The sequence below is a fragment of the Amycolatopsis sp. GM8 genome, from assembly GCF_021653975.1.
Classification (GTDB): Bacteria; Actinomycetota; Actinomycetes; order Mycobacteriales; family Pseudonocardiaceae; genus Amycolatopsis_E.
Genome location: NZ_JAJKFK010000014.1, coordinates 1 through 56,262, shown reverse-complemented (window position 1 = coordinate 56,262; position 56,262 = coordinate 1). Strand labels below are relative to the sequence as shown.

General features: G+C 70.2%; 55 protein-coding genes, 1 rRNA gene and 1 pseudogene (1 of these 57 only partly in view). 43 read left to right on the top strand and 14 right to left on the bottom strand.

From position 1 onward, the window contains the following. Window positions 1-2,677 carry the 5' portion of an alpha/beta fold hydrolase gene (locus LOZ83_RS38670; RefSeq protein WP_236796895.1) on the bottom strand. It extends 167 nt beyond the left edge of the window, so the window shows 2,677 of its 2,844 coding nt (coding positions 1-2,677); its start codon is at window positions 2,675-2,677; its stop codon lies off the left edge, out of view. Between the two features lie 250 nt (window positions 2,678-2,927). Between LOZ83_RS38670 and LOZ83_RS38665 the strand changes: the two genes are divergently transcribed. From LOZ83_RS38665 to LOZ83_RS38655, 3 genes are read left to right on the top strand one after another with little or no spacing between them, the layout of a single operon-like run. Next, entirely contained in the window at window positions 2,928-3,911 is a 984-nt protein-coding gene (locus tag LOZ83_RS38665; protein WP_236796894.1) for a TerC family protein, read from the top strand. 11 nt (window positions 3,912-3,922) lie between these two features. Next, window positions 3,923-5,845, top strand: coding sequence for a S9 family peptidase (locus tag LOZ83_RS38660; RefSeq protein ID WP_236796893.1), 1,923 nt, complete (start codon window positions 3,923-3,925; stop codon window positions 5,843-5,845). Window positions 5,846-5,849: 4 nt separating this feature from the next. After that, window positions 5,850-6,392 (top strand): GNAT family N-acetyltransferase, encoded by a 543-nt coding sequence (locus LOZ83_RS38655; protein WP_236796892.1) that lies wholly within the window; start codon window positions 5,850-5,852, stop codon window positions 6,390-6,392. Here LOZ83_RS38655 and LOZ83_RS38650 read toward each other — a convergent pair. Genes LOZ83_RS38650 through LOZ83_RS38640 form a run of 3 tightly spaced genes read right to left on the bottom strand, consistent with a single transcriptional unit; the run spans window position 6,374 to window position 8,637 of the window. Continuing rightward, a complete protein-coding gene (locus tag LOZ83_RS38650; protein WP_236796891.1) occupies window positions 6,374-7,027 on the bottom strand; it encodes an RES family NAD+ phosphorylase in 654 nt (217 codons plus the stop codon). The genes LOZ83_RS38655 and LOZ83_RS38650 overlap by 19 nt on opposite strands. 16 nt (window positions 7,028-7,043) lie before the next feature. After that, window positions 7,044-7,628, bottom strand: coding sequence for a DNA-binding protein (locus LOZ83_RS38645; RefSeq protein ID WP_236796890.1), 585 nt, complete (start codon window positions 7,626-7,628; stop codon window positions 7,044-7,046). Window positions 7,629-7,638: 10 nt separating this feature from the next. Next, entirely contained in the window at window positions 7,639-8,637 is a 999-nt protein-coding gene (locus tag LOZ83_RS38640; RefSeq protein ID WP_236796889.1) for a LacI family DNA-binding transcriptional regulator, read from the bottom strand. A 217-nt stretch (window positions 8,638-8,854) separates the two neighbouring features. Here LOZ83_RS38640 and LOZ83_RS38635 point away from each other — a divergent pair, with 217 nt between their 5' ends. The 5 genes from LOZ83_RS38635 to LOZ83_RS38615 all read left to right on the top strand — a co-directional run bounded on the left by LOZ83_RS38635 (window position 8,855) and on the right by LOZ83_RS38615 (window position 12,325). After that, on the top strand, window positions 8,855-9,601 hold the full coding sequence (locus LOZ83_RS38635; protein ID WP_236796888.1) for an MgtC/SapB family protein: 747 nt from the start codon (window positions 8,855-8,857) through the stop codon (window positions 9,599-9,601). A gap of 128 nt (window positions 9,602-9,729) precedes the next feature. Beyond that, entirely contained in the window at window positions 9,730-10,206 is a 477-nt protein-coding gene (locus tag LOZ83_RS38630; RefSeq protein WP_236796887.1) for an MmpS family transport accessory protein, read from the top strand. A 54-nt stretch (window positions 10,207-10,260) separates the two neighbouring features. Beyond that, the gene (locus LOZ83_RS38625) at window positions 10,261-10,974 is read left to right on the top strand and encodes an ABC transporter permease (protein WP_236796975.1); all 714 of its coding nucleotides are present in this window, start codon (window positions 10,261-10,263) and stop codon (window positions 10,972-10,974) included. A gap of 64 nt (window positions 10,975-11,038) precedes the next feature. Then, window positions 11,039-11,545, top strand: a complete 507-nt coding sequence (locus tag LOZ83_RS38620) for a DUF664 domain-containing protein (RefSeq protein WP_236796886.1) — start codon at window positions 11,039-11,041, stop codon at window positions 11,543-11,545. 30 nt (window positions 11,546-11,575) lie between these two features. Further along, window positions 11,576-12,325, top strand: coding sequence for an alpha/beta fold hydrolase (locus LOZ83_RS38615; protein WP_236796885.1), 750 nt, complete (start codon window positions 11,576-11,578; stop codon window positions 12,323-12,325). Window position 12,326: 1 nt separating this feature from the next. Here the strand turns inward: LOZ83_RS38615 and rnhA are convergent, their stop codons facing one another. Next, the gene (gene rnhA / locus LOZ83_RS38610; protein ID WP_236796884.1) at window positions 12,327-12,836 is read right to left on the bottom strand and encodes a ribonuclease HI; all 510 of its coding nucleotides are present in this window, start codon (window positions 12,834-12,836) and stop codon (window positions 12,327-12,329) included. Between the two features lie 151 nt (window positions 12,837-12,987). Between rnhA and LOZ83_RS38605 the strand changes: the two genes are divergently transcribed. Further along, a complete protein-coding gene (locus tag LOZ83_RS38605) occupies window positions 12,988-13,602 on the top strand; it encodes a hypothetical protein (protein ID WP_236796883.1) in 615 nt (204 codons plus the stop codon). A gap of 144 nt (window positions 13,603-13,746) precedes the next feature. Next, complete coding sequence (locus tag LOZ83_RS38600; protein WP_236796882.1) at window positions 13,747-14,916, top strand: Fic family protein; 1,170 nt, start codon at window positions 13,747-13,749, stop codon at window positions 14,914-14,916. A 195-nt stretch (window positions 14,917-15,111) separates the two neighbouring features. Here LOZ83_RS38600 and LOZ83_RS40975 read toward each other — a convergent pair. After that, window positions 15,112-15,363 (bottom strand): annotated as a pseudogene (locus LOZ83_RS40975) (NUDIX domain-containing protein); the annotation flags it as partial. On the opposite strand from LOZ83_RS40975, the gene LOZ83_RS38590 reads away from it, so the two are divergent. Then, on the top strand, window positions 15,292-15,459 hold the full coding sequence (locus LOZ83_RS38590; protein WP_236796980.1) for a hypothetical protein: 168 nt from the start codon (window positions 15,292-15,294) through the stop codon (window positions 15,457-15,459). The pseudogene LOZ83_RS40975 and the gene LOZ83_RS38590 overlap by 72 nt on opposite strands. On the opposite strand, the gene LOZ83_RS38585 is transcribed toward LOZ83_RS38590, so the two are convergent. Further along, a complete protein-coding gene (locus LOZ83_RS38585) occupies window positions 15,430-16,107 on the bottom strand; it encodes an MBL fold metallo-hydrolase (protein ID WP_236796881.1) in 678 nt (225 codons plus the stop codon). The genes LOZ83_RS38590 and LOZ83_RS38585 overlap by 30 nt on opposite strands. 100 nt (window positions 16,108-16,207) lie before the next feature. On the opposite strand from LOZ83_RS38585, the gene LOZ83_RS38580 reads away from it, so the two are divergent. The 4 genes from LOZ83_RS38580 (at window position 16,208) to LOZ83_RS38565 (ending at window position 21,321) form a co-directional block, all read left to right on the top strand. Further along, a complete protein-coding gene (locus LOZ83_RS38580; RefSeq protein WP_236796880.1) occupies window positions 16,208-17,407 on the top strand; it encodes an acyltransferase in 1,200 nt (399 codons plus the stop codon). Window positions 17,408-17,471: 64 nt separating this feature from the next. Then, a complete protein-coding gene (gene uvrA / locus LOZ83_RS38575; RefSeq protein ID WP_236796879.1) occupies window positions 17,472-20,333 on the top strand; it encodes an excinuclease ABC subunit UvrA in 2,862 nt (953 codons plus the stop codon). Between the two features lie 50 nt (window positions 20,334-20,383). Further along, window positions 20,384-20,860, top strand: a complete 477-nt coding sequence (locus LOZ83_RS38570; protein WP_236796878.1) for a hypothetical protein — start codon at window positions 20,384-20,386, stop codon at window positions 20,858-20,860. Continuing rightward, window positions 20,860-21,321 carry an SRPBCC family protein gene (locus LOZ83_RS38565; protein WP_236796877.1) on the top strand — a complete coding sequence of 154 codons (462 nt, stop codon included), beginning with the start codon at window positions 20,860-20,862 and terminating at the stop codon, window positions 21,319-21,321. The genes LOZ83_RS38570 and LOZ83_RS38565 overlap by 1 nt, the downstream gene beginning before the upstream one ends. A gap of 4 nt (window positions 21,322-21,325) precedes the next feature. Here the strand turns inward: LOZ83_RS38565 and LOZ83_RS38560 are convergent, their stop codons facing one another. Further along, entirely contained in the window at window positions 21,326-22,639 is a 1,314-nt protein-coding gene (locus LOZ83_RS38560; RefSeq protein WP_236796974.1) for a cation:dicarboxylate symporter family transporter, read from the bottom strand. 199 nt (window positions 22,640-22,838) lie between these two features. On the opposite strand from LOZ83_RS38560, the gene LOZ83_RS38555 reads away from it, so the two are divergent. The 3 genes from LOZ83_RS38555 to LOZ83_RS38545 are packed head-to-tail and all read left to right on the top strand — an operon-like array spanning window position 22,839 to window position 25,588. Beyond that, window positions 22,839-24,431 (top strand): sensor histidine kinase, encoded by a 1,593-nt coding sequence (locus LOZ83_RS38555; RefSeq protein WP_236796876.1) that lies wholly within the window; start codon window positions 22,839-22,841, stop codon window positions 24,429-24,431. Further along, on the top strand, window positions 24,428-25,102 hold the full coding sequence (locus LOZ83_RS38550) for a response regulator (RefSeq protein WP_236796875.1): 675 nt from the start codon (window positions 24,428-24,430) through the stop codon (window positions 25,100-25,102). Before LOZ83_RS38555 ends, LOZ83_RS38550 begins: the two co-directional genes overlap by 4 nt. 9 nt (window positions 25,103-25,111) lie before the next feature. Continuing rightward, window positions 25,112-25,588, top strand: a complete 477-nt coding sequence (locus LOZ83_RS38545) for a YbjQ family protein (protein WP_236796874.1) — start codon at window positions 25,112-25,114, stop codon at window positions 25,586-25,588. 118 nt (window positions 25,589-25,706) lie between these two features. Here the strand turns inward: LOZ83_RS38545 and LOZ83_RS38540 are convergent, their stop codons facing one another. The 3 genes from LOZ83_RS38540 to LOZ83_RS38530 are packed head-to-tail and all read right to left on the bottom strand — an operon-like array spanning window position 25,707 to window position 29,947. Beyond that, window positions 25,707-27,089, bottom strand: coding sequence for a GntP family permease (locus LOZ83_RS38540; protein WP_236796873.1), 1,383 nt, complete (start codon window positions 27,087-27,089; stop codon window positions 25,707-25,709). Beyond that, window positions 27,086-28,669 (bottom strand): amidohydrolase family protein, encoded by a 1,584-nt coding sequence (locus LOZ83_RS38535; RefSeq protein WP_236796872.1) that lies wholly within the window; start codon window positions 28,667-28,669, stop codon window positions 27,086-27,088. Before LOZ83_RS38535 ends, LOZ83_RS38540 begins: the two co-directional genes overlap by 4 nt. Before the next feature lie 9 nt (window positions 28,670-28,678). After that, window positions 28,679-29,947, bottom strand: coding sequence for an amino acid deaminase (locus LOZ83_RS38530; RefSeq protein WP_236796871.1), 1,269 nt, complete (start codon window positions 29,945-29,947; stop codon window positions 28,679-28,681). A gap of 92 nt (window positions 29,948-30,039) precedes the next feature. On the opposite strand from LOZ83_RS38530, the gene LOZ83_RS38525 reads away from it, so the two are divergent. Both LOZ83_RS38525 and LOZ83_RS38520 read left to right on the top strand, forming a co-directional pair. After that, window positions 30,040-30,786, top strand: a complete 747-nt coding sequence (locus LOZ83_RS38525) for an IclR family transcriptional regulator (protein WP_236796870.1) — start codon at window positions 30,040-30,042, stop codon at window positions 30,784-30,786. A 14-nt stretch (window positions 30,787-30,800) separates the two neighbouring features. After that, window positions 30,801-31,181 carry a RidA family protein gene (locus tag LOZ83_RS38520; RefSeq protein ID WP_236796869.1) on the top strand — a complete coding sequence of 127 codons (381 nt, stop codon included), beginning with the start codon at window positions 30,801-30,803 and terminating at the stop codon, window positions 31,179-31,181. 6 nt (window positions 31,182-31,187) lie between these two features. Here LOZ83_RS38520 and LOZ83_RS38515 read toward each other — a convergent pair whose 3' ends face one another. Further along, window positions 31,188-31,547 carry a DUF1844 domain-containing protein gene (locus LOZ83_RS38515; protein ID WP_236796868.1) on the bottom strand — a complete coding sequence of 120 codons (360 nt, stop codon included), beginning with the start codon at window positions 31,545-31,547 and terminating at the stop codon, window positions 31,188-31,190. A 226-nt stretch (window positions 31,548-31,773) separates the two neighbouring features. Here LOZ83_RS38515 and infC point away from each other — a divergent pair, with 226 nt between their 5' ends. From infC to pheT, 6 genes are all read left to right on the top strand, one after another. Further along, on the top strand, window positions 31,774-32,352 hold the full coding sequence (gene infC, locus LOZ83_RS38510; RefSeq protein ID WP_236796973.1) for a translation initiation factor IF-3: 579 nt from the start codon (window positions 31,774-31,776) through the stop codon (window positions 32,350-32,352). An 83-nt stretch (window positions 32,353-32,435) separates the two neighbouring features. After that, window positions 32,436-32,630, top strand: coding sequence for a 50S ribosomal protein L35 (gene rpmI / locus LOZ83_RS38505; protein WP_154759515.1), 195 nt, complete (start codon window positions 32,436-32,438; stop codon window positions 32,628-32,630). Between the two features lie 78 nt (window positions 32,631-32,708). Then, window positions 32,709-33,095, top strand: a complete 387-nt coding sequence (rplT, locus tag LOZ83_RS38500) for a 50S ribosomal protein L20 (RefSeq protein WP_236796867.1) — start codon at window positions 32,709-32,711, stop codon at window positions 33,093-33,095. Further along, window positions 33,092-33,937, top strand: coding sequence for an RNA methyltransferase (locus tag LOZ83_RS38495; RefSeq protein WP_255826989.1), 846 nt, complete (start codon window positions 33,092-33,094; stop codon window positions 33,935-33,937). Before rplT ends, LOZ83_RS38495 begins: the two co-directional genes overlap by 4 nt. Window positions 33,938-34,034: 97 nt before the next feature. Next, window positions 34,035-35,102 carry a phenylalanine--tRNA ligase subunit alpha gene (pheS, locus tag LOZ83_RS38490; protein ID WP_236796865.1) on the top strand — a complete coding sequence of 356 codons (1,068 nt, stop codon included), beginning with the start codon at window positions 34,035-34,037 and terminating at the stop codon, window positions 35,100-35,102. After that, complete coding sequence (gene pheT, locus LOZ83_RS38485) at window positions 35,102-37,630, top strand: phenylalanine--tRNA ligase subunit beta (protein WP_236796864.1); 2,529 nt, start codon at window positions 35,102-35,104, stop codon at window positions 37,628-37,630. The genes pheS and pheT overlap by 1 nt, the downstream gene beginning before the upstream one ends. Window positions 37,631-37,694: 64 nt before the next feature. Here pheT and LOZ83_RS38480 read toward each other — a convergent pair whose 3' ends face one another. Beyond that, entirely contained in the window at window positions 37,695-38,369 is a 675-nt protein-coding gene (locus LOZ83_RS38480; RefSeq protein WP_236796863.1) for a TetR/AcrR family transcriptional regulator, read from the bottom strand. A gap of 109 nt (window positions 38,370-38,478) precedes the next feature. Between LOZ83_RS38480 and LOZ83_RS38475 the strand changes: the two genes are divergently transcribed. The 4 genes from LOZ83_RS38475 to LOZ83_RS38460 are packed head-to-tail and all read left to right on the top strand — an operon-like array spanning window position 38,479 to window position 42,081. Next, window positions 38,479-38,898 carry a hypothetical protein gene (locus LOZ83_RS38475; RefSeq protein ID WP_236796862.1) on the top strand — a complete coding sequence of 140 codons (420 nt, stop codon included), beginning with the start codon at window positions 38,479-38,481 and terminating at the stop codon, window positions 38,896-38,898. Then, window positions 38,895-39,764 (top strand): MBL fold metallo-hydrolase, encoded by an 870-nt coding sequence (locus LOZ83_RS38470; RefSeq protein ID WP_236796861.1) that lies wholly within the window; start codon window positions 38,895-38,897, stop codon window positions 39,762-39,764. Before LOZ83_RS38475 ends, LOZ83_RS38470 begins: the two co-directional genes overlap by 4 nt. Window positions 39,765-39,775: 11 nt before the next feature. Beyond that, window positions 39,776-41,191, top strand: coding sequence for an amidohydrolase family protein (locus LOZ83_RS38465; RefSeq protein WP_236796860.1), 1,416 nt, complete (start codon window positions 39,776-39,778; stop codon window positions 41,189-41,191). Window positions 41,192-41,211: 20 nt separating this feature from the next. Next, window positions 41,212-42,081, top strand: coding sequence for a cyclase family protein (locus LOZ83_RS38460; protein ID WP_236796859.1), 870 nt, complete (start codon window positions 41,212-41,214; stop codon window positions 42,079-42,081). Window positions 42,082-42,184: 103 nt separating this feature from the next. Here the strand turns inward: LOZ83_RS38460 and LOZ83_RS38455 are convergent, their stop codons facing one another. After that, window positions 42,185-42,877 (bottom strand): DNA alkylation repair protein, encoded by a 693-nt coding sequence (locus LOZ83_RS38455; protein WP_236796858.1) that lies wholly within the window; start codon window positions 42,875-42,877, stop codon window positions 42,185-42,187. Between the two features lie 94 nt (window positions 42,878-42,971). On the opposite strand from LOZ83_RS38455, the gene LOZ83_RS38450 reads away from it, so the two are divergent. From LOZ83_RS38450 to LOZ83_RS38390, 13 genes are all read left to right on the top strand, one after another. Further along, window positions 42,972-44,489 carry an alpha/beta fold hydrolase gene (locus LOZ83_RS38450; protein ID WP_255826967.1) on the top strand — a complete coding sequence of 506 codons (1,518 nt, stop codon included), beginning with the start codon at window positions 42,972-42,974 and terminating at the stop codon, window positions 44,487-44,489. Window positions 44,490-45,023: 534 nt separating this feature from the next. After that, entirely contained in the window at window positions 45,024-45,512 is a 489-nt protein-coding gene (locus LOZ83_RS38445; RefSeq protein ID WP_236796857.1) for a helix-turn-helix domain containing protein, read from the top strand. Window positions 45,513-45,576: 64 nt separating this feature from the next. Continuing rightward, window positions 45,577-46,605, top strand: coding sequence for an N-acetyl-gamma-glutamyl-phosphate reductase (argC, locus tag LOZ83_RS38440; RefSeq protein ID WP_236796856.1), 1,029 nt, complete (start codon window positions 45,577-45,579; stop codon window positions 46,603-46,605). Continuing rightward, window positions 46,602-47,762 carry a bifunctional glutamate N-acetyltransferase/amino-acid acetyltransferase ArgJ gene (gene argJ, locus LOZ83_RS38435; protein WP_236796855.1) on the top strand — a complete coding sequence of 387 codons (1,161 nt, stop codon included), beginning with the start codon at window positions 46,602-46,604 and terminating at the stop codon, window positions 47,760-47,762. The genes argC and argJ overlap by 4 nt, the downstream gene beginning before the upstream one ends. Beyond that, window positions 47,759-48,679, top strand: a complete 921-nt coding sequence (gene argB / locus LOZ83_RS38430; RefSeq protein WP_236796854.1) for an acetylglutamate kinase — start codon at window positions 47,759-47,761, stop codon at window positions 48,677-48,679. The genes argJ and argB overlap by 4 nt, the downstream gene beginning before the upstream one ends. Next, the gene (locus tag LOZ83_RS38425) at window positions 48,676-49,875 is read left to right on the top strand and encodes an acetylornithine transaminase (RefSeq protein WP_236796853.1); all 1,200 of its coding nucleotides are present in this window, start codon (window positions 48,676-48,678) and stop codon (window positions 49,873-49,875) included. Before argB ends, LOZ83_RS38425 begins: the two co-directional genes overlap by 4 nt. A 1-nt stretch (window position 49,876) precedes the next feature. After that, entirely contained in the window at window positions 49,877-50,803 is a 927-nt protein-coding gene (gene argF, locus LOZ83_RS38420; protein ID WP_236796852.1) for an ornithine carbamoyltransferase, read from the top strand. Then, window positions 50,800-51,315: an arginine repressor gene (locus tag LOZ83_RS38415; RefSeq protein ID WP_236796851.1), complete on the top strand. Its 516-nt coding sequence runs from the start codon at window positions 50,800-50,802 to the stop codon at window positions 51,313-51,315. The genes argF and LOZ83_RS38415 overlap by 4 nt, the downstream gene beginning before the upstream one ends. Further along, on the top strand, window positions 51,308-52,507 hold the full coding sequence (locus LOZ83_RS38410) for an argininosuccinate synthase (RefSeq protein WP_236796850.1): 1,200 nt from the start codon (window positions 51,308-51,310) through the stop codon (window positions 52,505-52,507). The genes LOZ83_RS38415 and LOZ83_RS38410 overlap by 8 nt, the downstream gene beginning before the upstream one ends. A 20-nt stretch (window positions 52,508-52,527) precedes the next feature. Next, window positions 52,528-53,922, top strand: coding sequence for an argininosuccinate lyase (gene argH, locus LOZ83_RS38405; RefSeq protein WP_374202773.1), 1,395 nt, complete (start codon window positions 52,528-52,530; stop codon window positions 53,920-53,922). 10 nt (window positions 53,923-53,932) lie between these two features. Then, window positions 53,933-54,538: a DNA-3-methyladenine glycosylase gene (locus LOZ83_RS38400; protein ID WP_236796848.1), complete on the top strand. Its 606-nt coding sequence runs from the start codon at window positions 53,933-53,935 to the stop codon at window positions 54,536-54,538. Window positions 54,539-54,568: 30 nt separating this feature from the next. Then, complete coding sequence (gene tyrS, locus LOZ83_RS38395) at window positions 54,569-55,843, top strand: tyrosine--tRNA ligase (protein WP_236796847.1); 1,275 nt, start codon at window positions 54,569-54,571, stop codon at window positions 55,841-55,843. Between the two features lie 326 nt (window positions 55,844-56,169). Beyond that, window positions 56,170-56,262: ribosomal RNA gene (locus tag LOZ83_RS38390) — 16S ribosomal RNA — on the top strand; the annotation flags it as partial.

Here is a 56,262-nt window from a genome sequence, read left to right as displayed (position 1 = left end):
ACACTCCGCCGACCGCCCGTAGCGCGGTCGCCGCCGCTTCCGTGTCGTCGACCCGGAACGTCGCCTCGCCACCGGCCGCGGCCAGATCGCCGACCTCACCCGAGGCGACCAGCTGACCGCGGTGCATGACCACCACGTGCGTGCAGGTCTGCTCGACCTCGGCCAGCAGGTGGCTCGACACGACCACGGTCCGCCCGGTCGCCGCGTACCGCTGCAGCACCTCGCGCATCTGGTGGATCTGCGGCGGGTCCAGCCCGTTGGTCGGTTCGTCGAGCACGAGCAACTCCGGCAGGCCGAGCATCGCCTGCGCGATCGCGAGCCGCTGCCGCATGCCCTGGCTGTACGTGCGCACCTTGCGGTGCACCGCGCTGCCCAGCCCCGCGATTTCCAGCGCCTCGGTGAAATGCGCCCGTTCCGCGGGGCGCCCGGTCGCGTCCCAGTACAGCCGCAGGTTCAGCTCGCCGGACAGGTGCGGCAGGAACCCCGAACCCTCCACAAAGGACCCGATCCGGGACAGCACCGGTGCGCCGGGATGGATCTCGTGCCCGAAAACGCGGATCTGGCCCGCGGTGGGCGTGATGAGGCCCATCATCATCCGCAGCGTCGTCGTCTTGCCCGCGCCGTTCGGTCCGAGCAGGCCGAGCACCTGGCCCGGCTCGACCCGGAACGACAGGTCGCGCACGGCGGTCACCCCGCCGGGATACGCCTTCGACAGGCCTTCGATCACCAGCGGCACGGTCGCGAGCGCCGGGTCCGCGCGGTGCGCCCGGCGCCTGCGGATGGCCGTGATGACGGCGACGACGAGCGCCGCGACGAGGACCCCGATGATCGCCAGCAGGTTCCCGAGCGGCCAGCCGCCGCCGACGGCGCGGCCCGGGATGACCGGCACGGACAGCCCGCCGTCAACCGAGATCTGGTACGCCGCGGGGGAAATCGGCGTCGAGTACGCCTGGTCGGTGGTGGCGACCACGACCTGCAGCGCGTGCCCGGACTCGATCGGCCGCACGATGCCCGCGAGCGTCACCGTCACCTCGGCCGCGCCCCCGGCGAGCGGCACCCGGATCGGCGCGACCGCGTTGCCCGGCAGCGCGCGGGTGCCGTCCGGGCTGACGTCGTACAGCTTCACGAACAGCACGGCGTCCGGCGTCGTGCCCGCGACGCGCAGCCGGACCGTCGAGGACCCTGAGACCAGCAGCTGGGAGTCCACCGGCGCGGTGGTGAACCGCGCGGACTCGCCGGGCGGGTCGATCCCGAACAGGCCCGAGACGCGCGAGGACCCGGCGAGCCCGTTCAGCCCGGGGATCCCGCTGACCGCGGCCGGCACGCCGCCCGGCGGGTTGACGACCGTCTGCGATTGTCCTTGCAGCGCCAAGGCTTTCCGCTCGGTTGCGGCACCGCCGACGCCCGGGTAGTCCGGTGCGTTGAGGATGCGCACGGACGGCGCGCCCGACGCGCGCAGCGAACCCTGCACGTCGTAGGCGAACCCGGTGACCGGGTCGGCGCCCTCGCCGGTGAGGTGGAACCACAGCCAGTCCCCGATCTTCGCGCGCAGCTGCGGTCCCGGCCCGCCGCCGTCGTGCCCGCCCGCGTACCAGATCTGCTGCACCTTGCCGCCCGCCGCGGTGATCTGCCGGGCGGTCGCGTCGGACTGGTCGAGCCCGAACAGGGTGTCGGCCTCGCCCTGCACGAGCAGGGTCGGCACGCTGATCCGGTTCGTCACGGACGCGGGGGACAGCCGCCTGAGCAGAGCCACGGTCGCGGGCGTGACGCGACCGGTGGTCGCGAGTTCCGTGTACGCCTGGCAGATCTCGGCGGTGAACCGGCCGCACACGCTGCCCGTGGACGGCAGTTGCCGCGGTGCGGAGTCCCCCTGCGGGGCGGCCGCCGCGCCGCCACCTCCACCACCGCTCTGGGCGCTGTCGTCGGTCTGCTGCCCCGGCTCGGGTGCCTCGGTGCCGAGCCCGCCCGACCCGCTGCCGCTGGAGGCACCCGCGGAGAACAGGATCCCCGCCCACGACCGCTTGAAGACCCCGTCGGCGGCGAACGCGCCCACGGCCGGCGTGGTGGCCGCCGGGGCGGTGGCGCTCGCGGCGTTGGGCACGAGCCCCTGCGCGAGGTCGTTGTAGGTGATCTCCGGCGAGATCGCGTCGACCCGCTTGTCCTGCCCCGCCAGCAGCAGCGCGAGCGCGCCGCCGTAGGACGCGCCCACGACGCCGACGCGCGGGTCGTTCGGACCGTCGAGGCGGACTTCGGGCCGCTTCGCGAGGAAGTCGATGAGCCGCGACGCGTCGGCCACTTCGAGGTTCGGGTCGTTGAGCCCGATCTGTCCGGTGCTGTGCCCGAACCCGCGCGCGGACCAGGTCAGCACGACGAACCCGCGCCGCGCCAGCTCCTGGGCTTCGCTCGTGACGCTGGTCTTGTCGGCGCCGAACCCGTGCGGCAGCAGCAGCGCCGGTGCCGGCGTGCGTGCCGGCAGGTAGAGGGTGGTGTCGAGGCGCACCTGGTCGGGTGAGCCGGGCGCCGCGGGCACGTCGAGCACGGCGTCCTGGCTGGCGACCGGCGTGGGTCCGCGGCCGGACGTCGCCCAGATGGCACCGGCGGCGGCGAGGATCACCACGACCACGCCGGCCGTCAGGAGGCGGCCTCGGCGGGTACGCGGGAACGGAATTCGGGGCACGGGAAAACCGTATGTGAAGTTTCCTGAGAACTCACAGAGGGTCACACCGGGGTGATTTAGCCTTACCTAAGCTGGCGCGATGCCCCGGGATCGGACATGATGGACAAGACGTGGAGGGGAGTATTCCTTCGCGGCGGTGTCGTCAGCACGGTGAGTCCCTCGGGATCCCCGGCACCGCCGGCCGGTTTTCGAACCGGCGGAAGAGACCTCCGGCTAGCTGCTGTGCGCGCTAACCGGAGGTTTTGCGTAGATGAACGTCCCTGTGTGGCTGTGGCTCGCGACCATCGCGGGCCTGCTCATCCTGATCGCGATCGATCTGGTGATCGTCGACCACAAGCCGCACGAGGTGACCACCGCCGAGGCGGCCCGGTGGGTCGTGTTCTACGTGGCTTGTGCGGTGCTGTTCGGCGCCGGGATATGGATCTTCGCCGGGCACGACTCGGGTGTCGAGTTCTTCACCGGCTACATCACCGAGTACTCGCTCTCGGTGGACAACCTGTTCATTTTCATGGTCATCATGGCCTCGTTCAAGGTGCCGGCGATCCACCAGCACCGGGTGCTGCTCATCGGCATCCTGCTGGCGCTGGCCATGCGCAGCGTGTTCATCGCGATCGGCGCGGCGCTCATCGCCCAGTTCGTGTGGGTGTTCTTCGTGTTCGGCGCGGTCCTGCTGTGGACCGCGATCAGCATGTTGCGCCGCAAGGACGAGAGCGAAGAGGAGTACCAGGAGAACGCGGTGACCCGGTGGGTGCGCAAGCTGTACCCGGTCAGCGACGACTACGACGGGCACAAGATGTTCGTCAAGCGCCGGGGCATCCGGATGATGACGCCGATGTTCCTGGTGATCATCGCGATCGGCAGCGCCGACCTGCTCTTCGCCGTCGACTCCATCCCCGCGATCTTCGGCATCACGCAGGAGGCGTTCCTCGTCTTCACCGCCAACGCGTTCGCGCTGATGGGCCTGCGGCAGCTGTTCTTCCTTCTCGGCGGCCTGGTGAACCGGCTGGTGTACCTGTCTTACGGGCTCGCGGTGATCCTCGGGTTCATCGGGCTCAAACTGGTGCTGCACGCGCTGCACGAGTACCACGTGGTGCCCGACTGGCTCGACGTCAGCAACTGGGCCTCGCTCGGTGTGATCGTCGTGGTGCTGATCATCACCACGGTCGCGAGCATGCTGAAGAGCAGGGCGGACTCTCGTACGGAAGCCGCTACCGCGAATGGCGGCGACAGGTAAATTCTGGGGGCATGCGCCCCTCCGACATCGAACTGCTGTCCATCCCGGGAACGCCGTCCCTGCACGGGGATCTGCTGCTGACCGGGCTCGCCGCCCCGCACGCGGAGACCAACACCTACCGCGGCGGCCTGTGGCGGATCGGCCTCGACGCGACCGTCACGCCGTGGACCCACGGCGACCGCGACTCGGCGCCGGTCATCTCGCCCGACGGCCGCCGGGTCGCCTTCCTGCGGGCGGCCGACGCGAAGTCCTCGCCGCAGCTGCACGTCATGCCCACCGGCGGCGGTGAGGCGCGGCAGTTGACCGATCTGCCGCTCGGCGCCGGCACCGCGGTGTGGGCCCCGGACTCGCGCCGGATCGCTTTCACCGCAAGGGTTCCCGAGCCAGGCCGGTACGGCGTGCAGAACGCGGACGGCGAGAAGATCGAACCGGCCGAGGAGGCGCCGCGGCGGATCACGCGGTTCGACTACCGGATCGACAACATCGGCTTCCTGCGCGATAGGGCGCAGCGGCTGTTCGTCCTCGACGCCCTCGAACGCGGCGCGGAGCCGGCCGCGCTCACCGACGAGCAGGTGGACGTGTCCGAGCCGGTGTGGACGCCCGACGGCGAGACGATCCTCGTCGTCGCGCCGCGCGACTGGGGCGGGGCGGAGACCGAGGAGACCGACCTCTACGCCGTGCCCGCGGCCGGAGGAGCGCCCAGGCTCGTGGTCCGCAGCGCCGGCACGGTCGAGAAGGCGACCGTCGGCGACGGCGTGGTGTGGTTCATCGGCGCCGAGTTCACCTGGCCGGATGTGGCGGCCCGCAATCCGGGACTCTGGTCGGCGCCGCTGTCCGGTGGCACGCCACGCCGCCTGACCGACACCGAGTCGGTGTATGTCTCCGCCGCGGCCGGGGCGCCCGCGCTGTTCGCCGACCAGCTGCTGATCGGCGTGCTCAACCGGGGTTCGGTGGAGCTGCGGACCGTGCCGCAGGACGCCGAGGAGGTGCCGCTGGACAAGCTCGCGGTGCTCGCGGGGGAGCAGGCGGCGGTGCGGTCCTTCGCCGTGGACAGGGACCGGATCGCGGCGGTGATCGCCCGCCCGGACAGCGCCGGTGACGTCCTGCTGCTCTCCGGCGGCACCCAGCAGGTCCTGACCGACTGGTCGAAACCGTTGCGGGACAAGGGAATCCGGCCGGCGCAGGAGCTGGCGGCGACCGCGCCCGACGGGTATCCGGTGCACGGCTGGCTGCTCGAGCCCGAGGGCGAAGGACCGCATCCGGTGCTGCTGGTCGTGCACGGCGGCCCGTTCGCCGCCTACGACCGGGGCCTGTTCGACGAGGCGCAGGTGTACGTGGCGGCCGGGTACGCGGTGGTGCTGACGAACCCTCGTGGTTCGGCGGGCTACGGGCAGAGCCACGGCCGGGCGATCGTGCACGGCTTCGGCACCGTCGACGTCGACGATCTGCTGGCGCTGCTGGATTCCGCGTTGGAGCGGCCCGGGCTCGACGCGTCGCGGGTCGGTGTGATGGGCGGGTCCTACGGCGGGTTCATGACCACCTGGCTCGCCGCGCACCACGGCGAGCGGTTCCGCGCGGCGTGGAGCGAGCGGGCCGTCAACGCGTGGGACTCGATGGCCGGCAGTTCCGACATCGGCTGGTCGTTCGTCGACGCGTTCATCGGCGCCGACCTGGCGACCCAGCTCGACCGCAGCCCGCTGACCTATGCCGACCGCATCGGCATCCCGTTCCTGGTCGCGCATTCCGAGCACGACTGGCGCTGTCCGGTCGAGCAGGCGCAGCGGCTGTATGTCGCGCTCAAACGGAATGGAGCGGACGTGGAGATGCTGCTGTTCCCCGGCGAAGGGCACGAGCTGACCCGCTCGGGCAAGCCGCGGCACCGCATCCAGCGGTTCGAGGCCGTCCTGGAATGGTGGTCGCGTCATCTCTGGTGAAAAGGTGAACTGGACGGTGCGGCGCGCGGTCCCGGCCGATGCCGGCCGGATCGCCGAGATCAACATCGACGGCTGGCGGACGGCCTACCGTGGCCTGATCCCGGACGCCTACCTCGACGGGATGCGGTACGAGACGCTCCGCGAGCGGTGGGCGACCGGGCTGCGCGGGCACGCGGACGCCGCTTCGATGTTCGTCGCGGTGGGCCCGGATTCGGTGTTGCGGGCCTACGCGTTCGTCCGTTCGGTGCGGGACGAGGGCGACCGGCACCCGGTCCACGCGACGGGTGAGCTGTGCGCGATCTATGCGGACCCGCGGTGGAAGGGCCACGGTGCCGGGCATGCCGTGCACCAGGCGGCGCTCGGGCACCTCGCCTCGTACGGGTTCCGGCACGCGGTGTTGTGGGTGCTGACCGGCAACGCGCCGTCGCGGCGGTTCTACGAGGCGCACGGCTGGAAATGCGACGAGATCGAGAAGGACGGCGGGATCGCGGGGGAGTGGACGCCGGAGATCCGGTACTCGCGCGTGCTTCAGGAGAGCAGGATGTAGTTCAGCTGCTCGCACACCCGGCCGAGCGGGATGTCGAGGCCCGGATGGTCCAGCGGCAGCAGGACATCCGGCTCGGCCGGCAGCGCCTCGCCCGCGGGCGGGTCCCACAGGCACACCGCGGGCCCGCCACCGTCCATTGAGGACCGGTACCACACGCCGTCGATATCGTCGATGGTCTCGCGGATCTCCCGCGCCCACACCTGCGTGATGTTCTTGGGGCCGCTGGAGATCTCCTGCGAGGCGCCGACCCGGGTCGGCCACAGCCCGGACAGGTCCAGCAGCCGCAGCGTCCGGGTCGGGCGCACCACGACGAGGTGCGGTCCCTTGGTCTGACGGTCCACAATGGACGTCGTCTGGAACACCTCGGCCACGCTGGTGCGCACGGACAGTCCGAAGTAGACGACGCCGTTGCCGGGGTCGTACACCGGTGACCCGCCGTGGCCGGGGCGCTGCGGGTCGAACCGGCCGTGCGGCAGCGGACCGGTGTGCCGGAACGAGTTCCAGCGCTGCGGGTGATGGCCGCGCGAGGTGAAGATGCGGACCAGCCGGGTGGCGGGATGCACGGCGACGATGTCCTCGTCACGCAGTTCACCGACCAGCACGGCGCGATCGGGCGGCAGGGGGAGCCGGGCCATTGTGTGCGGGAACCGCCTAGAACGCCGTGCCGAGGGTGCTCGCGAGCGCGGCGACGGGGCGCGGGTCGCCGCCGGCGAGCAGCCACTGGCGAGGGGTCACGGCGTCGCCCGCGATCACGAGATCGTCCTGCCTGCTGGTCATGAACGCCGCGACCGCGAGGGCGGGCTCGTCCACCGGCACGGCGGCGAGCACCGCGTCGAGGTTCGGCAGCACACCGCCCGCGGTGAACTGCCACGCGGGCAGCCGCCAGCCGCTCTGGGCCTTCCAGCCGGCCAGCCGCCGGGCACCCAGCCTGTGCCGCACCCGGCTCGGGTCGATGTGCAGCAGCCGCGCCGCGTCGGCGACCGACAACGCAGACTCGGCCAGAACCGCTTGCGCGGCAACGGAACGCGCCCGATAGTCGGGCTCGTCCTCGTGGTGGGGTGACAGGTCGAGGCCGACCTCGGCGAGCGCCTGGCGCTGGCTCGCGGTGAAGAAGTGCGCCGGTTCGGGGTTCGGCGGCACGAGCCGCCGCGCCGCGTCCTCGACCAGGGTCAGGAAGTCCGCGGCGTCGATCCGGAGCCCCGCCTTGGCGAGCACGTCCTCCAGTGCGACTGTCACAACGCCCAGCCTAGCACGTGCGTGCGCTTCCGTGCGCGCGGCGGGTGCTGCCGCGTTCGATGAGCCGCGCGCTGAGCACCGTGGCCACCGGCGGCCGGTTCGGTTCCGCGATCCGGGCCAGTAGCAAGCGTGCGGCCTCCGCGCCGATCTCGCGCGCCGGCTGCCTGACGACGGTCAGCGGCGGATCGATCAGCGTCGCCCACGGTACGTCGTCGAAGGCGACCACGCCGACGTCCCGGCCCGGCCGCAGCCCGGCCTCGCCGAGCACCTCCAGCACGCCGATCGTCATCGCGCTGTTCGCGACCAGCAACGCGTCCGGCGAGTCCCCGAGCAGTCGTTCCGTGGCCTGCCTGCCCCCGGCGGCCCGGTATTCACCGCGCCGCTCCAGTCGCGGCCCGCGCCCGGCGGCGTCGAGCGCGTCGCGGTATCCGGCGAGCCGGTCGTCGGCCGTGCGAATCCCGGCCGGTCCGGTGACGCAGCCGATGCGCGCGTACCCGGCGGCGATCAGGTGCTCGGTCGCCTCGCGGGCGGCCAGCCGCGAATCGACCAGCACCTGGTCGCAGGCGATGAGCGGCCGGTCGACCGCGACCACGGGCGTGCCGCGCTGGTGCAGGCGCTCGACGCTCGACGACGGGTCGGTCGGCGACAGCACGACGCCGGCGACGCGCTCCTGGAGTGCGACGTCGATGTAGCGGCGCTCCTTCTCCGGGTTCTCGTCGGAGTTGCACAGCACCACCGAGTACCCGGCGGTCTGCGCCGTGTCCTCGACGCCGCGGGCGATCGCGGTGAAGAACGGGTTCTCCACGTCGGAGATGATCAGCGCCAGCACGGCGGTCTCCTGGCGGCGCAGGTTCCTGGCCGGCCCGTTGGGGTGGTAGCCCAGTTCCTCGGCCGCCGTGCGGACCCGCTTGACCAGCGCCGGGTCCACTGTGGACTTTCCGTTCAGCGCCCTGGACACGGTCGCGGTGGAGACGCCGGCCTGCCGGGCCACATCACTGATCGTCGCCACGTCGTCCCCTTTCCGGCCGTCTTGACACGTCCTGCCCCGAAGAATAGCTTGATGAGTAATCGATTTCTCGGGCCGCCGCTGGGGAGGGGCGAGCACGACACCGGTGCCGCTGCCGGCAGGCCGCTGGGGGGTCTTGCCGTCAGCGGTATCGGTCCGGACCCAGCGCCGCACGTATGATGGAGAATTTCGCGCCGCGAGGCGGAGAGGTGGATTCTTCATGATCGTGGGTCTTGGCGAGCCGACGGGGCAGGGCTGGACGCAGGTGTGGGAACTACTGCTAGCGCTCCTGCTGTGCTCCCTGATCGGGCTCGAACGCGAGCTCAAGCAGAAGAGCGCCGGACTGCGCACGCACACGCTCGTCGGCGTGGGCGCGGCACTGTTCCTGCTGATCAGCAAGTACGGGTTCACCGATGTGCTGGCCGAGGGCCGGATCGTGCTCGACCCGTCCCGGGTCGCCGCGCAGATCGTGTCCGGGATCGGGTTCATCGGCGGCGGGCTGATCTTCGTCCGGCGTGATGTCGTGCGCGGCCTGACCACCGCGGCCGTCGTGTGGATGAGCGTCGCGGTCGGGTGCGCGTGCGCGGCGGGCCTGCCACTGCTCGCGGTCCTGGTGACGGCGGCGCACTTCCTCGTGGTCTACGGCTACCCGCCGCTCATCCGGTTCGCCACGCGCACCCGCCCGGCCACCTCGCCGGTCCGCGTGACCTACCACGACGGCAAAGGCGTGTTGCGGACCGTGCTCGAACTGGCCACCCGGGCCGGCTATTCGGTCGAGCACGCCATCACGGAACGCCAGGAGGCCGAGGGGGACCGCGATGGCTCGCCGGTGCGTACGCAAGCGCTCATCGACCTCCGGTTACGCCTGGTCGGGCCCCGGAACGTGCACGAACTGCTGGCCGAGCTCGCCGATCAGCCGGGCATCGTGGCGGTCGAGACCGGGGAACTCGATGATCGGAGCGAATAACGATCGTCTTCCCCCGTCTGAGTGAAAAGGCGCCGGCAGGGATCAGCCTGGTAACAATTCGCGCTCGTCTGCCGAGTAGTAGTTGACGCGCTCGGCGGAAGCGCGACGAGTCGAGAGAAGACCCTGCGATGGGTGTTGATCCCACGATGGGCACGCGGCAGCGCAAGCCGCGGTCCGGCCTGGCCGTGCTGCTGGCCGCGCTGGGCGTGGTGCTGGCCGTCGGCCTGGTCTCGGCCGTCGTCGCGAAACGCCCGGACGCGCCCACCCCGGCGACGCTCAATGGGATCAACCCGCCCACCGCGCCCGCGTCGGTGCCCGTCGTCAGCCATCTGATCACCTACCAGCTCACCGGCGTCGGCGACGCGCTCACCATCACCTACGTCGGCCAGGGCGCCGACATCGAACAGGTCGCCGAGGCGGTCGTGCCGTGGTCGGCGTCGGTCCAGCACACCAGCCCCGAGGGCAGCGACCAGTACTTCAGCCTGACCGCGCGCAACGCCGGTTCCGGCAGCCTCGGCTGCCGCATCACGGTGGACGGCACCACGGTCAGCGAATCCACGGCCGGGCCGCAGGACGTGGTGCGCTGCTCGAAGTCCATGAGCTGACACCCCTCCTGGCACGATCGGCCCGTGGCGGGTGAAACGATCGTGTTCGGACCCATGCTCGGCGTGGTGCTGGCCGCTCTGGTCGCGCTCGGCGCGGTCGTGCTGTGGCTCGGCGAGCTGGGCAAGGCGCGCACCGTAGTCCTGGCGGCGGCACGGGCCCTCGTGCAGCTGGCCGCGGTGTCACTGGTGATCGCGGCGATCCTGAAGTCGGGCTGGCTCACGGCTTTGTTCGTGGTGCTGATGTTCGGCGTCGCCGTGATCACCTCGGCGCACCGGATCGGGGTGCCGGGGCAGCTGCCGCCGGTGGCCGCCGCGATCGCCTCGGGTGTGCTGCCGGTGCTCGCGCTCGTGCTGGGAACCGGTGTGGTGCCGTGGAAACCGATCGCCGTGGTGCCGATCGCCGGCATCGTGATCGGCGGCACGATGACCGCGACCTCGCAGGCCGCCCGGCGCGCGCTCGACGAGCTGCGGATCCGCCACGGCGAGTACGAGGCGGCGCTCGCGCTGGGTTTCCTGCCACGTCCGGCGGCGCTGGAGATCGCCCGCCCGTCGGCGGGACAGGCACTGATCCCGGCGCTGGACCAGACTCGCACGGTCGGCCTGGTCACACTGCCGGGCGCGTACGTCGGGATGCTGCTGGGCGGCGCGGGCCCGGTCGAGGCCGGGGTCACGCAGCTGCTCGTGCTCATCGGGCTGCTCGCCGCGGAGGCCGTCGCTGTGCTGGTGACGGTGCAGTTCGTGGCGGCGGGGCTGATCGCGAAGCACTAACCGCCAGCCTCTTCCCCACCGCCACCCTCAACGGAGACGCTTCGCGCCCGGCTACATTCGAGCCATGACTGTGGCGGATCTCGTGATCGACGGTTTCGACCGGATCCAGCAGGTGGTGCACGGCGCCGTCCGTGGACTGACCGAGGACCAGCTGGCCGAAAGTCCCGGCGGTGCGACGAACACGATTGCGTGGCTGGTCTGGCATCTGACCCGGGTCCAGGATGATCACCTCGCCGACCTGGAGGACGCGCCGCAGGTGTGGACCGAGCGCGGCTGGCACGACCGGTTCGGGTTGCCGTTCTCCCCGGGCACCACGGGTTACGGCCACAGCGCGGCGGACGTCGCCGCGGTCCGGGCGACGGCCGGCCTGCTGACCGGCTATCACGACGCCGTGCACGACCAGACCGTGGAATGGCTGGGCGGGCTGAAGGAGTCGCAGCTGGACCGGATCGTGGACGAGTCGTGGAATCCGCCGGTGACCTTGGGCGTGCGACTGGTCAGCGTGCTGTCGGACGACCTGCAGCACGCCGGGCAGGCCGCCTACGCGCGCGGAGTTCTGCTGGCGCGATGAGTTCTCCGGGCGGCGGGGGTCATTCCAGGTATGGGTGACTACGCGAACGTCAACGGCCTGAAGATGTACTACGAAGTGCACGGCGAGGGCAGGCCCGTCGTGCTGCTGCACGGCGGTCTGCACCACATCGGCCTGAGCTTCGGCCCGATGCTGCCCCGGCTCGCCACCGGCCAGCAGGCGATCGGCGTCGACCTGCAGGGGCACGGCCGGACGGCCGACATCGACCGGCCGATGACGATGCCGAACTTCGCCGCGGACGTCGTCGCGCTGCTCGACGAACTCGGGCTGGCGAAAGCCGACGTGTTCGGGTTCAGCCTCGGTGGCCTGGTCGGGCTGGAACTCGCGACGGCCCATCCGGACCGGGTGGGCCGGCTCGTGCTGGCGTCGGCGAACTATCGCGCGGACGGCTCCTACGACGACGTCCGCGATCCGGCGCTGTTCGCGTCGTCGACGCGAATGCCGACGGCGGCCGATTTCCGCGAGATGACCGAGGAGTACCAGCGGATCGCGCCGGAACCGGAGCGCCTGGCCACGGTCCAGACCAGGCTTTCGGCGGCGGTGGCCGGGATGGAGGGCTGGAGCGCGGACCAGCTGCGCGCCATCACCGCGCCGACCCTGCTGATCATCGGTGACCACGACTTCGTGCGGTTCGATCATGCCATCGAGATGAAGGAGCTGATCCGCGGCGCTCAGCTGGCCGTCCTGCCCGGGACGACGCACACGAACGTGGTGCGCCGCACCGAACTCGTCGTCCCGATGGTCGAGTCGTTCCTGGCCTGAGTTATTCGGGGAAGGTCAGCTGGCCGCGCTCACGCGGCGTCTCCTCGACGACCGGCCGGGGCGGCAGTTTGGCCGCCTCCTTCGCACCCCGCACCGCCAGCCGGTCGGCGCGCTCGTTGTCCGGATGCCCGTTGTGCCCCTTGACCCAGTGCCACTCGATCTCGTGCCGTTCGGTGGCGGCGTCCAGCCTGCGCCATAGGTCCTCGTTCTTGACCGGGGCCTTGGCGCTGGTCAGCCACCCGTTGCGCTTCCACTTGGCCACCCAGGTGAGCACGCCGTTGCGGACGTAGCTGCTGTCGGTGTAAAGCTGCACCACCGAGGGGCGTTTGAGCGTCTCCAGCGCCTGGATCGCGGCCATCAGCTCCATGCGGTTGTTGGTCGTCGGACCGGGTTCGCTGCCGTAGAGGTCGCGCTCGTGGCCGCCGTAGCGCAGCACGGCGCCCCAGCCGCCCGGCCCGGGGTTCGGGCTGCAGGCGCCGTCGGTGTAGATCTCCACAGTCTGTTCCCCCATCCCGAAAACATAGCAATGGGCGCGTAACGGCGGTGTCCTCGTTCGCGACATCCCTCAGCGGGATGATCAATGACGGAAACGGGACGTGGTGAGCTTTCAACCCCCTCCGCCCTACTGGGCGCCACCGCCGCCACGCCGCAACTTCAGTACCGTGGTCGTACTGGCCGTCGTGGGCGCCCTGGTCATCGCGGGCGTCTCGGTCGGGATCACGCTGGCCTTCACCAATGACGCGGAACGCCCGCCCGTGGCCGCAGCGAGCTCCGCACCCAGCAGTACGCCGGCGCCGCCCACCTCGACGAAGCATGTGCCGCGGGTCATCGAGACGAAGATCGGCGAGCAGGCCCGGTTCACCGGGTCGCGGGGCGGCGGTGTCGAGCTGGTGCTCACGATCACGCAGCTCAAGATCGACGGCCGGTGCACCGCGCCGTACGCGCAGAAGTCCGAGAACGGGCACTTCCTGTTCGTCGACGTGTCGGTGGAGACCTCCCCGACGATGTCGTCGAGCTACTCCGCGAATCTGCTGAACCCGCAAGGCTTCTCGATCATCGGCCCCGACGGCATCACCGAAACCGGTGGCTCGCTTTCGTCGTCGCCGAGCTTCGGCTGCGTGCCGCGGAGCAAGATGCTGCCGCTGACCCTGTCCCCGGGCCAGAAGTACACGGGCACGATCGTCCTCGACACACGCAACACGCGGGGGAAGCTCCTGCTGACGCCGATCGGGCTGGACATGGACACCTGGTACTGGAAACTCGGCGAAGGCACCTGAGGGGTCGGCGCGCTGTCGCCTGAGCTGAATGACCGGCCTGACACATCGCTGGACAGAACTTTGGCCAGCATGATGGACAAACCAGGGTATCGATAAGGAATCTCGGCTTTACGAGCTGGGCAAACACTCGTACGGTGTGGGCCTATGGCGCCCCCAACGCATCCCTTCATCACCTTCGAGTTCGACACGAGGGGGATCGACGCGCGTACCTGGATGCTGCTCGGAGAGGCGCTGAGCAAGTGTCAGCATCTGGCGGGCGCTCCGCTGAAACCCGGCGCGGCGACGGAACTCGCTTCCGTTTCCCTGGCCCGCGGTGTCCAGGCGACGACGGCGATCGAGGGCAACACGCTGTCGGACGAGGAGGTCCGCGAGATCGTCGACAAGGGGAGCGCGGGTGTCTCGGAATCGAGGGCCTACCTGGAACGAGAGGTACAAAATGTCCTCGGCGCCGTACGCGACATCGACCATGCGCTCGGAGCGGAGGTGCGCCTTCCCATCAACGTCGATCGGATACGTGGCCTGAACAAGCAGGTCCTCGACGGAATCCCCGACAAACCGGAGGTTGTACCCGGTGAGTTCCGCCAGCACGACGTCGCCGTCGGCCCGTACAAGGCACCTCACTGGACCGAGGTTCCCGACCTTGTCGGTCAGCTCGTGAACTGGCTCGGCAACTTGCGCCCCCAGACGGCCAGTCAGGATGGCATCGAAGGTCGGTTCACCTCCGCAGTGCTGTCCGCCATCCTGGCTCACCTCTACATTGCCTGGATCCACCCGTTCGGCAACGGCAACGGCCGCACCGCACGACTGATCGAGGTACAGATCCTGTCCGAGTCCGGCATCGTGCCGATCGTGGCGACGAACATCCTGTCGGACCACTACAACAAGACAAGGAATGCCTACTACCTCGCACTGGACGAGGCGCGGAAAGACGTCATGGCGTTCGTGCGGTACGCGATCCGGGGTTTTGTTGATGAGCTACGGGCCCAGATCCACGTCGTGCGCCAGCACAACCTCCAGATCAACTGGGAGAGCTACGTCTACGAGACATTCAACAAGATGCCCAATACGGACGCCCGGAGCCGCCAGCGAGCGGTAGCCCTTCTTCTCCCAGAAGGTGCGGAAATCACGCCGGAGGACGTCACCGATCTGAGCACCTCGCTCGCCCGCAAGTACGCGCTCTGCGGTGAGCGCACACCTGCGCGTGACATGAATGACCTCGCGAAGCTCGGCCTGGTCGAGAAGACCGGCAAACGCACCTATCGCGCGCGCCGGGAGATGATTCAAGCGTTCATCCCGCCGGTAGCGGCAGCGTAACCGCCATCCCTGGCGCCCGATCGGCGTCCCGCCGTCGCAGAGCAGCAGGTCGCCGGTGTGCGCGGCTCGCAGCGCCGCGGCGAGCCGCGCGGTGAGGGACGCCTTCAGCCGGGGTGCCGCGCCGGCGAGGTGGTACAGCCCGGCCGAGACGATCTCCGGGTCGGTCAGTGCCAGCGCCGCGACTTCGCGCTCGGTGATCTCGCCGCCGTCGAAGACGAACGCGATCCCCTCGGGCATACGTCCGTCGTCGCCGATGTGGTCGATCACCAGTGGCCGGGTGAACGCGCGGTCGATCCCGAGCTCCTCACGCACCTCGCGCCGCGCAGCCGCCCACGGTGACTCGCCGGCGTCGACGGATCCGCCCGGGATGTCCCAGTGTTCCTTGTACGACGGCTCGACGAGCAACACCCGGTCGCCGGGGTCGCGGAACAGCACCCCGGCGGACATGCGCTTGCGGTCGAGGGACCGCACGTACTCGTCGAACGGCAGCAGCTCCACGTGCCGAGTCTCAGCTCACCAGCCGCGCTCGCGCCACTCGCCTAGTTTCGGCCGTTCCGCGCCCAGCGTGGAATCGTCCCCGTGGCCCGGGTAGAACCATGTCTCGTCCGGCAGCACGCCGAAGATCCGCGACTCGACGTCGTCGATCAGCGAGGTGAAATCGGCCGGTGAAGTCGTCCGCCCGACCCCGCCCGGGAACAGTGCGTCGCCGGTGAACAGGTGTGGCGGGCCGTCGGGATCCCGGTACAGCAAGGCGATCGACCCTGGGGTGTGCCCGCGCAGGTGGATCACCTCGAGCACGCAGTCCCCGACCGACAGGGTGTCTCCTTGCGACACAAGGAAGTCCGGCGGAACCGGCAGCGGATCGGCGTCCAGCGGGTGTGCCGCGGTGTTCGAGCCGTTCGCGCCCGCCACCGCTCCCAGCGCCTGCCAGTGGTCGCCGTGCTGGTGTGTCGTCACGACGGTGCGCAGGGCCGGCCGGTCGGGGCCGTGGCCGATGAGATCCGAGATCCGCTCCGGATCCGCCGCGGCGTCGATCAGCAGCGCCTCGTTCTGCGCGCGGCACACCAGCAGGTACGTGTTGTTGTCCATCGACCCGACGGACAGCTTGGTGATGGTCAGCGCCCCGAGCGTGCGCCGCGCGGCGTCGCCGCCCGGCTCGACGTGCCCGGTGTAGTCCTCCACGACGTTCACCCGGCATACGGTAGTCGGCCCGCCGGACCCGTTCAGCTTGGTCTCAGATTCCTGACCTAACCTCCTGTGCCGTCGCCGTTGTCGATCTTCCAGGAAGCCCGTGTCCCGCCCCAACTCACGCAAGATCAGCTGGGATGTGGTCCGTGTGGTCGCCGTGTTCTCGGTGCTGCTGGGACACATCACGCACCAGGGCCCGCTCGCCCATCCCGAACTCGACGACTACCCGTTCCGGGACCCGGCGCAGTTCGGCGCCGCCGCGCTCATGGTGATCTCCGGCTTCTTCGTCTGCCAGACGATCCGCCGCGGCGGCACCGGCCGCTGGCTGTGGCACAAGATCGCCCGCCTGCTGCCGCCGTACGTCATCGCCGTCGTCATCACCTACGTCGCCATGCGCTTCGCGGGCGCGGCGTTCAACGGCCAGAGCTTCGGCAGCGGCTGGTTCGGCACCTTCTTCGGCCCCACCGCGGACGGCCGCGCCTGGGCGTCGTCGTGGTACGTCCCGGTCGGGCAGGACCTGCTGGTCAACCTGTCCATGGTGCAGGGCTGGAACCGGTCCTTCATCTGGCTCGACGGCTCGTACTGGACGCTTCCCGTGCAGCTCATGGTGTTCAGCGGCGCCGCGATCCTGTGGGCACGCGTGCGCGGCACCCGGCGGGTCCAGCTGCTCGCCTGGGGTCTCGTCGTGCTCCCGCTGGTCATCCGGTTCGTGGTGATCGGCGTGGACAACCCCGCGCCGTGGGCGTACAGCGTCGTGTTCGGGTTCGGCCTGCACCGGATGCACGCGTTCGCCGCGGGCATCGGGATCTGGCTGTGGTCACGCGGCCGGATGGGCCGGTGGCAGCTCGGGTTCCTGCTCGCCGCGGTCGTCGGCGCGCAGGATCTGCACGGCTATCCGGACGGCGCGGCGCGGCTGCCGTCGGACATCGGGTTCGCCGTGCTGCTGCTCGTCATCTGCGCCGCCGCGAAGGGCCGGGACTGGACGTTCCTGCGCCCGCTCGCCCCGGCGTTCGGCCGGCTCGCCGGCATCTCCTACGGCGTCTACCTCGCGCACCAGGAACTCGGCTACATTCTGGCCAGGCTGCTGCTCGACGCCGGCTTCCCCGGTTGGGTGAGGCTGCCGGTCCTGCTCACCGCGGCCGTCCTCGCGGGCTGGTTGCTCACTACACTGGTCGAGCGGCCCGCGCACAGCCTGCTGACCCGCCCGCGCCGAACGGTCCCATCGCCCCGAACCGCACCGGACGACCTGCTGCCCGCACCGGTGAGCAGTCCGGCTCCCGGTTTTGTCGGTGGTCCGTCCTAGCATGGGTCGCGGTCGGCGCTCCGGTGACGCGGCGCGGCCGAAACTCCAGCGAAGGGACCTTGGCGTGGCTGATCGCCTCGTTGTTCGCGGCGCCCGCGAGCACAATCTCCGCGGCGTCGACATCGACCTGCCCCGGGACAGCCTGATCGTGTTCACCGGCCTTTCCGGGTCCGGGAAATCGAGCCTCGCCTTCGACACGATCTTCGCCGAGGGCCAGCGCCGTTACGTGGAGTCGCTCTCGGCGTATGCCCGGCAGTTCCTCGGCCAGATGGACAAGCCCGACGTCGACTTCATCGAGGGCCTGTCGCCGGCGGTCTCGATCGACCAGAAGTCCACCTCGCGCAACCCGCGCTCGACGGTGGGCACGATCACCGAGGTCTACGACTACCTGCGGCTGCTGTACGCCCGCGCGGGCAAGGCACACTGCCCGCAGTGCGGCGAGCTGATCAGCAAGCAGACCCCGCAGCAGATCGTCGATCAGGTGCTCGAAATGGACGACGGCACCCGGTTCCAGGTGCTGGCGCCGATCGTGCGCGGCCGCAAGGGCGAATACCTCGACCTGTTCGCGAACCTGCAGCAGCAGGGCTATTCACGGGCGCTGGTCGACGGTCAGGTGCATCAGCTCACCGACCCGCCGAAGCTGAAGAAGCAGGAGAAGCACAACATCGGCGTCGTGGTCGACCGGCTGTCGGTCAAGTCGTCGTCCAAGCAGCGGCTCACCGACTCGATCGAGACCGCGCTGCGGCTGGCGGACGGGCTGGTGGAGCTGGAGTTCGTCGACCTGCCGCAGCACGACCCGCACCGCGTCCGCGGCTTCTCGGAGAACCTGGCCTGTCCCAACGGGCATCCGCTCACGATCGAGGATCTCGAGCCCCGCTCGTTCTCGTTCAACTCGCCCTACGGCGCGTGCCCGGAGTGCACCGGTATCGGCATCCGCAAGGAGGTCGACCCGGAGCTGGTGGTCCCGGACGACGAGCTGTCCCTCGGCGAGGGCGCGATCGCGCCGTGGGCCGGCGGGCAGAGCGCCGAGTACTTCGTCCGGTTGCTGGAGTCGCTGTCGGAGAACATCGGCTTCCGGATGGACACGCCGTGGCGCAAGCTGCCCGCGAAGGTGCAGAAGGCGGTGCTGCACGGCGTGGACGAGCAGGTGCACGTCCGCTACCGCAACCGGTACGGCCGCCAGCGCTCGTACTACGCGAACTTCGAGGGCGTGATCCCGTTCCTGGAGCGCAGGCTGGATCAGACCGACTCGGAGTACATGCGCGAGCGCTACGAGGGTTACATGCGCGAGGTGCCGTGCCCCGGGTGCCAGGGCGCCCGGCTCAAGCCGGAGATCCTCGCGGTCACCCTCGAGCACGCCGAGCAGGGTGACCGTTCGATCGCCGAGGTGTGCGCGCTGTCGATCGAGGAGGCCTCGGCGTTCCTCGACGGGCTGCACCTGGACGACCGGCAGGCCATGATCGCGGGCGCGGTGCTCAAGGAGATCCAGGCCCGGCTGCGTTTCCTGCTCGACGTCGGGCTGAACTACCTGTCGCTGGACCGGGCCTCGGGCACGCTGTCCGGTGGCGAGGCACAGCGCATCCGGCTCGCCACCCAGATCGGCTCGGGCCTGGTGGGCGTGCTGTACGTGCTGGACGAGCCGTCGATCGGGTTGCACCAGCGGGACAACCACCGGCTGATCGAGACGCTGACCCGGCTGCGGGACCTGGGCAACACGCTCATCGTGGTCGAGCACGACGAGGACACCATCCGCTCCAGTGACTGGGTGGTCGACATCGGGCCGGGCGCGGGGGAGCACGGCGGCCAGGTAGTCCACAGTGGACCGTACAAGAAGCTGTTGCGCAGCAAGGAATCGCTCACCGGGCAGTACCTGTCCGGGCGGCGCGTCATCCCGGTGCCGGCCATCCGCCGCCCGGCGGACCGCAAGCGCCAGCTGACCGTCGTGGGCGCGCGCGAGCACAACCTGCGCGGGGTGGACGTGTCGTTCCCGCTGGGCTGCCTGGTGTCGGTCACGGGTGTGTCGGGCTCGGGCAAGTCGACGCTGGTGAACGACATCCTCGCGACGGTGCTGGCGAACAAGCTCAACGGCGCCCGCCAGGTGCCGGGCCGGCACACCCGGGTGCGCGGGCTCGACCAGGTGGACAAGCTGGTGCGGGTGGACCAGTCGCCGATCGGCCGCACCCCGCGGTCCAACGCGGCGACGTACACCGGTGTGTGGGACCACGTCCGCAAGCTGTTCGCGGCCACCACGGAGGCGAAGGTCCGCGGCTACCAGCCGGGCCGGTTCTCGTTCAACGTCAAGGGCGGCCGGTGCGAGGCGTGTGCCGGGGACGGCACCATCAAGATCGAGATGAACTTCCTGCCGGACGTCTATGTCCCGTGCGAGGTGTGCAAGGGCGCGCGGTACAACCGCGAAACGCTCGAAGTGCACTACAAGGGCAAGACGGTGGCGGACGTGCTCGACATGCCGATCGAGGAGGCCGCCGAGTTCTTCGAGCCGATCAAGGCGATCCACCGGCACCTGCAGACGCTGGTGGACGTCGGGCTCGGCTACGTCCGGCTCGGCCAGCCGGCGCCGACGCTGTCCGGTGGCGAGGCGCAGCGGGTGAAGCTCGCGAGCGAGCTGCAGAAGCGGTCCACCGGCAAGACGGTGTACGTGCTGGACGAGCCGACCACCGGGCTGCACTTCGAGGACATCAGCAAGCTGCTCGGCGTGATCAACGGGCTGGTCGACAAGGGCAACTCGGTGATCGTGATCGAGCACAACCTCGACGTGATCAAGACGTCGGACTGGATCGTCGACATGGGGCCGGAGGGTGGTTCCGGCGGCGGCACGGTCGTCGCCGAGGGCACGCCGGAGCAGGTCGCCGGGGTCGAGGAGAGTCACACCGGGCAGTACCTGCGGTCGGTGCTCACCCCGGTGTGAACCGTCCGGGCCTCGCGCCCGTTGTATCGGGTGAGGGCTGGAGGTGTGTGATGATCCGTCCTGCCGTCGTGGTGCTCGCGGCGGCATTCGCCCTGACCGCGTGCGGCCAGGGCGGCTCGGCGCCCACGCGGGCCGGCGATCTCAACGCGGCCGGCGCGGCGGGGCTGGGCGCGGTCGTCACCGACGCGCAGGGCCGGACGCTCTACCGGTTCGACGGGGACACCGCGGCGCCGCCGGTTTCGCACTGCACCGGCCAGTGCGCGCTCACCTGGCCGCCGGTCCTGACGACCACCGCCTCCGTCACCTTGCAGGGCATCGACCAGCACCTGGTCGGCACCACCACCCGCGACGACGGGTCCCAGCAGGTCACGCTCGGCGGCTGGCCGCTGTACCGCTACTCGCGCGACACCGCCGCCGGCCAGACCACGGGACAGGGCGCCGGCGGCCTGTGGTTCGCCGCGGCGCCCGGCGGCGGCAAGGCCACCGAGGCTCCGTCCACATCGGACGCGGGCGCGCCGGGCTACTGATGCGCATACTGGAGTCCGTGCGCCTCAACGACTACCGGTTCACCGACAGCTGGTTCCTGCCCGCGCCGGGGCGCGCCGTCTTCGACGCCGTGGCCGATCTGGAGAACTACCCGCGCTGGTGGCCGGACGTCCGCTCGGTGCGCCGGATCGACGAGGACACCGCGGAACTCGTGTGCCGGTCGAGCCTGCCGTACGGCCTGGTCATCCGGATGTGCCGCGAGGAGCAGAACGAGGCGACGGGCCGGTTGCAGGTGCGGCTCGAAGGTGATCTCGACGGGCTGCTCGCCGCGTCGGTGCTGCGGCATCCGGCGGGTACGACGCTCGAGATCACGCAGCAGGTCGAGGCGACGAAACCGTTGCTGCGCAAGCTCGCGCCGGTGGCGCGCCCGCTGTTCCGGGTCAACCACGCGTTGATGATGCGGCGTGGCCTGTCCGGATTGCGGGCGCGCCTGGCGGCGTGACGGCTCAGGCGAGCGCGTCCGCCGTGGGCCGCTCCCGCTCCGACTCGGGGATGGTGGAGTCGTCCAGGAGCGTGGTCTCGTTGAACGGCTGGCGGCCGGCCAGCACCTCGGTGGCCTTGGCGCGGTCGAATTCCTTGGTCCAGGACCCGATCAGCACCGTGGCCACCGCGTTCCCGGCGAAGTTCGTCACCGCCCGCGCCTCGGACATGAACCGGTCGATGCCGAGGATGAACCCGACGCCGCCCACCAGGTCCGGCCGGTGCGACTGCAGCCCGCCGGCGAGCGTCGCGATACCCGCACCGCTCACCCCGGCCGCACCCTTCGACGCGATGATCATGAATACCAGCAAGGAGATCTGCTCGCCGATCGACAGCGGGCTGCCCTGCGCCGACGCGACGAACAGGGTCGCCATGGTCAGGTAGATCGCGGTGCCGTCGAGGTTGAACGAGTACCCCGTCGGCACGGTGATGCCCGCGACCGAGCGGCTCACCCCGAGGTGCTGCATCTTCGCGATCAGCCGCGGCAGCGCCGATTCCGACGAGGACGTCGACACGATCAGCAGGAACTCCCGGCCGAGATAGCGCAGCAGGCTGAACACGCTGACCCGCGCGCCGAACCACAGCACCGCGCCGAGCACGACGAACACGAACACGAGGCAGGTCAGGTAGAACCCGACCAGCACCACGAGCAGGCTGCGCAGCGCCGCCCACCCGGTGCCGCCGACCACGGCCGCGATCGCCCCGAAGGCGCCGATCGGGGCGGCCCACATGATCATCGACAGGATGCGGAACACCAGCTTCTGGATGTACTCGATACCGCGCAGGATCGGCTTGCCCGCGGGCCCGAGCCGCTGCAGCGCGAACCCGGCGAGCAGGGCGACCAGCAGCGTCTGCAGCACCGAGCCTTCGGTGAACGCCGAGAGCAGCGTCTCCGGGATGATGCCGAGCAGGAAGTCGGTGCTGCCTTCGGCGCCGGTGGCCTGCGCGTGTGCCTTCGCGGCGTCGGCCGCGTTGAGGTGCAGGCCTGAGCCGGGGTCCAGCAGGTTGCCGACGACGAGCCCGATCGCCAGCGCGATCGTGGACATCACCAGGAAGTAGCCGATCGCCATCAGACCGACCTTGCCGACCTTGGCCGCCTTCGCGACCGAGCCGACGCCCAGCACGATGGTGCAGAAGATGATGGGGGAGATCATCATCTTGATGAGGTTGACGAATCCGGTGCCCAGGGGCGTGAGGCCCTTGGCGAACCCGGGGGCGGCGAACCCGACGATGATGCCCGCGACGACCGCGGCCACCACCGCCAGATAGAGGTAGTGCATCCGGTCACGCCGTTGTGGCTTGGCGTCGGCGGATGGCGTTGTCGGCACCGTTGCCTCCGTGGGGACGGGCGCGCCCTTTGCCGGCGCGGCTCAGCAGAGGACTATGGCGGCGGAGGTGGCCTGGGTCACCGTTGTGTTCATTGAGTTCACGGACCCGCTGCCATCGGATTGGTATCGACCGGCGCAGTATCTTCGAGCGATGAGAAACCGGCGCTGGAGCCTCGCGCAGCAGCTGCTGCTCGTGCAGGTCGCGGGGTTCGCCGCACTGGTCGCCGTCGGGGCCGGCCTCGCCTGGGCCGACGCTTCGCACGCGGCGGACTACCGGGCGCGCGAAGAGGTGGTCGCGGTGTCCCGCACCATCGCCGACACCCCGACGGTCCTGAGTGCACTGTCCACACCGGACCCCAGCGGGCAGCTCGAGCCGTACAGCCTGCGGGTACAGGCGGACACCGGCGTCGACTTCATCACCATCATGACCCCGGACGGGATCCGTTACACACACCCGAATCCGGCGCAGATCGGGCAGCGGTTCCTCGGCAACATCGACCAGGCCCGCGCGGGCCGGACCTTCACCGAGACCTATACCGGCACGCTCGGCCCGTCGATGCGTGCCGTGGTACCGGTCTTCGACGGCACCCGGGTGGTCGCGCTGGTGTCGGTGGGCATCAAGGTCGAGGCGATCTCCGCGGAGCTGACGCAGCAGCTCATGCGGCTGCTGGCGGTGGCGGCCGCGGTGCTCGTCGTCGGCGTCGCGGGCAGCGTGCTGGTCAGCGCCCGGCTGAAACGCCAGACCCGCGGCCTCGCGCCCGCCGAGCTGAGCAGCGTTTTCGCTTACTACGAGGCGACCTTGCACGCGGTCCGGGAAGGTCTGGTCCTGTTGGACCCCGCCGGGCGGGTCGTGCTGTGCAACGACGGCGCGCGCGAACTGCTCGGGCTCGACGGAGACCCGGCCGGCATGGCCGTCGCCGAGCTCGGTCTGCCGACGTCGCTGAGAACCACGTTCTCGTCGCGTGAGCCCAGAACCGACGAGATCCACGTGACCGACTCGCGGGTGCTCGTGGTGAGCACCGCGCCCGTGCGCGACGGGCAGCGCGCGCGAGGCACCGTCGTGACCTTGCGCGATCACACCGATCTGCAGCACCTGACCGGCGAGCTCAACACGACCCGCGGGCTAGCCGAGTCATTGCGGTCGCAGGCGCACGAGGCGGCGAATCGGCTGCACACCGTGGTTTCACTGGTCGAGTTGGGCCGCGCCGCCGAGGCCGTCGAGTTCGCGACGGCCGAGTTGGAGATCGCGCAGCGGCTCACCGACCGGGTTGTCGGCGCGGTGGCGGAACCGGTGCTGGCCGCGTTGCTGCTCGGCAAGGCGGCGGAGGCGAACGAGCGCGGGGTCGAGCTGACCCTGACCGAGGACACCGCGCTCGACGAGCTCGACCTCGAAGCCCGGGACCTGGTGACCGTGCTGGGCAACCTGATCGACAACGCGATCGACGCGGCGATCGAGAACGCGGCGGCCGCCCGGCCGCGCGTCACCGTGACCGTCCGGGCCGACGGCGACGATCTCCTGTTGCGCGTCGCCGACACCGGCAAGGGGGTCGCGGACGCGGCGAAGAGCGAGGTGTTCCAGCGCGGCTGGTCGACCAAACCGCAGGACGGCCTGGTCGGGCACGGGCTCGGGCTGGCGCTCGTCGGTCAGGTCGTGCGCCGCCACGACGGGGAAGTGCTGCTCGGCAACGAGAGTGGCGCGGTGTTCACCGTGCGGCTGCCGCTGTGGCAAGGAGTTGCCCGGTGACCATGGTGCTGGTGGTCGAGGATGATCCGGTCGCGGCGGAAGCGCACCGGCAGTACGTCGAGCGGGTCGCCGGGTTCACCGTCGCCGGAGTGGTCCATTCCGGTGGCGAGGCGCTGCGGTTCTGCGAACGCCACACGGTTGACTTGGTGCTCCTCGATTTCTATCTGCCCGACACGCATGGTCTCGCGGTCTGCCGCGCGCTGCGGGCGGCGGGGAGCGCGGTGGACGTCATCGCCGTGACCTCCGCGCGCGATCTCGCCGTCGTGAAGGCCGCGGTGTCCGTCGGCGTCGTGCAATACCTTCTCAAGCCGTTCACTTTCGCGTCACTGCGCGAAAAGCTGGAGACCTACGTACGTTTCCGTGAGAGTGCGGGCGAGGCGGCCGACCAGACCGACGTCGACCGCGCGCTCGCGACACTGCGGTCACCCACGCGCACCGCACTGCCCAAGGGGATGAGCGCGGAGACGCTGGACGCGATCGTCGCCGCGCTGCGCGCCGAGCCGGCGGGCCTGCCCGCGGGGACGGCGGCCGAGACGACGGGCGTTTCGCGGGTGACGGCCCGCCGGTACCTGGAGTATCTGGCCGACAACGGGCTCGCGAGACGCGAACCACACTACGGTCAGGTGGGCAGACCCGAGGTTTGGTATGTGGCGAGTGCCTCGTCCGGTTAGGCTCCGCGCATGACCCAGGGATACCAGCAGCAGCAGCCGTTCCCGATCCTGCTGTCCACAATGAACGATTTGCCAGGCTACAAGGTGGTGCGGGTGTTCGGCGAGGTCTTCGGCCTCACCGTGCGTAGCCGCAACATGTTTTCGACGATGGGGGCCGGCTTCAAGGCCATGGCGGGCGGTGAGCTCAAGGGTCTGTCCAAACTGCTCTCCGACTCCCGGTACGAGGCGCTGGGCCGGCTCGCCCAGGAGGCGATGAACTACGGCGCGAACGCGGTGCTCGCGCTGCGCTTCGACTGCAACGAGATCGCGCAGACGGCGAGTGAGATCGCGGCCTACGGCACCGCGGTGTACGTCGTGCCCGAGGGCGCCGAGGGTCAGGCCCAGCAGGCCGGCGCCGCGCAGCAGCAGGCCGCGCCACAGCAGCAGTACCAGCAGGCCCCGCCGCAGCAGTACCAGCAGCAGGCCCAGCCCTACCCCCAGCAGTAGCGGCCCCCACGAGTGTCGGACTCACCGTCGCGAGTGTCGGACTCGCGGAACCCCCAGCGAGTCCGACACTCCAGAGCGCGAGTCCGACGTTCAGGACGGCGAGTCCTACGGTCGCCTTCTAGACGACGGCCATCAGGATGGCGGCGACGGCGAAACCGGAGACGGACAGGATGGTTTCCAGCACGGTCCAGGTCCTGAGCGTTTCGCCCACCGTCAGCCCGAAGTAGCGCGAGACGATCCAGAACCCGCCGTCGTTGACGTGCGAGGCGACGATCGACCCGGCCGAGATCGCGACCACCAGCAGCGCGAGCTGCACCTGCGAGTATCCCAGTTCGGTGACCGTCGGGCCGATGATCCCGCTCGTGGTCACGATCGCGACGGTCGCCGAGCCCTGCGCGATCCGCAGGCCGCAGCTGATCACGTACGCGGCGAGGATCACCGGCAGGCCGGCGTTATGTAGCGAGCCGGCGACCGCCTGGCCGATTCCGGTCGCCGACAGGACCGCGCCGAAGAACGAGCCGGCGCCGACGACGAGCAGGATCATCGCGACCGGCCGCAGGGATTTCGCGGCCAGCTCCGACAGTTCGGTCCCGCTCATCCCGCGGCGGTAGCCGAGCAGCCAGGACGCCAACAGCACGGCGATCGTCAGCGCCACCGCGGGTGTGCCGACGAACGCGGCGATCCCGGCGAGGGCGGAGTTCTTCGGTAACCAGATGCTGCCGAACGTGCCGAGCAGGATCAGCACCAGCGGGATCGCGATGATCCCGGTGACCAGCCGGAGCGGCGGCGCGTTGCCGTCCTCGTCCTCGTCGGCGACGATCATCTCCTGCGGCACCGGGATGTTCATCCGCTTGCCGATCCAGGTCGGGAACAGCACACCGCTGATGAACCACGCCGGGATACCGCAGACCGCGCCCATCAGGATGATCCAGCCGAGGTCCACATGCAACAGTCCGGCCGCCGCGACCGGGCCGGGGTGCGGCGGGATGAACGCGTGCGTCATCGACAGGCCCGCGATCAGCGGCAGGCAGTACAACAGGATCGACCGTTTTCCTTGCCGCGCCGCGACGTACACCAGCGGCGCGAGCACGAAGATGCCGATGTCGAAGAACACCGGGATACCGAAGATCAGCCCGGCCAGGCCCATCGCGAGCGGCGCGCGTTTCTCCCCGAACGCTTTCAACAGCGCGCCGGTCAGTACGCGCGCGCCGCCCGAGCGTTCGAGGATCGAACCGAGCAGCGTGCCGAGCCCGATGATCGCCGTGATGTGCCCGAGGATGCTGCCGAAGCCCTTTTCCAGCAACGAATCCGAGGTTTTCTGGGCGGTGCCGACGATCGTGCCGACGGGCAGGCCCGCGGCCAGCGCGGTGAGCAGCCCGACCACGATCAGCGCGATGAACGGTTCGATCTTCAGCCTGATGATCATCGCCAGCAGGACGGCGATGGACGCCGCGGCGAGCACGAGCAGCCCGCCCGTCGTGTGCTGCAACCAGTGGATCAAGCGGACCTCCGTCGGAGAGAGTGCCCGGCGAGCGCGCCGGTCGGGGACCCGTCGTCGAGCGCGGCGATGCCGTTCACGAAGACGTAGGGGATGCCCTCGGCCTGTTGCCTCGGGTCGTCGAAGGTGGCGGTGTCCCGCACGGTGTCCGGGTCGAACAGCACCAGATCGGCGGCGTAGCCCTCTTTGACCAGGCCGCGATCGTCGAGCCGCAGCCGCCGCGCGGGCCGTCCGGTCAGGTGCGCGACGCACTCGGGCAGGTCGAGCACACCCAGTTCGCGCACGTACCGCGCCAGGTAGCGCGGGAATGTCCCCCAGGAGCGGGGATGTGGCCGGTCGCCGACGAGTAGTCCGTCGCTGCCGCCGGTGTGCGCCCGGTGCCGCATGATGGTCTGGACATTCTCCTCGTGCCCGACGTGCATCAGGCAGGACGTGCCGAGCCGTTCGGAGCTGAGCACGTCGAAGTACAGCTGTGCGGCGGGAATCCCGGCGCGGCGGGCGGATTCGGCGACGCTGTGCCCGACGAGATGCGCGTTCTCCGCCTTGCGGACGCCGTTGATCTCGATGGACTCCCAGTCGATCGGCACGCCGTGCGCCCCGTCGGAACCGGTCTCCTCGATGTCCGCCCGGATCCGCTCGCGGGTGTCCACATCGGACAGGCGTCGGAGGGTCGCGTCGAGGCCGCCCTCCGCGGACCAGCTGGGCAGCAACGCCGAAAGATAGGTGGCGCCCGGCAGGTACGGATAGGTGTCGAGCGTGATGTCGGCGCCGTCGTCGAGGGCCTCGTCGAGCAGGCGCAGCAGGTCGGGCGCTTTCCCTTTGTTCACCGAGAAGTTCATCGTCGCGTGCGCGAGGTGCAGCGGGCAGTTCGCGCGCTTCGAGACCGCCACCATCTCCGCGAACGCTTCGAGGGCGCCCTTGCCGTAGCTGCGGTGATGCGGGCTGTAGTAGCCGCCGAGTTCGCCGACGACCTCGCACAACGCGACCAGTTCATCGGTGCTCGCGTACATCCCGGGCGTGTAGGTCAGGCCCGAGGACAGGCCGACCGCGCCCTCGTGCAGCCCGCTCGCCACCAGCTCGCGCATCCGGTCCATTTCGGACTCCGTCGCCGGCCGGTCGTCGAGCCCGACCGCGAGCATCCGCACGGTTCCTTGCGGGACAAGGTAAGCGGCGTTGACGGCGATGCCCTCGTCGAGCCGGTCGAGGTACTCGCCGACCGATCGCCAGGTCCACGCGAAGCCCTCCGGATCGTCGTTCCAGCCCGCGAGCTGATCGCGCAACGCCGCGAGGGTCGTGTCGTCGACCGGCGCGTAGGACAGCCCGTCCTGGCCGAGCACCTCCGTCGTGACGCCCTGGGACACCTTCGCGAGATGATCGGGCCGCGCCAGGATCTGCAGGTCCGAATGCGAGTGCATGTCGATGAACCCGGGCGCCAGCACGAGATCGCCGGCGTCGATCACGTGGCGGCCCGTGAGGGATTCGCCGATCTCGGTGATGCGGCCGTCACGGAGGCCGACGTCCGCGTGGGCCAGCGGGGCGCCCGTGCCGTCGGCGACCCGCGCCCCGCGAATCACAGTGTCCATTATGGACCCCTAGAAGTAGGTGCGGATGAAGTCGACGACGACGTCCCCGTCGACGACCGGGATCAGCTGCCACTTGTCGAACACCGTGCACGGATGCGACAGCCCGAGCCCCACCCAGTCGCCCACCCGCAGCGGCGAACCGGGCGGCAGGGCGAGGAACGAGTGCTGGTCGTTCATCGCGGTCACCTCGTGACCGTCGAGCCGCCGGGTGACGCCGTCGCTGCGGAACAGCAGCGGTTCCGGCAACCCCTCGTCGAACGACGCGTCGCGCTTGCCGATCGTCAGCAGCGCCAGGTCGCCGGCGGGCTTCGAGGTCACCTGCGCCCACGCGCGCAACGCCGGGCGGAACCGGTCGCGCAGCGGGGAAATCCCGCGGTAGAAGCCGTCGTCGTGGGTCACGTATGCGCCGCTGCGCAACACCGTCACGACGTCCAGCTCGTCGGGCCAGCCGGTCAGCTCGGCGGCGACCTGGTCGAAGAAAGCGCTTCCACCGGCGGTGACGATGATCTGTCCACTCAGGAATCCCCGCTGTGCCAACGTGATCGTCAGCGTCCGCATCCGGCGCAGGTATCCGGCGACGATCTCCCGTGAATGCTCGGAACTGTCGTGTGCCAGCGCGCCCTCGTACCCGGCGACGCCCACCAGGCGCAGTGCCGGGCTCGCCCGCACGGCCTCGGCGACCGCGAGCGCGGTCGCCTCATCGCGCGCGCCGGTGCGCCCGCCGTCCGCGCCCAGTTCGACGAGCACGTCGACCTGCCGGCCGGTCGCGGGCAGGGCTTCGGTCATCAACTCCACCGAGCGGACCGAGTCGGCCCACGCGCTGAACTCGAACTCCGGATCCCGCTCCAGTTCCGCCGCGACCCACCGCAGTGCGGCGGCGTCCACGAGCTGGTTCGCCAGCAGCACCCGGGAGAGGCCGAAGGCCCGGTAAATCCGCAGCTGGCTCGCGTTCGCCGCGGTGAAGCCCCACGCGCCGTGCTCGATCTGCCGCGCGAACAGCTGTGGCGCCATGGTCGTCTTGCCGTGCGGGGCGAGCCGGACGCCGTGCTCCGCGCACCAGGCCGCCATCGTGGCTAGGTTGTGCTCCAGCGCGTCCGCGTCGAGCGTCACGACGGGCGGGAGGAACCCGTCCTCGAACAGGCTGAGCCGCTGTTTTGCCGCGTCCGCAAGGGAAACGCCCCACAGCGACGACGGGATCGCCTTGAACCGCCAGTCGAGCGGCTCGTCGCGCAGGGCCGCCAGCGCGCCCGGGTTTACCGAGCGGTCGGAGGTCTTCATCAGCACTCCGTTGCGTAGTGTGCAACGTCGATTGCACATGTTGAGTTCCGTAGATGTAGCATCGCGAGTCGGACAGGTCAATGGGAGTCGTGGTGAGCCAGAGTCTTGATCGTGGGCTGAGCGTGCTCGACGCGCTCGCCGAAGGTGCCGACACGCTCGACGCGCTGGCCGGGGAACTCGGCGTGCACAAGTCGACCGTGCTGCGGCTCCTGCGCACCCTCGAAACGCACCACTTCGTCCGGCGCGAGGGGCCGCGGCACTACCGGCTCGGCAGCGCGCTGTTCGACCTGGCCAACCGCGCGCTCGAGAACTCCGATGTCCGCCGCAGCGCGTCACCCGCGCTGGCGGCCCTGAACGCGCAGACCGGCCACACCGTGCACCTGGCCACCTACGAGGACGGCGAGGTCGTCTACGTCGACAAGTACGAGGGCCGGCACAGCGTCCGGATGTACTCGCGGATCGGCAAGCGCGCGCCGGTGCACTGCACCGCCGTGGGCAAGGTGCTGGTGTCCGCGCTCGACCCGGACCGCCGCGCCGAGGTCGCGAACGCGATCGATTATCCGGCGCTGACGGAGAATACGATCACCGACGCCCCGGCCTATCTCGCGGAGCTCGAGCGGGTCGCGAAACAGGGGTATGCCGTCGACAACGCCGAGCACGAGGACTTCATCCACTGCATCGCCGCGCCCGTCCGCGGGCCTGGGGGAGCGGTACTCGCCGCGGTATCGCTGTCGGTGCCGAAAGTGCTGCTCGACTACGAAGGCCTGCTGGCCCTGCTGCCACAACTGACGGCGGCGGCCGAGAACGCGTCCATCCACAGTGGATGGACGGGACGATGAGAGAAGGAGAACCGATGGCGAAGGTCGCGATCAGCACCGAGAACGCGCCGAAACCCGCGGCGGCGTACTCCCCGGGGTCGCGCAAGGGGAACATCCTGCAGGTGGCCGGGCAGGTCGCGATCGACCCGAAGACGGGTGAGGTCGCCGGCAGCACGATCGGCGAGCAGGCCCGGCAGGCGTTCGCGAACGTCGAGGCCGTGCTGGAGGCGGCGGGTTCGAGCTTCGACGACGTCGTGATGGTGCGGGTCTACCTGACCGACACCGCGCACTTCGCGGAGTTCAACGAGATCTACAACCAGCTGGTGAAGGAGCCCTACGCGGCCCGCACCACGGTCTACGTCGGCCTCCCCGCGGGGCTGCTCGTCGAGATCGACGCCCTGGCCGTCCTGGACTGACGACCGTCAGGCCACGGGGCCGGTGTACTTCTCACCCGGCCCCTGTCCCGGCGCGTCGGGCATCGCGGACGCCTCGCGGAACGCCTTCTGCAGCGACTGCAGGCCGTCGCGCAGCGGGGCGGCATGCATGCCCAGGTACTCGGCGGAGGCGGTGATCAGCCCGGCGAGGGCGGTGATCAGCCGCCGCGCTTCGTCGAGGTCACGGTGGGGGCTCGTGTCCGGGTCCTCGTCGGCCAGCCCGAGCCGTTCGGCGGCCGCCGACATCAGCATCACGGCCGCGCGGCTGATCACCTCGACGCTCGGGATGTCCTCCAGTTCGCGCACACCCTGGGAATTGCCGGGCTGGTCCGAAGCGTTGTAAGACACGTCTGCTACCCTTCCACGTGCGACCAGCCTCCGAGCGATCGGGGGCCGCAAGTGGAGCCCCGCTCCCACCCGTGTTGCCGACTACAGGCGGCCGGGTCCGGTCTCGCCACCCAGTGGTGGCGAAGCGTCCGCGGACGCGATCGGAACAGGGCCCCGCATTACCGGCGAAGAAGTGGCTGGTGACGGGGCCCGTGGTATGTGGGCACCAGGTCGAGCAGGCTAGACAATTTCCTCGGACCAAGGAGGCCACATCAGCTCCGAGACACGTATCAACGACCGCATCCGCGTTCCCGAGGTCCGGCTCGTCGGACCCAACGGTGAGCAGGTCGGTATCGTCCGGATCGAGGATGCGCTCAGGCTCGCCCAGGAGGCGGATCTCGACCTCGTCGAGGTCGCGGCGCAGGCGCACCCGCCGGTCTGCAGGCTCATGGACTACGGCAAGTTCAAGTACGAGAGCGCGCAGAAGGCCCGCGAGTCACGCCGGAACCAGCAGCTGACCGTCATCAAGGAACAGAAGCTGCGTCCGAAGATCGACCAGCACGACTACGAGACGAAGAAGGGGCACGTGTCCCGCTTCCTCTCCGCCGGGAACAAGGTGAAGGTCACCATCATGTTCCGCGGGCGCGAGCAGTCCCGGCCGGAGCTCGGCTTCCGGCTGCTGCAGAAGCTCGCCGACGACGTCCAGGAGCTCGGCTACGTCGAATCGTCGCCGAAGCAGGACGGCCGGAACATGATCATGGTGCTGGCGCCGCACAAGAACGCGAAGGCCAAGGCCAAGGCGGTCAAGGAACCGGTCGAGTCCTGACGGCCCTGCCGGTCCCCAAGCCGGAGACGCAGTCCGCAGCACACCGGGCGACCGGTGTGCTGCACTTTGAAGGAGAGCAACGAATGCCCAAGATGAAGACCCACAGCGGGACCTCGAAGCGGGTCCGCGTGACCGGCACCGGCAAGCTTCGCCGTCAGAAGGCCGGCCGCCGGCACCTGATGGAGAAGAAGGCCAGCAAGGTCACCCGCCGCCTGGAGGGCACGACCGAGATCGCCAAGAACGACGTGGGCCGGGTCAAGCGGCTCCTCGGTCGCTGACGCTCTTTCCGGCTTTTCCCGGACTTTTTGCTGTAAACCCGGGGCTCCCGCGCCCCCCGAGATCGACAGGATGGACCCGTGGCACGCGTCAAGCGGGCGGTGAACGCCCAGAAGAAGCGTCGCGCAACCCTCGAACTGGCCAGCGGCTACCGCGGTCAGCGTTCGCGGTTGTACCGCAAGGCCAAGGAGCAGACGCTCCACTCGCTCAACTACGCCTACCGGGACCGCCGTGCCCGCAAGGGTGACTTCCGCCAGCTGTGGATCACCCGGATCAACGCGGCCGCCCGGCAGAACGGCGTGACCTACAACCGGTTCATCCAGGGCCTCAAGGCCGCCGGGGTCGAGGTCGACCGCAAGGTGCTGGCCGACCTGGCCGTCAACGACGCCGCCGCGTTCGCGGCGCTCGCCGAGGTCGCCAAGCAGAACGTGACGACCGGGCCCGACACGGAGAAGAAGTCGGCCTGAGCACGAATCCCACCCGGCCCGGGGCGGAACCGTTCACCCAGCGGTCCCCCCGGGTCGTTGCTGCCCGCCGCCTGACGCGGCGGTCGGAGCGGGAGGAGGCGGGCCGGTTCCTCGCCGAGGGCGCGAACGCCGTCGGCGCCGCCCTCGCCCGCGAGCGGGGCTTCGTGCACGAGCTGTTCGTGACGGCTCGCGCCGCGGAGGCGCATCCGGACCTGGTCGCCGCCGCCCGCTCGGCCGGCGCCCGGGTCTCGCCGGTTACCGACCGCGCCGCGGCGGCACTCTCGGAAACCGTTACGCCGCAAGGCATTGTCGCGGTCTGCGAGCTGCTGGACCGCCCGCTCGACACCGTGCTCCCACCCGCCGCCCGGCTGGTCGCCGTCCTCGTGGACGTGGCCGATCCCGGCAACGCGGGCACGGTCATCCGCGTCGCCGACGCGGCCGGGGCCGACGCCGTGCTCCTCGCGGGTGACAGTGTCGACCCGCACAACGGCAAGTGCGTGCGCGCCTCCGCCGGCAGCCTGTTCCACGTCCCGCTGACGCGGGTCCGCGATGTGCCCGCCGCGCTCGACCTGTGCCGCGCCGCCGGGCTGCGCCTGCTGGGTGCCGACGGCTACGCGAAGACCGAGCTGGACTCGCTGGCACTCGGCACACCCACGGCCTGGGTGTTCGGCAACGAGGCGCACGGCTTGCCCGCGCAAGTTCTCGAGGCCGTCGACGAGGGTGTCCGCATCCCGATCTACGGCCACGCCGAGAGCCTCAACCTGGCCACCGCGGCCGCCGTCTGCCTGTACGGCAGCGCGATGGCTCTCGCGGCCGCGGAGCGCAGGTCGAGCGGAGGGTGACCGGTCGTGACCGAACCCCGGTCGCCTAGAATCTGCCGGTAATCGCTTACGTGTGCTCGCGCCGAGCCGCCAACCGTCCAGCGGACGCTGAGGAGTTATGTCCGGAGCCAACGACAAGCAGGAACCGCAGCCGGCCGACGAGCTGAAGCCGGAGACCCTGCAGGCCGCGATCGAGCACGCCGGGACCGAGTTCGCCAAGGCGGCCGACCTCGACGCGCTGGCGGCCGTCAAGCCCGCGCACCTCGGCGACCACTCGCCGCTGCTGCTCGCCCGCCGCGCCATCGGCGCGCTGGCGAAGGCCGAGAAGGCCGAGGCGGGCAAGCGGGTCAACGAGGCCCGCCAGGCGATCCAGGGTGCCTTCGACGCCCGCCGCGCGGCGCTGCAGATCGAGCGTGACGAGCGTGTGCTGCGCGATGAAGCCGTCGACGTGACGCTGCCGTGGGACCGCGTCCCCCGCGGCGCGCGCCATCCGGTCACGACCGTCAGCGAGCGCGTCGCGGACGTGTTCGTCGGGATGGGCTGGGAGGTCGCCGAAGGCCCCGAGCTCGAGGCCGAGTGGTTCAACTTCGACGCGCTGAACTTCGGCAAGGACCATCCCGCCCGCCAGATGCAGGACACGTTCTACGTCGGCGAGCCGGGTTCCGGCCTCGTGCTGCGCACGCACACCTCACCGGTGCAGGCCCGCGCGCTGTTGCACCGCGACCTGCCGGTGTACGTCGTGTGCCCCGGCCGCACCTACCGCACGGACGAGCTGGACTCCACCCACACCCCCGTGTTCTCCCAGGTCGAGGGCCTCGCGGTGGACAAGGGCATCACGATGGCCCACCTCAAGGGCACGCTCGACGCGTTCGCGCGCGCCATGTTCGGCAGCGCGTCCAAGACTCGCCTGCGCCCGCACTTCTTCCCGTTCACCGAGCCCTCGGCCGAGGTCGATGTGTGGTTCGAGGAGAAGAAGGGCGGCCCCGGCTGGGTCGAGTGGGGCGGCTGCGGCATGGTCAACCCCAACGTGCTGCGCGCCTGCGGCGTCGACGCGGAGGTGTATTCGGGTTTCGCGTTCGGCATGGGCCTGGAGCGCACCCTGCAGTTCCGCAACGGCATCCCCGACATGCGCGACATGGTCGAAGGCGATGTCCGCTTCACCCTTCCCTTCGGAACGGAGGCATAGTGCGAGTCCCCGTGAGCTGGCTCATCGAGCATCTCGACGCCGGCGAAGTCGGGCCGCAGGAGCTGGCCGACGCCTTCGTCCGGATCGGGATCGAGGTCGACGACGTGCACTCGCTCGACGACGTGACCGGGCCGGTCGTGATCGGTCGCGTCGCCGAGATCGAGGAGCTGACCGAGTTCAAGAAGCCGATCCGCTACTGCCGGGTCGAGACCGGTGAAGAGCCGGACGACTCCGACTCCGACTCCGATGAGGACGAGCAGGGCCCGCACGGCATCCACACCCGCGGCATCGTCTGCGGCGCGACCAACTTCGTCGAGGGCGACCTCGTGGTGGTGGCGCTGCCCGGCAGTGTGCTGCCTGGTGGGTTCGCCATCGCGCAGCGCAAGACCTACGGCCGCGTCAGCGACGGCATGATCTGCTCCGCCCGCGAGCTCGGCCTCGGCGAGGACCACACCGGGATCCTGGTGCTGCCCTCGTCCACGGCGTCGCCCGGGGACGACGCGCGCGAGGTGCTCGGGCTCGGCGACACGGTGCTCGACCTCGTGCCCACCCCGGACCGCGGCTACGCGCTGTCGGTCCGCGGCCTCGCTCGCGAGCTGGCGTGCGCGCTCGACGTCCCGTTCGGCGACCCGGCCGCGCTCGGCCTGCCCGAGCCCGAAGGCGAGGCCTGGCCGGTGCGGATCGAGGACGAGACCGGCTGTAGCCGGTTCGTGCTCCGCCGGATCACCGGGCTCGACGCCACCGCACCCACCCCGTGGTGGATGCGCCGCCGGCTGCTGCTGGCCGGCATCCGGTCCATCTCGCTGGCCGTGGACGTGACCAACTACGTGATGCTCGAGCTCGGCCACCCGCTGCACGCCTTCGACACCTCGTCGGTGAAGGGCGATCTGGTCGTCCGCCGGGCCGAGCCCGGCGAGCGGCTGACCACCCTCGACGACGTCGAGCGCACGCTCGACCCGGACGACATGGTGATCGCCGACGACAGCGGGGTGATCTCGCTGGCCGGCACCATGGGTGGGGCGAGCACCGAGATCAGCCCGGAGAGCACCGACGTGCTGCTCGAAGCCGCGCACTGGGACCCGGCGTCGATCAGCCGCACCGCCCGCCGGCACAAGCTGTTCTCCGAGGCGGCCAAGCGGTTCGAGCGGTTCACCGACCCGGGGCTGTGCGCCGCGGCCGTCGAACTCGCCGCCCGCCTGCTGCGCCGCTACGGCGAGGGCAGCATCCAGCCGGGCCGCACCGACGTCGGCCACGTCGAGCCGATGGCGCCGGTGACCATGCCGATCGACCTGCCCGACCGGATCGCGGGCATCCGCTACGAGCGCGGGGTGACCGTCCGCCGTCTCGGCCAGATCGGCTGCAAGGTCCAGGTCGGCACCTCCGACGAGGGGGCCGCGCTGGTCACCGCCGTGCCGCCGACGTGGCGCGGCGATCTGCTTCAGCCGGCCGATCTCGTGGAGGAGGTGCTGCGGCTCGAGGGCTACGACAGCATCCCGTCGACCCTGCCGCCGGCGCCGCCCGGCGCGGGGCTCACCGAGACACAGCGCCGCCGCCGTACCGTCGCGCGCGCGCTGGCCGAAGCCGGCTATGTCGAGGTGCTGCCGTTCCCGTTCATGTCCGCCGCGACCTGGGACGCGTTCGGCCTCGCCGAGGACGACGTGCGCCGGCACACGGTGAAGGTGCGCAACCCGCTCGAGGCCGACAAGGACCAGATGGCCAGCTCGTTGCTGCCGGGCCTGCTGGAAACGGTGCAGCGCAACGTTTCCCGGGGGCTGCGGGATCTCGCGCTGTTCCACATCGGACAGGTCGTGCTGCCCAGCGCGAGCCCGCTGCCGGTGCCGGACCTCGCGGTCGATCACCGGCCCAGCGACGAAGAGCTGGCCTTGCTGGAGGCCGCCGTCCCGGCGCAACCGCTGCATGTGGCCGTGGTCCTGGCCGGTCAGCGCGTCCGGTCCGGCTGGTGGGGTGAGGGCGAGCAGGCGGACTGGGCCGACGCGGTCCAGGCCGCGCGCACCGTCGCGGCGGCGTCCGGGATCGAACTGCGGATCCGCGCGTCCGACCTCGCGCCGTGGCATCCGGGCCGCTGCGCCGAACTGCTCGTCGGTGACTGGCCGGTGGGGCACGCGGGCGAGCTGCACCCGAAGGTCGTGGAGGCGCTCGGGCTGCCCAAGCGGACCGTGGCGATGGAGCTCGATCTGGACGCGATCCCGCTGCCGCTGGACCGCCCCGCGCCGTCCGTTTCGCCCTACCCGCCGGTGCTGCTGGACATCGCGCTCGTCGTGGACGCCAAGGTCCCGGCAGCCGACCTGGCCGAGGCCGTCACCGCCGGCGGTGGCGAACTGCTGGAGGACGTCCGGCTGTTCGACCTCTACAGCGGTGGCCAGGTCGGCGAGGGCAAGCGGTCCGTGGCGTACAAGCTGCGGTTCCGCGCCCCGGACCGGACGCTGACCGTCGAAGAGGCGACCAAGGCCCGCGACGCGGCGGTCGCCGAAGCGGCCTCCCGGTTCGGCGCGGCCCTGAGAGGCTGACGCCCCACCGGAATCCAGCGCTACAGGAGCTGGATTCCGGGCTGGGTATGAGCTGCTGGCTGCATCAGCGGCTCCTGGTCCTCCCGTCGGTGCGGGGCTGTGGGGTACGGACGCCGGCCATTTCGACGACCGACAACGGTGGCACGGACAATGGCTGCTGATCGGGCCGGGCGCGCAGGCCGTCGAGGGTGATCTCCAGGTAGCGCTGCCAGGCGTCGGGGCGGACGGGTTGGGTCTCCTCGGCGACTGTGGTGAGCATGCGCCACAGCATGGCCAGGTCGACATACTCCAGGTCGGCGCGGACCGTGCCCTGTTCCTGGGCGCGGCGCAGCAGCCGCGCGGCGACCAGGGCGAGGCGTTGCCGTGTCGCGGCGAACGTGTCCCTGCCGACGGCCTGGTTGCCGAGCACCTGGCGCAACCCGCTGTCCGCGGCGGCCCGGAGGGTGAGGTCGCGCAGCAGCTGGGTGAGCGCTTCCCACGGATCGTCGACGGCGGCGGCGCGTTCGGCGATGGTGAGGAGTTCCCCGAGCGCCGTGTCGAACAGTGCCTCGACGAGCGCCTTCTTGTCCGGGAAACGGCGGTAGACCGTGCCGACACCGACACCGGCATGCGCGGCGACGTCGTGCAGTGTGGCCTCCAGGCCTCGGGTGGCGAACACCTCGGCCGCCGCGGCGAGGATGCGCTCGCGGTTGCGCTGGGCGTCCGCGCGCAGCGGCACGGGCTCCGACGGGACTGTCATGCCCCGAGCATAAGTCGGCCCAAGACAAGTGGACACATCGAGTCCGATTCGTGCTAGAGTCGCCGCCGTAAGTGGACATACTAAGTCCGTTTAGAACGGGAAGGATCCGATGTCCCCACTGGAAACCCATCGGCCGGCCGCCGCGGGATCACGGCTGAGCAGGGTCCCGTTGCGCGTGTGGTACCTGGTCGCGGGCGTGCTGATCGGCGTGCTGTGGGCGTGGCATTCCGGCGAGCCGCCGTGGGAGACGCTGCTGCGCCTGGTCATCACGGTGCTCGCGGTGCGGACCGTGCTCGCCGTCGTGCAGGCCGTCGCCCGCCGGATGGGCCGCTTGGCGGGTCCGTCGCTGCACACGGGGTGGCTGCTGATCGCCAAGGGCGGCCTGATCGTGGGTGCGTTCGTCGTCACCGAGGTGCTCAGTGCGATGGGCGTCGGCGCCGCCGACTGGATCGTGGCGGCACTGATCGTCGTCGTGGTCACGGTGTTCGGGCCGGGGCTGCACCCGAAGCTGTTCGGGAGCGCGTCGTGACCGCGCTGACCTGGACCACCCTCGGCACGGCCGCGGGCCCGAACGCACACGGCACCCGGGCGCAACCGGCGAACCTGCTGCACCGGCCGGGCTGGGCGGTGCTCGTGGACGCCGGCGACAGTGCCGTCGACCAGATCGCCAGGGCGGGCGCGCGGCTGGCCGACGTGCGGGCCGTCGTGCTCAGCCACCTGCACATAGACCACACGGGTGGGCTGTTCGCGCTGCTCGGCAGGCGGTTGCAGCCGCGCGTCGGCGGACCGCTGACCATCTACGGGCCGCCCGGCACCGCCGAACTGGTCGGCCACCTCACCGCGGCACTGCGCTACCTGGCCGATCTCGGCCACGCCACCAACCCGCGGGTCAGCCCGATCCCCGCCGTCACCGCCGTCGAGGTCACCGAGGGGGACGAGTTCGACCTCGACGAGATCCACGTGCGGGCAGCCGTGAACACGCACTACAGCTTCCCGCCGGACAGCGACGACAACGCGCGTTTCCAGTCGCTGTCGTTCCGGTTCGGCACGCCCGGCCGCGCGATCGTCTACACCGGGGACACCGGCCCCAGCCTGAACGTGGCACAGCTGGCGCAGGACGCCGACCTGCTGATCAGCGAGATCAACGACCCGAACCGCGTCCCGCCCGCGTTGCGCGACAAGGGACCCGCCGTCGCCGAGTTCGTGAAGCAGCACTTCGAGCGCGAGCACCTGTCTCCCTCCGAAGCCGGCACGCTGGCCGCCCGGGCGGGCGTGCGCGCCATCGTGCTGACGCACGTCGGCGTCGACGACGCCGACCTGGCCGCCGCGAGACAGCTCGTCGCCTCGCACTTCGACGGCGACATCCACTTCGCCCGCGACCTCGACCGCTTCTGAGAGGGGACACCATGACCCACGAGAACACCGTCCTGCGGGACGTGACCGTCGTCGACACGCACGACGGGACGCTGCGGTCCGGCATGGACGTGCGCATCGACGGCGGCACCATCGCCACGATCACAGCCACCGGCGGCGACCTGGACGGCACCGTGATCGACGGCGGCGGCCGGTACGTCGTCCCCGGTTATCTGGACATGCACGCGCACCCGCTCGGTGACGGCGACGCCTCCGGCAGGCTGGCGCTGATGCTGGCCAGCGGCATCACCGGGTTCCGGCAGATGGGCGGCACGCCGGAACTGCTGGCACAGCGGCGAAGCGGCACGCTGCCGGTGCCGGCGGACGCGCCTGCCCCGCTGGTCATCCCCGGCATGCCGCTGCTGACGCCGGTCAACGCGCGGGACGAGGCGACCGTCGTGGCAACCGTGCGGAAGCAGTTCGAGCAGGGCGCCGACTTCATCAAGGTCGGCGAAACGACCCCGGCCGTGTTCGCGGCGGCGCAGGCCGAGGCGAACCGGCTCGGCATCCCGATCCTCGGTCACCTGCCGACCGGCGCCGACGTGCGGGAGGCGTCCCGGAACGGTATGCGCTGCATCGAACACCTGGGTCCCGGCGTCGGCGTGCTCGCCGCGTGCTGTGCCGACGAGGACGGCATCCGCGCCACGCTCGACCGGCACCTGGCAGCCGAGCGGGCCGCCCCGGTGCCCCAGCTGGACGAGCGCATGGCCGCCGGCCTGCGCGCGATGGTCGTCAACCCGCTGCTGAGCCGCAGCGACGTCGATGTCGACGTGCTGCGCCGGGCGGGCGAGACGTTCGACGAGGCGAAGGCCCGTGAGCTGGCCGAGCTGTTCGCGACCCACGGCACGTGGCACTGCCCGACGCTGGTGCGCTCGCGGACGACGCAGTACGCAGACCAGCCCGGCTACCGCGACAATCCCGATCTCCGTTACATGGCAACGGAAACGCTGAACACCTGGCAGCAGGTGGCGGATGCGTTCGCGCGCAGGTCACCCGCGGCCCGCGAGGTGTACCGGCGCAACTACGAGATCCAGCTGCGGCTGGTGAAGGTGTTCGACGAGGCCGGTGTGCCGATGCTGGCCGGCAGCGACGCGTGCGGCGCAGTCTGGGAGGTGCCCGGCATCTCGCTGCACGAGGAGTTCGACGAGCTGGCCCGCGCCGGCCTGAGTCCGCTGCGGGTGCTCCAGATGACCACTGTGGACGGTGCCGAGTTCCTCGGGCTGGCCGACCGGATCGGCAGCGTCGAGGAGGGCAAGGCCGCCGATCTCGTGCTGCTGGACGCCGATCCGCTCCGGGATGTCCGCAGCCTGCGGGCGATCGCCGGTGTGTGCCGCGCCGGCCGGTATCACGACAGGGCCGATCTCGACCGTATCCGTGACGAGGTGGCGCGCGCCCGTTCGGCCGCGTGAAGCCGATGCGAGGAGGACACATGGAACTCGACCTGCCTTCCAACTGGGGTCGCTGGGGGCCGAGGGATGAACTCGGCACACTGAACTTCATCACCGCGAAAGCGCGGGCGCGCGGTGTCGCGGAGGCGCGGGACGGCCGGGTGGTGTCGCTGGCCAGGCCGGTGACACCGGCGCCGCTGGGCGGCCCGATTCCGTTCGGCGCCAGCCCGTCGCCGGGCGCCGTGCTGCAGGCGATGAACTTCACCGGTTCACCCGCGCGCAGCCTCACCGACCTGCTCGTGATCAACACCCACCACGCGTCACTGACGCACATCGACGCCCTGGTGCACGTGCCGGTTGACGGGCAGGTCTACCCCGGTGTGCCGATCGCCGAGGCCGTCGTGCGCGGTGGGGTGGTGCACGGGTCGACGACCGCGTTCGCCGGCGGGATCACCACGCGTGGCGTGCTACTGGACCTCGCGCCCGGCGGCAGGATCGATCCCGGCCATTGGGTCACCGGCGGGGACCTGGACGAGGCGGAACGGCACGCGGGCGTGCTCGTGGAGTCCGGCGACGCGCTGGTCGTGCGCGGCGGCCGCCCGGTCACCGGGATCCCGGACGAACCGCCGCCGGTGATGACGCCGGACGCGGTGCGGTGGCTGGCCGACCGCGAGGTGTCCCTGTACGCGGGCGATGTCGGCGACCCGCCGCCGCTGCCGGGTGCCGGCCCGATGCCGATGCACGGCATCGCGCTGCCCCGGCTCGGCATGCCGCTGATCGACGGCCCGGACACCGATCCGCTGGTGGCCGCGAGCACGGAACTCGGCAGGCACACCTTCCTGTTCGTGCTCGCCGCGATCCCCGTGTGCGGGGCGACCGGCGTCCCGGTCAACCCGCTCGCGGTGTTCTGACCGCCGTGACCGGCTCCGGGCGGCGGTCCGGAGCCGGTCACCGGCCGCGCGGGCTTCCCGCTGTGACCAAAGCCTTTCGAATGATCCTTCCTGTCAGGAGTGGTCAGTGCGGCACGTGCTTGAGCGCCTCCCGCACGGAGAGCGGCGAGAGCCCGGCATGCGCGTCCACGAATCGCTTGACCCACTCGGGATCCTGGCGCGCGTGCTGCCGCAGCGCCCAGCCGATGCCCTTGCGGAGGAAGAAGTCGCTCTCCCCGATGCTCGCTTCGATCGCGAACGTCAGGAGTTCCAGGTCGATCTCGTCCTTCGCGGCGAGCTGGCAGATGATCGCCGTCCGCCGCCGCCAGTGGTCCGCGTCGACCGCCCATTTCCGCATCAGTGGGCCCACGACCGCGGGCTCGGCGCGCAGGATCGGTCCCACCCGGCGCGACGCGATCTCGTCGACGTAGTCCCACCACGCACCCGTCACGACCATCTCTTCGTAGAGCGGCAGCAGGCTGCTGTCCTGCCAGCGTGCATGGGCACGGTGACCGGTCAGGTCGATCGCGACATAGCGCTCTTCCCGGAATTCCGCCTCGCGCCACAGTTTCCCGGCCGCGGCGACGAGGGACGCCCGATCCGGTAACGGATGTTCGGCGAACAAACGCCGCGTGATGGTCTGCCGCTCGGGTTTCGGCACGCCGTGGAACGGCATCGCGGATTTCATGTAGCGCTGCATTTCGGGCGCCTTCACCGGATTCGCCGCGGCGGCCAGTTCGGTCCGGACCGCCGTCACCAGAGTGTCCACTTTGTCCACCTGCGCAGACTAGCGGTGAGTACCGACAGAAGTCGGGTGGCGAAACGTCGCGACATCGGAGAAGTTGTAACGCAACAGTGCAGCGGAAATGCCGATGAAAAGGACCAATGTGAAGAAAGTCTTCTCCGCGATCGCGGTGGCCGGCCTGCTCGCCGGGACCGTGGCGGCGGCGCCCGTAGCGGTGGCCGCGCCCGAGTTCACCCCGGCGCCGATCGCGTGGGGCTCCTGCAATTCGCCGAACCTGCGGAAGGCCGGCGCCGAGTGCGGTTTCCTCGAAGTCCCGCTGGACTACGGAAATCCCGGTGGCGCCAAGATCTCCCTGGCCGTTTCCCGGGTCCGGCACACCACCACCCGGTCGCAGGGCGTGATGCTGGTGAACCCGGGCGGCCCCGGCGGTTCGGGCCTCGGTCTTTCCGTACTGGGCAAGGCGGTGCCGAAGCACGCCGGTGAGTCCTACGACTGGATCGGCTTCGACCCGCGCGGCGTCGGCTCGAGCAAGCCCGCGCTGTCGTGCGATCCGGGCTACTTCGGCTACAACCGGCCTGCCTACGTGCCGGACACGCCGCGGCTGGAGCAGACCTGGCTCGCGCGTTCGAAGTCCTATGCCACCGCCTGCGCGAAGAACGGGCCGCTGCTGGAGCACATGAAGACCACCGACTCCGCGCAGGACATGGAGTCGCTGCGCAAGGCGCTGGGCCAGCAGCAGATCAACTATTACGGCTTCTCTTACGGCACTTACCTCGGGCAGGTCTACTCGACGCTGTACCCGCAGCGGGTGCGCCGGATGGTGCTCGACAGCAACGTCGACCCGCGCAAGGTCTGGTACAAGGCGAACCTGGACCAAGACCTCGCCTTCGACCGGAACATCAAGATCTATTTCGACTGGGTCGCGAAGTACGACAGCGTGTACCACCTCGGCAGCTCGGGCGACGCGGTCGAGGATCTCTGGTACACGGAGCAGAAGGAGCTCGCGCACGCGCCGGCCGGTGGCGTGATCGGGCCGGACGAGTGGAACGACATCTTCCTGCAGGCCGGGTACTACCGGTTCGGGTGGGAAGACATGGCCAAGGCGTTCAGCGGCTGGGTGCACGGCGGCGACTGGAAGCCGCTCAAGGCGCTCTACGACGATGCCGACAGCCCTGGCGACGACAACAATTTCGCCGTCTACAACGCCGTGCAGTGCACCGATACCCAGTGGCCGGCGAACTGGACCAAGTGGCGGATCGACAACTGGGCCGTGTACCACCGCGCGCCGTTCGAGACCTGGAGCAACGCCTGGTACAACACGCCATGCCTGTCCTGGCCGGCGAAGGCGGGCAAGCCGGTCACGATCGACGGCCGGAAGGTCGCCGGCGCGCTGCTGATCGACGAGGAACTCGACGCGGCGACGCCGTTCGGGGGCAGCCTGCAGGTGCGCACGCTGTACCCGGCTTCGAGCCTGATCGCCGAGCCCGGCGGCACAACACATGCCGATTCGCTGTCCGGTGACGCCTGCGTGGACGACCAGGTGGCGGACTACCTGGCGACGGGCAAGCTGCCCGCGCGCAAACCGGGCAACGGCCCGGACGCGATCTGCGCACCACTGCCGGATCCGGTGCCGGCGCAGTCCTGACGCCGCTGCCCGCACGCCCCTCGCCGCCCCGGCCCACACGCCGGGGCGGCGTTGTCGTTCCTGCCTGTTCACGCTGCCCCCAGATGGCTTTTGGTGATGATGCGAGCACGGTACGTCGGGGGTACGACAATTTTGACCGGCACGACGAGTTCACGGCCGTCGGGCTTGCCCGCCACCAACGACCGGCAGCCGTAGCGACTCGGCTGATCGTCGTCTTCCGCGCGCCAGACCGCTCGGCATGATGAGCAGGTGCGCATTACTTTCGACCCCGAGGCGAACGCCGCCTACCTGTACCTGACCGATACCAAGCTGACTCCGGGCCGCGTGCGGTCCCACGCCGGGTCGCCCGAGCCACGTCGTTCGACGATCTGCCGCAGCCACCGGACCGCTGTCCAAAAAATTTCCCCGAACACCCCACGAACCCGATAACCGCAGGTCAGCGACCTGTCACCACCGCGAGCTGACTCCGGAGTGCGATCACCCGCGAGCGGTCGGTGACGAAAATTGTCGGAGGGTGTCGCTAGCCTCCCCGGCATGACGATTGTCGAAGAGCACCGGACCAAGATCCGGGCCGGCGAGAACACCTATTCCATCGAGGTCACCGCGCTGCCGGGCGGTGACCAGCCCGACCGGCTGGTCGTGAGCGTCAACGGCGAGGGCCCGCAGGGCGCGGCGGTCGCCGAGGGGCACCTCGAGGTCGCCTCGACGGCCGCCACCGCACTCGGGTCCGTCCTGGCGGAGACGCTGAGACATCACGTGGCGATCAGCATGCCGGGCGGGCGAAGTACGCGCGCCCGTCCCGCGCACCAGGGGCGGCCGTGGACGACCGAGCAGGACGCCGAACTGGAGAGCCGCTGGATACGCGGCGATTCGATCGACGAGATCGCCGTTCACTTCGAACGCAGCCCCGGCGGGATCCGCGCGCGGCTGCCGAGAGTGGGCTGTGATCCCGAGCGGCCGGGGGAGTACCTGCCCGAACCGCCCAGTCAGCGCGCGGAAGGGATGGTGATGGAGGACGCGTGACCCGCCGTCGCCCCGGCCACCACCCTGATTGATTGAGTTTGCGTAGTCATGCATAATCATTCGCATGACGGTGAAGGTCGCGGTGGTCGGGGCGAGCGGGTACGCGGGCGGGGAAGTCCTGCGCCTGCTCCTCGCGCACCCCGAAGCGGAGATCGGCGAACTGACCGCTGCCAGCAGCGCGGGCACCCTCCTCGGCCAGCATCAGCCACACCTGGCGCCGCTGGCGGGCCGGATGCTGCGCGAGACCACGGTCGAGATCCTGACCGGGCACGATGTCGTGTTCCTCGCGCTGCCACACGGCCAGTCGGGGGCGATCGCCGCGCAGCTCGGGCCCGAGGTGCTCGTCGTCGACCTCGGCGCGGACCACCGGCTCGCCGACCCGGCCGACTGGCAGCGCTGGTATGGCAGCGAGCACGCGGGCACCTGGCCGTACGGCTTGCCGGAGTTGCCGGGTGCGCGCGAGAAGCTGGCCGGTACCAAGCGGATCGCCGTCCCGGGCTGCTTCCCGACGGGTGGGTCGCTGGCGCTGGCGCCCGCGCTCGCCGCCGGTTGGGTCAAGCCCGAGGTCTCGATCGTCTCGGTGTCCGGCACGTCCGGCGCTGGCCGGAGCCTCAAGCCGCACCTGCTCGGGTCCGAGGTCATGGGCTCGGCGAGTGCGTACGGCGTCGGCGGCGTGCACCGGCACACCCCGGAACTCGCGCAGAACCTGAGCGCGGTCGCCGGCGAGCGAGTCACCGTGTCCTTCACACCGGTCCTCGCGCCGATGCCACGCGGCATCCTGACCACCGCGAGCGCGCCATTGGTGTCCGAAGTGGACACCGCGGCCGTCCGCGCCGGCTACGACAAGGCCTACGCCGACGAGCCGTTCGTCCAGCTGCTGCCCGAGGGCACGTGGCCGGTCACGTCCGCGACGCTGGGCTCCAACAACGTGCAGCTGCAGGTGACCGTGGACGCCGACGCCGGCCGGCTGATCGTGGTGACCTCGATCGACAACCTGACCAAGGGGACCGCGGGCGGCGCGATCCAGTCCATGAACATCGCCCTCGGACTCCCCGAAACCACCGGACTTTCCACCGTAGGAGTCGCACCGTGACCGTCACCGGACCGAACGGGTTCCGGGCCGCCGGCGTGGCGGCCGGGATCAAGGATTCCGGCGCCCTCGACCTCGCCCTGATCGTCAACGACGGGCCCGCGCAGGCCGCCGCCGGCGTGTTCACCCGCAACGTCATCAAGGCCGCCCCGGTGCTGTGGTCGCAGGAAGTGCTGCGGCAGCAGCGACTGCGCGCGGTCGTGCTCAACTCGGGCGGCGCCAACGCGGCCACCGGGCCCGCCGGCTTCCAGGACACGCACGCCACCGCCGAGCACGCCGCCAAGGTGCTCGACACGGGCGCGATCGAGATCGCCGTCTGCTCCACCGGCCTCATCGGCGAGCGGCTGCCGATGGAGGCGGTGCTGTCCGGAGTGGACACCGCGGCCGAGGCGCTCGACAGCACGCCCGAGGCAGGGCTCGCGGCGGCGACCGCGATCATGACCACGGACAGCAAACCCAAGCACAGCTTCAAAACCCATATCGACGGCTGGGGCATCGGCGGCATCGCGAAGGGCGCGGGCATGCTCGCGCCCAACCTCGCGACCATGCTGTCGGTCATCACCACCGACGCCATGCTCGAACCGGACGCGCTCGACGCGGCCCTGCGCGCCGCCACCCGGGTGACCTTCGACCGGCTCGACGTCGACGGCGGCACCTCGACCAACGACACCGTGCTCCTGCTCTCCTCCGGTGCCAGCGATCTCGCGCCCAGCGTCGACGGTTTCACCGAGTTGCTCACCGCCGTCGCGCTCGACCTCGTCTACCAGCTGCGGGCCGACTCCGAGGGTGCGACGAAGGACGTCGACATCGTTGTGCACGGCGCCGCGAGCGAGCAGGACGCGATCAACGTCGGCCGTACCGTCGCCGAGGACAACCTGGTCAAGACCGCGCTGTTCGGCTCCGACCCGAACTGGGGCCGGATCGCCATGGCGCTCGGCCGCGCGCAGGCCGAGATCGACCCGGACACGCTGTCGATCGCCATCAACGGGGTCACCCTGTTCGCCAACGGCACCACCGCCGCCGACCGCGCGCAGGCCGACCTGTCCGGCCGGGCCATCGAGATCGTGATCGACCTCGGCGTCGGCGACAGCGGCGCCACGATCTACAGCACCGACCTGTCCCACGGTTACGTCGAAGAGAACAGCGCCTACTCCTCATGACCCGCCCCGAATCCCTGATCCCCGCCGACGACCGGCTGGCCACGGCGGCGGAGAAGGCCGGCGTCCTCATCGAGGCCCTGCCCTGGCTGCAGCGGTTCCACGGCGCCACCGTCGTGGTCAAGTACGGCGGCAACGCCATGGTCGACGACGAGCTGAAGCGTGCTTTCGCGCAGGACATGGTGTTCCTGCGGCTCGCCGGCCTGCACCCGGTCGTGGTGCACGGCGGCGGCCCGCAGATCACCAGCATGCTCAGCCGCCTCGGCATCGAAGGCGAGTTCAAGGGCGGCCTGCGCGTCACCACGCCGGAGACGATGGACGTCGTGCGCATGGTGCTGGTCGGGCAGGTCAGCCGTGAACTGGTCGGCCTGATCAACGCGCACGGTCCCTACGCCGTCGGCATCTCCGGCGAGGACGCGCAGCTGTTCATCGCCGAGCGCAAGCACGCGACGGTCAACGGCGAGGCGGTCGACATCGGGCTGGTCGGCGAGGTCGCCTCGGTCAACCCGGACGCGGTGCTGGACATCGTCAACGCCGGGCGCATCCCGGTTGTCTCGACCGTGGCCCCGGACGTCGACGGCATCGTGCACAACGTCAACGCCGACACCGCCGCGGGCGCGCTCGCCGCCGCGCTCGGCGCCGAGAAGCTCGTCGTGCTGACCGACGTCGAAGGCCTGTACGCCAACTGGCCCGACCGCTCGTCCCTGATCGACCGCATCCAGGTCGACCGGCTCGAACAGCTGCTGCCCACCCTGGCCAGCGGCATGATCCCGAAGATGGAGGCTTGCGCGCGGGCCGTGCGCGGCGGGGTCCACGGCGCTCACGTGATCGACGGCCGGATAGCGCACTCCGTCCTGCTCGAAGTCTTCACCTCCCGTGGCATCGGCACCATGGTCCTTCCCGAACAGGAGCCCGCATGAACCAGATAACGTCCAATGTGGACGGCCAGGGGCACTGGCAATCCGCGTTGATGGACAACTACGGCACCCCGCAGCTGACCCTGGTCCGCGGCGAGGGCGCGCGCGTCTGGGACGCCGACGGCCAGGAGTACGTCGACCTGCTCGGCGGGCTCGCGGTCAACGCGCTCGGCCACGCGCATCCCGAGATCGTCCGCGCGGTCACCGAGCAGATCGGCAAGCTCGGCCACACCTCGAACCTGTATGTGAACCCGGTCGCGGTCGAGCTGGCCGAGGTGCTGCTGGACATCGCGGGCCTGTCCGGCAACGCGAAGGTCCTGTTCGTCAACTCCGGCGCGGAGGCCAACGAGGCCGCGATCAAGATCAGCCGGCTCACCGGGCGCAGCAAGATCATCGCCTGCGAAGGCGCTTTCCACGGCCGCACCATGGGTTCGCTCGCACTCACCGGCCAGCCGCCCAAACGCGAGCCGTTCGAGCCGCTGATGCCCGGCGTCACGCACATCCCGTTCGGCGACGTCGACGCGCTGCGGGCCGCGGTCGACGACGAGACCGCCGCGGTCGTGCTCGAGCCGGTCCTCGGCGAGGGCGGTGTGATCCCCGCGCCCGACGGCTACCTGCAGGCCGCGCGTGAGATCACCAAGGACGCCGGCGCTTTGCTGATCCTGGACGAGATCCAGACCGGGATCGCCCGTACCGGCACCTGGTTCGCCTTCCAGCAGAGCGGGATCGTGCCGGACGTCTTCACCGTCGCCAAGGGTCTCGGTGGCGGCCTGCCGCTGGGCGCGACGATCGCCGTCGGCGAGGCGGCGGACCTGTTCAGGCCGGGGCAGCACGGCACCACCTTCGGCGGCAACCCGGTGTGCTGCGCGGCCGGGCTCGCGGTCCTGCGGACGATCGCGCGCGACAACCTCAACGACCACGTTTCCGCGCTGGGCAAGGACATCGCGGCCGGGGTCGAGCAGCTCGGGCATCCGCTCGTCGGCGGCGTCCGCGGCGCCGGGCTGCTGCTCGGCATCGCGTTGCGCAAGCCGGTGGCGCCCGCGGTCGCGCAGGCCGCGCAGGCCGCCGGGTACCTGGTCAATCCGGTCGCCCCGGACGCGATCCGGCTCGCGCCCCCGCTGATCCTCAGCGACGAGCAGGCCCAGGGCTTCCTCGCCGCACTGCCCGACGTACTCGACACGTCCCTCCCGAAGGACTGACATGCCACGCCACTTCCTCCGCGACGACGATCTCACCCCCGACGAGCAGCGGGCCGTCCTCGACCTGGCCGACCGGCTGAAGAAGGAGCCGCTCGCCGACCGCACGCTGGCGGGCCCGAAATCGGTCGCCGTGCTGTTCGAGAAGAACTCGACCCGCACCCGGCTGTCCTTCGAGGTCGGCATCGCGCAGCTGGGCGGCCACCCGATCATCGTCGACGGCCGCTCGATGCAGCTCGGCCGCGAAGAGACCATCGAGGACACCGCGCGCGTGCTGTCGCGCTACGTCGACGCGGTGGTCTGGCGGACCTTCGCCCAGCAGCGCCTCAACGCGATGGCCTCGGCCGCGACAGTGCCGGTGGTCAACGCGCTGACCGACGAGTTCCACCCCTGCCAGGTGCTCGCGGACCTGCAGACCATCCGCGAGCGCAAGGGAAAGCTCGCCGGGCTGACGCTGACGTACCTCGGCGACGGCGCCAACAACATGGCGCATTCGCTGTTGCTCGGCGGCACGACGGCGGGCATGCACGTCCGGCTCGTCACGCCGGAGGGTTTCCAGCCGCTGGCGGATGTCATGCTCGCGGCGAAGGAACGCGCCGAGGAGACCGGCGGCAGCGCCACGGTCTTCACGGATCCGAAGGCGGCGGTCGAGGGCGCGGATGTGCTCGTCACCGACACCTGGACGTCGATGGGGCAGGAGAACGACGGCCTGGACAGGGTGACGCCGTTCCGGAAGCTGCAGATCAACGCCGAGCTGCTCGCCCAGGCCGCGCCGGACGCGATCGTGCTGCACTGCCTGCCCGCGCACCGCGGCTGGGAGATCACCGACGAGGTCATCGACGGCCCGGCGAGCGCGGTGTGGGACGAGGCCGAAAACCGGCTGCACGCACAGAAAGCGTTGTTGGTGTGGTTGCTGAGCGAACGACGATGAGCCGGGCCGCCCGGCAGGCCAGGATCACCGAACTGGTGTCCACAATGGCCATCCGCAGCCAGACCGAGCTGGCGAAACTGCTGGCGGCCGAGGGCGTCGAGGTCACGCAGGCTACCTTGTCGCGGGACCTGGACGAGCTCGGCGCGGTGAAGCTGCGGGGCGCGGACTCGGGGGCACCGGTGTACGTCATCCCCGAGGACGGCAGCCCGGTGCGCGGGGTGCAGGGCGGCACCTCCCGGCTGTCGCGGCTGCTCGCCGAGCTGATGGTCTCGGTGGACTGTTCGGGCAATCTCACGGTGCTGCGCACACCGCCGGGTGCGGCGCAGTTCCTCGCCAGCGCGATCGACCGGGCAGCGCTGGAAGAAGTCGTCGGCTCGATCGCGGGCGACGACACGGTAGCGGTGATCGCCAGGGAACCGCTGTCCGGGCGGGACCTGGCCGGCCGTTTCACCGCACTGGCGCGACGGTCGTCTACTTTGGACACAGACGTGAAGGAGAACGGGAATGACTGAGCGGGTTGTACTCGCCTACTCGGGCGGGCTGGACACCTCGGTGGGGATCGGCTGGATCGCCGAGGAGACCGGGGCCGAGGTGATCGCGGTGGCCGTCGACCTCGGCCAGGGCGGTGAGGATCTGGAGACGATCCGGCAGCGCGCGCTGGACTGCGGCGCAGTCGACGCCGTGGTCGCCGACGCGCGGGACGAGTTCGCGGAGGGCTACTGCCTGCCCGCGCTGCAGACGAACTCGCTCTACATGGACCGCTACCCGCTGGTGTCCGCGCTGTCCCGGCCGGTCATCGTCAAGCACCTCGCGGAGGCGGCGAAGTACCACAGCGCCACCACCGTCGCGCACGGCTGCACCGGCAAGGGCAACGACCAGGTCCGGTTCGAGGTCGGGCTCGGCGCGCTCGTGCCGGACCTCAAGGTGATCGCCCCGGTCCGGGACTTCGCGTGGACCCGGGAGAAGGCCATCGCCTACGCCGAGGAGCGCAACCTGCCGATCGACGTCACCAAGAAGTCCCCGTTCTCGATCGACCAGAACGTGTGGGGCCGCGCGGTGGAGACCGGTTTCCTCGAGGACCTGTGGAACGAGCCCACCAAGGACGTCTACTCCTACACCGAGGACCCGGCGCTCAACTTCGGCGCGCCCGACGAGCTCGTGCTGACGTTCGAGAAGGGCGTCCCGGTCGCGATCGACGGCAAGCCGGTCACGATGCTGGAGGCCATCCAGGAGCTCAACAAGCGCGCGGGCGCGCACGGGATCGGCCGGCTGGACATGGTCGAGGACCGGCTCGTGGGCATCAAGAGCCGTGAGGTCTACGAGGCGCCGGGCGCGATCGCGCTGATCACCGCGCACCAGGAGCTGGAGAACGTCACGGTGGAGCGCGACCTGGCCCGGTTCAAGCGGCAGGTCGAGCAGCGCTGGGGCGAGCTGGTCTACGACGGTCTGTGGTTCTCGCCGCTCAAGGACGCGCTCGACCAGTTCATCGCCAAGAGCCAGGAGCACGTGACCGGCGAGATCCGGCTGCGCCTGCACGGTGGTTCCGCGGTGGTCACCGGGCGCCGCAGCGAGCAGTCGCTGTACGACTTCAACCTGGCCACCTACGACGAGGGCGACTCGTTCGACCAGTCGCTGGCCAAGGGCTTCGTGCAGCTGTGGGGCCTGCCGAGCAAGATCGCCGCGAAGCGCGACCAGAAGAGCTGAGGTTGATGGCTGACAAGCCGATGCAGTTGTGGGGCGGCAGGTTCGCCGGTGGACCGGCCGAGGCGATGGCGAAGCTGTCGGCTTCGACCCATTTCGACTGGCGCCTGGCGCCCTACGACATCGCGGGGTCCAAGGCACACGCCCGCGTACTGCGTGCCGCGGACCTGCTCACCGATGACGAGCTGGACGGGATGCTCACCGCACTCGACCAGCTCGCCGCGGACGTCGAAAGCGGTGCGTTCACGCCGACGCTCGCGGACGAGGACGTGCACACGGCCCTCGAACGCGGGCTGCTGGAACGCGCCGGGACCGAGCTGGGCGGCAAGCTGCGGGCGGGCCGGTCCCGCAACGACCAGGTCGCGACGCTGTTCCGGATGTGGTTGCGCGACGCCGCCCGCCGGGTGACCGTGGGCACGCTCGACGTCGTCGATTCCCTTGTGGCGCAAGCGAAACAGCATCCGGCTGCGATCCTGCCCGGCCGCACGCACCTGCAGCACGCGCAGCCCGTCCTGCTGGCACACCACCTGCTGGCGCACGCGCACGCGCTGCTGCGGGACATGAGCCGCTTGCAGGACTGGGACGATCGCACCGCCGAGTCGCCGTACGGTTCCGGTGCGCTGGCCGGGTCATCGCTCGGCCTCGATCCCGAGGCCGTCGCGACGGAACTCGGTTTCGTGTCCAGCGTGGAGAACTCCATCGACGGCACCGCGTCACGCGACTTCGCCGCGGAGTTCGCGTTCGTGCTGGCGATGCTCGGGGTGAACCTGTCCCGGATCGCCGAAGAGGTGATCATCTGGAACACCGCCGAGTTCGGCTACGTCACCCTCGACGACGCGTGGGCCACCGGCAGTTCGATCATGCCGCAGAAGAAGAACCCGGACGTGGCCGAGCTGACACGCGGCAAGTCGGGCCGGCTCATCGGCAACCTGACCGGCCTGCTCGCGACGCTCAAGGCGATGCCGTTGGCGTACAACCGGGATCTGCAGGAGGACAAGGAACCGGTCTTCGACTCGGTCGAGCAGCTGGAGCTGCTGTTCCCCGCGATCGCCGGGATGCTCGGCACGCTCACGTTCCACACCGATCGTCTCGCCGAGCTGGCCCCGGCGGGCTTCACCCTGGCCACGGACATCGCGGAATGGCTTGTGCGGCAAGGGGTTCCGTTCCGCGTCGCGCACGAGGCGGCGGGGGAGTGCGTCCGTGTCGCCGAGTCGCGCGGCGTCGGGCTGGAGGAGCTGACCGACGAGGAGCTGGAGAAGATCCATCCCGCGCTGACCCCGCTGGTGCGGGACGTCCTGACGGTGGAAGGTTCGGTCGCGTCGCGTGACGCCCGCGGCGGCACCGCACCGGTCCGCGTCGCCGAGCAGCTGGCGAGGCTGGAGGACCGGGTCACCCGGTTCCGGGCATGGGCCGGCTGACGATCATCCGATGAGACTGTTCAAGCGCGAGGAACTGGCGGTCGACCCGCTCGACCTCGCGCACGAACTGCTCGGCGCGGTGATCGAGACGACCGGACCGGACGGCACTGTCGCCGCCCGGCTGGTCGAGGTCGAGGCATACCGCGGCGTGGACGACCCCGCCTCGCATTCCTATCGCGGCCGCACGGCGCGGAACGCGGTGATGTGGGGCCCTGCCGGGCATCTCTATGTCTACTTCGTCTATGGCATGCACTTTTGCGCCAACGTGGTCGGGTGCGAGGACGGTCGCGCGGGGGCGGTGCTGCTCCGCGCGGCCGAGGTGACCGAAGGTGCCGGCCTGGCCCGCGCCCGCCGGAAAGCCGCGCGACGCGACAGCGAGCTGGCCCGGGGACCGGCGCGCCTGACCTCCGCGCTGCGCATCGGGCCCGAGCACAATGGCGCCGATCTCGTCGACCCGGATTCACCGGTGCGCCTGTTCACGGGTGATGAGATCCGGGCGGCGGACATCCGCACCGGGCCGCGCGTGGGCGTGGCCGCGGCGATGGACACCCCCTGGCGGTTCTGGATCGACTCGCCCGCGGTGTCGGCCTACCGCCGGGCCCGACCCCGTAAATAGTCGATTGACCTGGTACGGGAGTATCGAGGCGTGAGCGAACACATTCTCGACGAACTGTCCTGGCGCGGGCTCATCGCGCAGTCCACCGACCTCGACGCCCTCCGCAAGGACCTGGACGCCGGGCCGCTCACGCTCTACGGCGGCTTCGACCCGACCGCGGACAGCCTGCACGCCGGCAACCTCGTGCAGTTGCTGACGCTGGCCCGGTTCCAGCGCGCCGGACACCGGCCCATCGTGCTCGCCGGTGGCGCGACCGGTCAGATCGGCGACCCGCGGGACGTGGGGGAGCGCACCCTCGTCGGGCTCGAGGTCATCCAGGAACGGTTGCAGCGCATCGGTGCGCAACTGGAGAAGTTCGTGACCTTCGACGACTCGCCCACCGGCGCGGTCATCGAGAACAACCTGAACTGGTTCGCCGAAGTGAGCGCGCTGGACTTCCTGCGCGACGTCGGCAAGCACTTCTCGATCAACGTGATGCTGGCGCGGGAGACGGTCAAACGGCGCCTCGCCGCGGACGGCATGTCTTACACCGAGTTCAGCTACCTGCTCCTGCAGTCCTACGACTACTTGATGTTGAGCCGGAAGTACGGCACGAAGCTGCAGATCGGCGGCTCCGACCAGTGGGGCAACATCGTCGGCGGGGTGGACTACATCCGCAAGGTCGACGGTGCCGCCGTGCACGCGCTGACGACGCCGCTGGTCACCGACTCCGAGGGCCGCAAGTTCGGCAAGTCCACCGGCGGCGGGAACCTCTGGCTCGACGCGTCGATGACCTCGCCGTACGCGTGGTTCCAGTACTTCGTGAACGTCGCCGACGCGGAGGTCATCCCGTACCTGAAGATGTTCACCTTCCTTGGCCGGGAGGAGATCGCCGAACTGGAGCAGCTGACCGCCGACAAGCCACAACTACGGGCGGCGCAGCGCAAGCTCGCCGAGGAACTGACCACGCTCGTGCACGGCGAGGAGCAGACCCGGCAGGTCACCCTGGCGAGCCAGGCGCTGTTCGGTCGGGGTGAGCTGGGTGAACTCGACGAGTCGACGCTCGACGCGGTGATGGCCGAGGTCCCGGCCGGCGAGGCCCGGCTCGCCGACGAACCGACGATCGTCGACCTCCTGCTCGCGCCCGGACTGGTGGACAGCAAGGGTGCGGCGCGCCGCGCGGTGAAGGAGGGCGGGGCGTACGTGAACAACGTGAAGATCGCCGACGAGGAATGGCGCCCGTCCGCCGCCGACGCGCTGCACGGCAAGTGGCTCGTGGTGCGTCGCGGCAAGCGCACCACCGGTGGCGTCCGTTTGGTGTCCTGACCTGCGTGTTTGTCGGAGGGTGACCCCCCTGCGTGACGCCGTTTTCCAGGGTGTAATCTTCTCTTCGTCGCCAGGGAGACCGGGTGGCGCGGGGTCGCGAACCAAGCTCCTGCCGGTTGGTGGTAGAGTGGGTGGCCTTGGTCTGGAGCAGCGCAAACCCGATGAGAAATTCGAGTCGGACTGGTGCTCGCACTGGATCTGGAAGTTTAAGAATCGTGTTGTTTGAGAACTCAACAGTGTGCTAGTGAACTAAGCCAGTAGAGCTTATTTTTGAACCCGTTTTGGGTTCCTTTGAGATTGATGAGAGTCAATCAAATTTTTCGACATTGTTGGAGAGTTTGATCCTGGCTCAGGACGAACGCTGGCGGCGTGCTTAACACATGCAAGTCGAACGCGACCATCTTTGGGTGGTTGAGTGG

What these genes read in the sequence shown, in the direction of transcription:
- LOZ83_RS38665 (WP_236796894.1), top strand. Translation starts at nt 2,928, where the DNA reads ATGAACGTCCCTGTGTGGCTGTGGCTCGCGACCATCGCGGGCCTGCTC.
- LOZ83_RS38660 (WP_236796893.1), top strand. Translation starts at nt 3,923, where the DNA reads ATGCGCCCCTCCGACATCGAACTGCTGTCCATCCCGGGAACGCCGTCC.
- LOZ83_RS38650 (WP_236796891.1), bottom strand. Translation starts at nt 7,027, where the DNA reads ATGGCCCGGCTCCCCCTGCCGCCCGATCGCGCCGTGCTGGTCGGTGAA.
- LOZ83_RS38635 (WP_236796888.1), top strand. Translation starts at nt 8,855, where the DNA reads ATGATCGTGGGTCTTGGCGAGCCGACGGGGCAGGGCTGGACGCAGGTG.
- LOZ83_RS38630 (WP_236796887.1), top strand. Translation starts at nt 9,730, where the DNA reads ATGGGTGTTGATCCCACGATGGGCACGCGGCAGCGCAAGCCGCGGTCC.
- LOZ83_RS38625 (WP_236796975.1), top strand. Translation starts at nt 10,261, where the DNA reads ATGCTCGGCGTGGTGCTGGCCGCTCTGGTCGCGCTCGGCGCGGTCGTG.
- LOZ83_RS38620 (WP_236796886.1), top strand. Translation starts at nt 11,039, where the DNA reads ATGACTGTGGCGGATCTCGTGATCGACGGTTTCGACCGGATCCAGCAG.
- LOZ83_RS38615 (WP_236796885.1), top strand. Translation starts at nt 11,576, where the DNA reads ATGGGTGACTACGCGAACGTCAACGGCCTGAAGATGTACTACGAAGTG.
- rnhA (WP_236796884.1), bottom strand. Translation starts at nt 12,836, where the DNA reads ATGGGGGAACAGACTGTGGAGATCTACACCGACGGCGCCTGCAGCCCG.
- LOZ83_RS38600 (WP_236796882.1), top strand. Translation starts at nt 13,747, where the DNA reads ATGGCGCCCCCAACGCATCCCTTCATCACCTTCGAGTTCGACACGAGG.
- LOZ83_RS38570 (WP_236796878.1), top strand. Translation starts at nt 20,384, where the DNA reads ATGATCCGTCCTGCCGTCGTGGTGCTCGCGGCGGCATTCGCCCTGACC.
- LOZ83_RS38565 (WP_236796877.1), top strand. Translation starts at nt 20,860, where the DNA reads ATGCGCATACTGGAGTCCGTGCGCCTCAACGACTACCGGTTCACCGAC.
- LOZ83_RS38560 (WP_236796974.1), bottom strand. Translation starts at nt 22,639, where the DNA reads ATGCACTACCTCTATCTGGCGGTGGTGGCCGCGGTCGTCGCGGGCATC.
- LOZ83_RS38555 (WP_236796876.1), top strand. Translation starts at nt 22,839, where the DNA reads ATGAGAAACCGGCGCTGGAGCCTCGCGCAGCAGCTGCTGCTCGTGCAG.
- LOZ83_RS38545 (WP_236796874.1), top strand. Translation starts at nt 25,112, where the DNA reads ATGACCCAGGGATACCAGCAGCAGCAGCCGTTCCCGATCCTGCTGTCC.
- LOZ83_RS38535 (WP_236796872.1), bottom strand. Translation starts at nt 28,669, where the DNA reads ATGGACACTGTGATTCGCGGGGCGCGGGTCGCCGACGGCACGGGCGCC.
- LOZ83_RS38530 (WP_236796871.1), bottom strand. Translation starts at nt 29,947, where the DNA reads ATGAAGACCTCCGACCGCTCGGTAAACCCGGGCGCGCTGGCGGCCCTG.
- LOZ83_RS38520 (WP_236796869.1), top strand. Translation starts at nt 30,801, where the DNA reads ATGGCGAAGGTCGCGATCAGCACCGAGAACGCGCCGAAACCCGCGGCG.
- rpmI (WP_154759515.1), top strand. Translation starts at nt 32,436, where the DNA reads ATGCCCAAGATGAAGACCCACAGCGGGACCTCGAAGCGGGTCCGCGTG.
- pheS (WP_236796865.1), top strand. Translation starts at nt 34,035, where the DNA reads ATGTCCGGAGCCAACGACAAGCAGGAACCGCAGCCGGCCGACGAGCTG.
- LOZ83_RS38480 (WP_236796863.1), bottom strand. Translation starts at nt 38,369, where the DNA reads ATGACAGTCCCGTCGGAGCCCGTGCCGCTGCGCGCGGACGCCCAGCGC.
- LOZ83_RS38475 (WP_236796862.1), top strand. Translation starts at nt 38,479, where the DNA reads ATGTCCCCACTGGAAACCCATCGGCCGGCCGCCGCGGGATCACGGCTG.
- LOZ83_RS38465 (WP_236796860.1), top strand. Translation starts at nt 39,776, where the DNA reads ATGACCCACGAGAACACCGTCCTGCGGGACGTGACCGTCGTCGACACG.
- LOZ83_RS38460 (WP_236796859.1), top strand. Translation starts at nt 41,212, where the DNA reads ATGGAACTCGACCTGCCTTCCAACTGGGGTCGCTGGGGGCCGAGGGAT.
- LOZ83_RS38450 (WP_255826967.1), top strand. Translation starts at nt 42,972, where the DNA reads ATGAAAAGGACCAATGTGAAGAAAGTCTTCTCCGCGATCGCGGTGGCC.
- LOZ83_RS38445 (WP_236796857.1), top strand. Translation starts at nt 45,024, where the DNA reads ATGACGATTGTCGAAGAGCACCGGACCAAGATCCGGGCCGGCGAGAAC.
- argC (WP_236796856.1), top strand. Translation starts at nt 45,577, where the DNA reads ATGACGGTGAAGGTCGCGGTGGTCGGGGCGAGCGGGTACGCGGGCGGG.
- argB (WP_236796854.1), top strand. Translation starts at nt 47,759, where the DNA reads ATGACCCGCCCCGAATCCCTGATCCCCGCCGACGACCGGCTGGCCACG.
- LOZ83_RS38425 (WP_236796853.1), top strand. Translation starts at nt 48,676, where the DNA reads ATGAACCAGATAACGTCCAATGTGGACGGCCAGGGGCACTGGCAATCC.
- argF (WP_236796852.1), top strand. Translation starts at nt 49,877, where the DNA reads ATGCCACGCCACTTCCTCCGCGACGACGATCTCACCCCCGACGAGCAG.
- LOZ83_RS38415 (WP_236796851.1), top strand. Translation starts at nt 50,800, where the DNA reads ATGAGCCGGGCCGCCCGGCAGGCCAGGATCACCGAACTGGTGTCCACA.
- LOZ83_RS38410 (WP_236796850.1), top strand. Translation starts at nt 51,308, where the DNA reads ATGACTGAGCGGGTTGTACTCGCCTACTCGGGCGGGCTGGACACCTCG.
- argH (WP_374202773.1), top strand. Translation starts at nt 52,528, where the DNA reads ATGCAGTTGTGGGGCGGCAGGTTCGCCGGTGGACCGGCCGAGGCGATG.
- LOZ83_RS38400 (WP_236796848.1), top strand. Translation starts at nt 53,933, where the DNA reads ATGAGACTGTTCAAGCGCGAGGAACTGGCGGTCGACCCGCTCGACCTC.